Here is a 57,671-nt window from a genome sequence, read left to right as displayed (position 1 = left end):
AATGCTGCGCAGCAGCGCCTCGGCGTTGTGCACGCCGCCTTCACGCAGGTAGCGCCACCACAGCCGGCACAGATCGGGCGCGACGGTGCTCTTCGCGACGAGGTTCGGGTCTTCCTGCAGGTCGCCCGAGAACATCGCGAGCTGCTGCCCGCGCTTCGACGCGAGCGACACGGCCTGCTCGATTCCGTATGGCCAGTACGCCTCGCCGCCGAGATGATCGATCACGACCGACTTCGCATGCTGCAGCACGTCGTCGACGTAGAAGTCGACCGACGCCGGCTGCCGCAGGAACGTGACGTTCGCGAGCCGCACGCTCGGGAAGCCGGCCGGCAGATGCGGCACGACGCTCGCGAGGAGCGACAGCGTCGTGTCGGCCGAGCTCAGGATCACGATGTCGGCCGGTTGCTGGTCGATCCGGACGACGCCCTGCGTATCGTCGACGAAGCCGCCCGGCGTGGTGCGCAGCAGATGCATCGTGCGTTACGCCTGTTGCGGCTCGGCCGCGCACGCGGCGTCGAACGCACGTTGCAGCGCGGCCGCGTCGAGATCTTCGCCGATCAGCACGAAGCGGCTCGCGCGCGTTTCGCCGTCCTGCCAGCGACGGTCGAAATAGCTGTCGAAGCGGCGGCCGACGCCCTGGATCACGAGCCGCATCGGCGCGCCGGGCAGCGCGGCGAAGCCTTTCGCGCGATAGATCGTGTGCGCTTCGACGACGCGCTGCAGCGCGGCGATCGTCGCTTCGCGCGTGCCGGCGTCGCCCGACACGACCACCGAGTCGAAATCGTCGTGATGGTGATCGTGATCGCCGTCGTCGGCCGAACCGTGATGGTCGTGACGCAGGTGGATCGTTTCTTCCGATGCCGATTCGAGGCCGAGCAGCATCGCGAGGTCGAGCTCGCCGCGCGTCGCGCGCACGATCTTCACCTGCGGCGGGATTTCTTCGCGAATCGCGGTTTCGATCTGCGCGAACTCGGCGTCGCCGACGAGATCGGCCTTGTTCACGATCACGAGATCGGCGGACGACAGTTGATCGGCGAACAGCTCGTGCAGCGGCGATTCGTGGTCGAGGTTCGGATCGGCGCGGCGCTGCGCGTCGACGGCCTGCGGGTTTTCCGCGAACTGGCCGCTTGCGGCGGCCGGCCCGTCGACGACGGTCACGACCGCGTCGACCGTGAAGCTGTTGCGGATCGTCGGCCAGTTGAACGCCTGCACGAGCGGCTTCGGCAGCGCGAGGCCCGACGTCTCGATCAGCACGTGGTCGATGTCCGCGCGGCGCTCGACGAGTGCTTCCATCACCGGATAGAACTCTTCCTGCACGGTGCAGCACAGGCAGCCGTTCGCGAGTTCGTACAGCTGGCCCGCCGCTTCGCCCTGCGCGCCTTCGGCATCCTCGCAGCCGATGCCGCAGCCCTTGAGGATTTCGCCGTCGATGCCGAGCTCGCCGAATTCGTTGACGATCACCGCGATGCGGCGGCCTTCGGCGTGCTGCAGGATGTGGCGCATCAGCGTCGTCTTGCCGCTGCCGAGAAAGCCCGTGACGATCGTGACGGGAAGCTTGCGTAGGGTCATGGTAGGTCCTGTGTCGAAAATGGAATCAGCCCGGGATCGTCGCGTCGATGGCGGCGTGGCAGTTCGTCTGGCGGATCGCGGGCATGCCGCCGCGCGATCCGGACGGACAGTCGCGGGACGGGCGGGACGACGAATCGGACATGGTGCTTCCTTGCGAACGGTCGACATCGTGAATGCCAACACGGCTGCTGCCGGCCCGGCTCGCGCTGCCTGCCATTCGCCACGCCGGCCGGCGCGGGTTCGCGCGGAGACGGATCGGTGGAGGAAGCGGGCAATGCGCGGGCGTCGGACCTGCTGCGGCCGTGGACGATGCGCCGCCTCCCCGCGGCGCTGAACCCCAACGTTTCGGCCGGTATCCGGGCTGACGAACACGCCGCTTCGCCTTCCCGGATGCGCGCGGCATCCAGTGGCGGTCGTCCGCACGCGCGTGGCATGCGGCGAAGCGGCGTTGCGTGGCGCATGCGCGCGACGCGTTCGCTTACCGTTGCGGGGGCAGCACAGGTTGGCTCGACTGCGGCGCAGGCAGGCTCCCTGTTTCCCGTTTAACTGCGCGCACCGGAGCGGCGCGCGCGAGCACCAAAACGCGTGCGAGTGTAGGCGGCGGTGCGGGGAGCGTCAAGGCGAAGCGGGCCGCCGGGCCCGGTTCCGGATGGCCGCCGCGCGTGGCCGGAAGCCGTGCGCGGCGGTTCGCGCGGGGGAGTCGCTGTGCTATCGTAGCGCCGCGTTCGGTGCTCGCATGCGCATTCCGCGCCTGCAGTTAAACGGGAAACAGGAGGCGGACCACCGCCCGGCCTGTGCTGTCCCCGCAACGGTACGCCGCCCGCGCGACGCGCTTCCCCGCGCACGCGCCCAGGCCGCCCACGATGCCACTGCCCGTCAGCCGGGCGGGAAGGCTGCGGCCTGGCAAGCGGCCAGCCCGGATACCGGCCGACGCAAGGGGCGAGCCCGACGCTCGCCGAACGCCCGATCCGCGGGGGACGGATGAGGTGCGCATTCCGCCCGCGTCCGCGCGGGCTTCGTTCGATCCGCCATGGTTTACCTGTCCGCTGGCCGCCGCCGTGCCGCCCGCCTGCCCTTTTCCGCTGTGACGACACGGTGCGCGCCGTGCCGCGCCCGATGAGCCGCGCCTGGCTCGTCGGCGCCGGCCCCGGCGACGCCGACCTGCTGACGCTCAAGGCCGTCCACGCGATCGGCGCGGCGGACGTGCTGCTCGTCGACGATCTCGTGAATCCCGACGTGCTGCGCCATGCGCGCGCCGATGCGCACATCGAGCACGTCGGCAAGCGCGGCGGTCATGCGTCGACGCCGCAGGAGACGATCGTCGTCGCGATGCTCGCGCATCTGCGCGCGGGCCGCAGCGTCGCGCGGCTCAAGGGCGGCGATCCGTTCGTGTTCGGCCGCGGCGGCGAGGAGCTGGCCGCGCTCGGCGCGGCGGGATTCCCGGTCGAGGTCGTGAACGGCGTCACCGCGGGCATCGCCGCGCCGGCCGCAATCGGCATCCCGGTCACGCAGCGCGGCGACGCGCAGGGCGTGATCTTCGTCACGGGCCACGGCGCGGGCGCCGACGAACCCGACTGGCGCGCGCTCGCGGCCACGCGCATGACGATCGTCATCTACATGGGCATCCGCCGGCTCGACGCGATCGCAACGGCGCTGCGCGAAGGCGGCTTGCCCGGCGAGACGCCGTGCGCGGCGATCGAGAACGCGACGCGCCCCGAACAACGCCACGTGCTCGCGACGCTCGACACGCTCGTCGAACGCATCGGCACGACCGGCATCGGTTCGCCGGCGATCGTCGTGATCGGTCGCGTCGCGGCGTTCGCCGACGATCCGGCGGTACGTGCCGCGCTCGGCGGCGGCGCATGATGCGTGTCGCGCTCGGCATTGGTTTTCGCGCAGGCGTGACGGCCGCGCAACTCGATGCTGCGATCCGCGCGGCGCTGATGCCGTACCCGGCCGCCGAACCGACGCTCGTGGCCACGCTCGCCGACAAGGCGCGCGCCCGCGCGCTGCGCACGCTGTGCGCGCGACGCGGCTGGCCGCTCGTCGCGTTCGATGCGGCGCAACTCGCGAGACACCCGGACCTGGCCGCGAGCGGCCCGTCGGCCGCCGCGCTCGCCCGCTTCGGCGTCGCGGGCGTGGCCGAGCCGTGCGCGCAGCTCGCGGCGCCGCACGGCCGGCTGCTGGGCCCCAAATCCATCCGGGACGGCGTGACGGTCGCACTCGCCGGCCCGCTTTGAACCCTTTGTTTCGCTTTCTTTCGACAGGACGAATCCGATGAAAACCGACGCCGAATCCCATCAACGGATGACCGAACGCCGCCGTGCGGGCCACGAGAAGAAGCAGGCTGCCGCCGTCAACGAGAAGGGCCTGCTGATCGTCAACACCGGCAACGGCAAGGGCAAGAGCACGGCCGCATTCGGCATGGCCGTGCGCGTGCTCGGCCACGGCATGCGGCTCGGTGTCGTGCAGTTCATCAAGGGCGCGCTGCACACGTCCGAGCGCGACTTCCTCGGCGCGGTGGCCGAATGCGATTTCGTGACGATGGGCGACGGCTATACGTGGAACACGCAGAACCGCGACGCCGACATCGCGACCGCGCGCAAAGGCTGGGACGAGGCGCGCCGGATGATCGAGAGCGGCGATTACCGGATGGTGATCCTCGACGAGCTGAACACGGTGCTGAAGTACGAGTACCTGCCGCTCGACGAAGTGCTCGCGACGCTCGCCGCGCGTCCCGATTCGGTGCACGTCGTCGTGACCGGGCGGCATGCGCCCGACGCGCTGATCGACGCGGCCGACCTCGTCACCGAAATGCGGCTCGTCAAGCATCCGTACAAGGAGCAAGGCGTGAAGGCGCAGCGCGGCGTGGAGTTCTGAGCATGCCCGCCTGCCCCGCGCTGTTCGTCAGTGCGCCCGCGTCGGGCCAGGGCAAGACGTCGGTGACGGCTGGCCTCGCGCGGCTGCACCGCCGGCTCGGCCGCCGCGTGCGCGTGTTCAAGACCGGGCCCGATTTTCTCGATCCGATGCTGCTCGAACGCGCGAGCGGCGCACCCGTGCATGCGCTCGACCTCGGGATGGTCGGCGAGGCCGGCTGCCGCGCGCTGCTGGCCGACGCCGCACGCGAGGCCGACCTGATCCTGATCGAGGGCGTGATGGGGCTGTTCGACGGTACGCCTAGCAGCGCCGACCTCGCGGCCGCGTTCGGCGTGCCGGTCGTCGCGGTGATTTCGGCGAAGGCGATGGCGCAGACGTTCGCGGCAATCGCGTTCGGGCTCGCGCGGTTCCGGCCGGGGCTGCCGTTTCACGGCGTGCTGGCGAATCGCGTCGGCTCGGCCCGGCACGCGGAACTGCTGCAACAGGCGCTGCCCGACGACCTGCACTGGCTCGGGCACGTGCCGGCCGATGCGGGCATCGCGCTGCCGGAGCGGCATCTCGGCCTGCACCAGCCGAACGACATCGGCGATCTCGACGCGCGGCTCGATCGCGCGGCCGATGTGCTCGCACTGACGGCGCTTGCCGAGTTGCCGCCGGCCGTTGCGTTCGCGGAACCGGATGCAACAGCGCCGCTACCGTGTGCGCTCGCCGGCAAGCGGATCGCGGTGGCGCGCGATGTGGCTTTTTCGTTCATTTATCCGGCGAATCTCGCGTTGCTCGACACGCTCGGCGCGCAGGTGCGATTCTTTTCGCCGCTCGCCGACGAACCCGTGCCGGACGACTGCGACGCACTGTTCCTGCCGGGCGGCTATCCGGAATTGCATGCGGCGGCGCTCGCGGCGAACGCCGCGACCGCGCGGTCGATTCGCGCGCACGCGGCGGCCGGCCGGCCGATCGTCGCGGAATGCGGGGGGATGGTGTATCTGTGTGAATCGCTGACCGACGTGGACGGCCTGACGACGCCGATGCTTGGGCTGTTGCCGGGTCAGGCGACGATGCAGCGCCGGTTCGCGGCGCTCGGCATGCAGCAGCTCGACACGCGCAGCGGGACGATGCGGGGGCATACGTTCCATTATTCGCGGCTCGCGACGCCAATGGAACCGGTCGCGCATGCCGTACACCCCGACGGCATATCGGGCAGCGGCGAAGCCGTCTATTGCCACAACGCGATCGTCGCAACCTATATGCACATGTACTGGCCGTCGAATCCGGATGCGGTCGTGGCGTTGTTCAGCGGCGAAGCGTTCTAGACTCGGGATCGCTCAAGTCATACCGGAATTGCATGCCCCGTCGCAACGATCACGTGCCTGTTTTGTGCGACTACAAATGTTGTTCGATGTCCATGCGTTGATGCAGGACCCGAATCACATCGATCGTGTATTCCGTTTCGCGATAGAACATGACGTGGGACCCCACTGCGTACCGGAAATATCCATCGCGAACAATGCAAGTCCGACCGGCCTTTTCACCGCGCGCCAGCGCTTCCATGGTTCCGATCAGATCGCGGTGGTAAAGGTCGGCTTGCTTGAGCGACCCACGCCCGACGGTATAGCGCCAAATGTCTTCGAGGTCGAGTTCGGCCAACGGCGTGAGCTGAAGCGGTCTGCCTTTAACCGCCATGCGTCGGCCGCATCCGGGCCAGGAAGGCCTCGTTGTCGAATGGTTGGGGTGTTCCCGATGCCTCACCAGCCTTCAACGCTTCCTGCAATGCGCGCACCTGCGTTTCATGTGATTCGAGAAGTCGCAAACCAGCTCGTACGACATCGCTCGCGGAACTGTATCGTCCCGACTGAACTTGAGCGTCGACGAATTCGGCAAAGTGGTCGCCCAGGGAAACGGATGTGTTTCGCGACATGAGTCACCTCCTGTTTCAACGCGGCCTTCATATACCAAAGTTTGATACTTCAGGCGCTCAGCCGCTGCGGCAACCTTGCCGATGTCCAGCCTCGCGCCACATGTGCCGTTTCCCTGGTCACACCAGGAACGTCTCCGCCAGCTTCACCCAGTAAGACGCGCCGGTGGGCAGCGCCGCGTCGTTGAAGTCGTAGCCGGGGTTGTGCACCATGCAGCCGCCCTCCCCGTCGCCGTTACCGATGATCAGGTAGCAGCCCGGCCGCTTCTCGAGCAGGAACGCGAAATCCTCGCTGCCGGTGAGCGGCACCATCCCGTCGATCAGGTTCGCATCGCCCACCCATTCGCGGGCGACGTTGCGCGCGAACGCGGTCATTTCCGCATCGTTGACGAGCACCGGGTAGCGGCGCTGGTAGTCGATCGTCGCGGTCGCGCCGAACACGGCCGCCTGCGCATGCACGACTTCCTTGATGCGCGTCTCGAGCAGGTCGCGCACCTCCGGCTTCAGCGCGCGCACCGACAGGCGCATCTGCGCGCGATCAGGAATCACGTTCGGCGCCTCGCCCGCGTGGATCGCGCCGACCGTGACGATCGCCATGTCGAGCGGCGACACGTTGCGCGACACGATCGTCTGCAGCGCGATGACGATCTGCGCGCAGACGACCACCGAGTCGACCGCCTTGTGCGGCACCGCGCCGTGGCCGCCCCGGCCCTGCACGTCGACGATCACCGTATCCGACGACGCCATGAACGACCCCGGCAGGAAGCCGAACTTGCCCGTCGGGAAGCCGGGCATGTTGTGCATCGCGAAGATCGCGTCGCACGGGAACAGCTCGAACAGCCCTTCGTCGAGCATCTTCTTCGCGCCGCCGAGCCCTTCCTCGGCCGGCTGGAAAATCAGGTTCAGCGTGCCGGAGAAACGGCGCTCGCGCGCAAGATGCTTCGCGGCCGCGAGCAGCATCGCCGTGTGGCCGTCGTGGCCGCACGCATGCATCTTGCCGGCGATCCTGCTCTCGTACGGCAGGCCCGTGGCCTCGTGGATCGGCAGTGCGTCCATGTCGGCGCGCAGGCCGAGACGCTGCGCGCCGTCGCCGACCTTCAACTGCGCGACGACGCCCGTGCCGCCCAGCCCGCGATGCACCGTGTAGCCCCACGACTGCAGTTGCTCCGCGACGAGGTCGCTCGTCGCGAATTCCTCGAAGCCGAGCTCGGGGTGGGCGTGGATGCGGTGCCGGATCTCGATCATTTCGTCGGCGAGGCCTGCGGGAATCACGCTGTGCGTCACGGTGTCGTCTCCTGTCCTGTGGGGAATATGCAGGCAAGGATAGTGGGTTCGACGACAACCGGGCAGACGGAAAGTCGTCGTGGTAGCAACTGATAGTTGCCGCTGGTTCAACGCGCGGCGGGACGAGCCTGAATCGATTTCCGGAACGATCGACACAGGTTCGCGGGGTTGGCCGAACCGTGTGTCCGTCTTCGATTTCCGGCCCCCGGAGAGTGCGGCAAGCCGATGGAAGAAGGCGGGAATTTTATTTAAATCAATGACTTGAGTTCGTCTTGTTCACTTTTCGCCCGTGTGCGTTTTCTGTGTACGCCGGCTGAAAAGTGAACAAGTCCCGACACGGGCACAGCTTGACCCGACTGCGTTCAGGCCGCCCAGTCTTCGAGCGACAACCCGGCGACCCGGCCGAACTCGCGGCTGTTGTGCGTGACGAGCACGGCACCGGCCGCGATCGCATGACCGGCGATCGACGCGTCGTTCGCGCCGATCGGCGTGCCGCGCGCGGCAAGATCGGCACGAATCGCGGCGGTTGCGTCGACGGCCGCCGTATCCCACGACAGCACGCCATCCAGCCGCGCAACAAAGGCCGTCACGAGTTCCGCATGCTTCGGCGACGCCTTCCGGCCAACCGCGCCGAACCGCATTTCGGCATAGGTAATCGCCGAGACGACGATCCGGTGCTGCGCATTGACGCACGATTGCAAGCGAGACAGCACCACGGGCGGCCGCTCGCGCATGATGAACGAACAGATGTTCGTATCGAGCATGTAGAGCGTGGTCACTGGCCGGACTCCATCGGCGCGGCGCCACCACCGGACAGGTCGAAGCGGCCGGATTCGATGACGGCCGGGCGTTCGGCGAGGAAGTCGGCGTCGGCCAGCGGTTCGCTCACGAACGAGAGCCACGTGGGCCGCACGGGCCGCAGCAGCAGCGTGTCGCCCTCGCGGCGGATCTCGAGTTCGGTCACGCCCTCGAACTCCATGTCCTTCGGGATGCGGATTGCCTGGTTACGGGCGTTCTTGAAAATGGAAACGGTGCGCATGAGCCACTCCATGGGAGTACGATGCGCCCATTTTAGGCATATGCCAGCATATGTCAATGTGGGCGCGTGCAAACCGGATGTCGCGCCCCATGTTGTCGCGGATGCTTTTGCCATGTCGCGGGCCTGTCGTCGATGAGGAGAGCGATCCATTCTTCACGACGCAGGCCGCGCGGTCCATATCCCGGACGGCCGATGCCCGCGAGCCACGGCGCCGCGCGCCACCTCGCGCCACCTCGCGCCGCACCGCGCCGCACCGCGCCCCCGCGCCGTCACGGCAACCGGAAAGTGTCGAAGAATGTATCGCGCTCGATCACGGTGAGCGCCGCGCGCTTGTGCGGGAAGTCGAACTCCTTCAGCGTGTAGAACCCGAGCCGGTGCATGTACGCGATGTGCCGCACGTGATCGACGCGCGGCTCGCCCACGAGCCGCTGCGTGCGCGCTTCGTCGACGAACATGTAGTGCAGCACCCCGCTCCACCAGGCATGCAGCTTGCCGGCGCTCTGGAAGCGCGAATCGCCGATCAGCAGGTGCAGCCCGCGGTCGTAGTCGTGCGCGTCGTAGAACGGCGCGAGACGGTCCTCCTTCGCCCAGTAGAACTCGAAATAGCCGAACGGCGTGTCGTCGAAATAGCCGATCATCGGGTGCATGTGCGGATCGGCGAGCCGCTCGGCGAGATACGCCGCGTGCTCGTCGCGCGTGCCGCGCTGGTCCCAGAAATGCGCGACGCGATCGAGGTTCATCCAGCCGCTGAACAGGTCTGCGTGCGCGTCGACATCGACGGTGCGCAGGCTGAACGTCATCCCGACCTGCGGCATATAGCGTGCATAGATCTCGCCGGCCGGCGACGGCGGCCGCACCGGGTGCCGGTGGCCGTTCGTGATCACATGGCGCAGCGGCATCCCGCCCGATGCGGGCGCCTTCAGCCACGGCCGCGGGTTCTGCCAGAACGTCGCACGCGATACGGTGAAGCGCAGCGTGTCGCCGGCGACCTGCGCGCCGTCGATCACGCCCTCGCGCACCGCGCGCGCGACGTACGCCGCCACGGCTGCCGCGTCGGCGCCACCGAGCGGCACCGTGATCGTCGCCGCGTCGTGGCGCGTGTCGGTGTTGAACAGCGCGACGAACGCCGCGAGCAGTTCGTCCGGCGAGTCGTCGGGCCGCCACGCGTCGAGCGTGTGCTCGGCGAGGGCCATCGCCTGCCCGTGTGCGGCGCCGTCGAGCGCGGCGGCCACTTCACCTTCGACGGTGTCCGCGGCGCCGGCCGGTTTCGTCAACGTGTCTTGCATCACAGTGCTCCCGCGTCATGGCGGTCGGCGAGGACGTGCAGCCCCCGCTCGAGTGCCGGAAACAGGCTGCGCTGGAAGTTGTTCCAGCGCAGTTCGAGAATCGTGTCGTCCGGCGCGATCGGCGTGTCGAGCACGTCGCAGATCACCTCGCCGGAATCGATGCCGTTGTCGACGTAGTGAAACGACGCGCCCGTCATCATCACGGGCGCAACGGCCGACGTCGTGCCGTTCGACCAGTCGACCCGTTCGCCGCGCGCGCCGTGCAGCGCGTCGAGCGTCGCCCACGCGCCGCGCCGCTGGAACGGCGAGCCGTCGGCCGTGATGCCCGGGTGGATGTTGGCGATGCGCCGGTGAAAGCGCGCGCCGGGCCGCACGAGCTCGTCGAGGATCACAAGCAGCCCGTCGAGCACGACGACGTCGGCGTCGAGTTCGAGCAGGCGCTCGAGCAGGCGGCGCTCGAATGCCTGTTTGCCGGCCACGCGCTCGCGCGCGTCGCGCGGCAGCCGCCGGTACGTCGACGCAATCGTGCAGAACAGTTCGTCGACCGGCCGGCCCTGCACCGCCAACCCTTCCGGCAGGATCCACGGGCGCCCCGGCGTGCGGGCGAAGCCGTAGTCGGCGACTTTCGCGCGGTCGGCCGGCGAACCGTCGTCGTCGTCGACGATCACGCCCTTGAGCGTGTAACGCTCGCCGAGCGACGAGTCGTTCAGGCGTTCGACGAGATATTCGAGCGGCGCCTTCATGTAGCGCGTACCGCCCTGATAAGCGACCGGCTGCCCGGCACGATCGGCCGCGCCGTTGCGCAGCGACTGGATGTAGACGAGATTTTTCTTCGGCATGGATGCGTCGTGGAAAAGCGGACGAAGGCGCCGAGGCCCACCCGCGCCGGCCACGAAGGCCAGCCGGCGGGCCGCGGCGCGCGACGTCACCAGTTGTATTTCGCGGTCGCGATCACGGTACGGTCGGTGCCGAACACACAGACGTTCATCGACTGGCAGCCACTGATGTAGTGACGGTTGGCCAGGTTCGTTCCGTTCACGGCGAAGCGCCAGTTACGCGTGTCGTAGTGCACGCCCGCGTCGAACAGCGTGACGCTCGATACCGTCAGCGAGTTGTCGGCCGCACCGGCCGATGCGCTCTGGTAACGAATGCCGCCGCCGAGGCCGAAGCCCGCGAGCGGCCCCGTGTGCCACGTCCAGTCGGTCCACAGCGACGCCATCTGGCGCGGACGCGGAATGTCGACCGGCCAGTTGTTCAGCGAGCTGTCGTTGGCCTTCACGTTCTTCACGTCCTGATACACGTACGAGGCAATCACCGACAGGTTGCGCGTAACCTTGCCGGTCGCGCTCAGCTCGATTCCTCGCGAACGCACCTCGCCCGTCTGCACCGACTTCGTGCCGGTCGGGTCCTGGCTCGGCAGCGCGGTCGTGAGCACGTTGGTCTGGTTGATCTGGTAGATCGCCGCGTTCAGCATCAGGTTCTTGCCGGGCGGCTGCCAGCGCAAGCCGGCTTCGATCTGCTTGCCGCGGGTCGGCTGCGGCAGCCCGCCGCCGACCAGGTTCACGCCGATCAGCGGATTGAACGACGTCGCGTAGCTGACGTACGGCGACAGCCCGTAGTCGCCCTGGTACGTGAGGCCGACGCGGCCGGTGAACGCCGTGACGTCCGCCTTCGTCGACGTGCCGGCCGCCCGGTCGTCCATCCGCATGTTGACCCAGTCCTCGCGGCCGCCGAGCGTCAACGTCCAGCGGTTCCACTTGATCTGGTCCTGCGCGTACAGGCCGAACGTGTTCATCGTCGTGTACGTGTTGGTGCGGAACGTCGAGTCGGGCGTGAGCACCGCCTTCGTGACAGGCAGGTAGACCGGGTTGTAGAGGTTCAGCGGCGGCGCGGCGGCAAGCCATTCGCTGTCGGTCGCGGTCTGGCGGTTGTACTGGAAGCCGAGCAGCAGCGTGTGCTGGAGCGGGCCCGTCGCGAAGCGGCCTTCGAGGTTGTTGTCGATGTCGAAGCGGCTGTAGTTCATCTGGAACACGCCGGCCCAGCGCGACACGTCGGTCGTGCTGCCATCGACGAAGCCGTTGCCGAATACCGAACCGTTGTCGAGCGACAGGTGCATCAGGCGCGTGTTCTGGCGGAACGTCCACGCCGGCGTCAGGTTCCGCTCGAACTGATAGCCGACCGACCACTGCTTCTTGCGGTAGTAGTTGAAGTTCGGATCGCCTTCGTACACGTCCTTGTTGATCTGACCGTTCGGGTTCGGCAGCACGGTGCCTACCGCGGGCAGGAAGTTCGACGAGATGTCGCCCCAATCCTGCAGATAGGTGGCCGACAGCGTCAGCGACGTATCCGCGTTCGGACGCCAGCGGAACGACGGCGCGAGCGCGACGCGCTGGTCGTTGTTCGGGCCGGTCAGCGCGTTGCCGTCGCGTGCGACGCCGACGAAGCGGTACGCGTATTTGCCGTCCGGGTCGAGCTTGTCGCCGACGTCGATCATGAACTGCTTGCGCGCGTAGTTGCCGATCTGCACGCCGGCCTCGCGCACGCGCTCGCCGTCGGCGAGCTTGGTCTGCACGTCGACGATCGCACCCGGGTCGCCCGCGCCGTACAGCACCGACGTCGGCCCGCGCAGCACGCTGATGCTGTCGATCATGTACGGATCGACGCGCCAGCTCGCGAGGTTGATCGTGTTCGGCACCTGCAGCCCGTTCACGTACGCGGTCGGCGTGAAGCCGCGCAGCGCCGCGTACCAGTCGGAACGGTTGTCCGAGCCGTACGACGAGAAGCCCGGCACGTAGCGCAGTGCCGCGTTCACGTCGGTCGCGCCGGTCATCTCGATCTGCTGCGCGGTGACGACGTTGATCGTCTGCGGGATCTCGTTGATCGACGTACTGGTCTTCGTGCCGGTGCGGCTGCGCTTCGCGACGAGCCCGACCGTGCCGTCTCCTTCCGAGCCCGCGTTGACGTTGATCGTCGGCAGCGTGCCGGCCGACGCACTCGCCGCCGCACCGTTCTGCGCACTGCTGGCCGACGCCGCTGCGCCTGCGTTCACGGCCGGCGCCGTCTGGGCATGTGCGTGCCCTGCCGCCACACCGAACGCCACGCTCGCCGCGGCTGCGATCGCACGCAAACGCGTGCCTGTTGCCCACTCCATCTTTCTCTGCTCCACTTTTTTCATGCGGTCTCCGACCGCGCCTTTGTCAAAGAGCGAAAGCCATCCGGCTCGCGCTCGCCCCGTTTTCCTGTCGTTTTTCCTGTGTTGCCCGGGCCGCGCCTTCTTCATGGGCGGGCGTGATCCCGTCTTCGAGCGACGCGCAGATTTCGTCCGCGCGGCGCGCCAGTACCGACAGCAGCGTGTCGGACAGGCCGTGGCTGTCTTCGCAGCAGCCTTGCAGGTAGATGCGCGGCGCGAAATGCTCGGGCGTCGCGAGCAGGTAGTCGCGCGTGACGTCACCCCGTGAGAGCGCATCGCCCAGGTGCGGCGCGAGCCCTTCGAGCAGCGCCGAATGCGTGTCGCGGCGGTAGCCGGTGGCCAGCACGAGTGCGTCGAAGCGCTCGACGCGCGTGTCGCCGCTCATCCGGTCGCGCAGCGTCAGCTCGATGCGGCCGTCGGCGGTGCGCACCGCGGCCTCGATCGCGCTGTTCGCGAGCAGCGCATGACGCGGCGTGCCGTCGATGCGCTGCAGGTACAGCATTTCGTAGATCTGTTCGATCAGCGGCCGGTCGACCACCGCGTAGTTCGTGTCGCGATAGCGCTCGAGCAGCGCGCGGCGCGCGTCGTGCGGCTGCGCATAGACGACATCGGTGAACTCGGGGCTGAAGATCTCGTTGACGAACGGGCTGTCGTCCGCCGGCTTCAGGGCGCCCGCGCGCATCACGAGGTTCGCGTCGACGTGCGGGAAGCGGCGCGCGAGGTCGATGAACACCTCGGCCGCGCTCTGCCCCGCGCCGATCACGGCGACGCGGCGGCGCTCGCCGTCCGGCGACGCGACGAGCCGGTCGATGTCGGTCAGGTACGACGACGAGTGGATCACCCGGTCGCGGCCGAGCGCGGCGAACGCGTCCGGCACCGCCGGCGTGCCGCCGACGCCGACCGACAGCGCGCGCGTGACGCGCTGGCGCTCGTGGCCGGCCGCGTCGCACGACAGCACGCGCAGCGCGTCGATCCTCGCGCCGTCGCCGTGCACCGGCTCGATCGCGAGGACAGTCTCGCTGTAATGGACGCGATCGTCGAACGCCTCGGCCACCCAGCTCAGGTAGTCGTGGAACTCGACGCGGGTCGGATAGAAGTTCTTCAGGTTGACGAATTCGTTCAGCCGGCCGCGTTCGAACAGGTAGTTGATGAACGTGTAGCGGCTTTTCGGATCGCGCATCGTGACGAGATCCTTCAGAAACGAGATCTGCATCCGGCAGTCGTCGAGCAACATGCCGCGATGCCAGCCGAATTCAGGCTGGCGCTCGACGAAACAATGGGTGAGCGGGCGCGCCGCGCGCCGTTCCTCGAGGCGGATGGCCAGCGCCAGATTCGACGGCCCGAAGCCGACGCCGATCAGGTCGAATACGGTTTCTCTCTGCATGTCTCAGCTCCCTTGTCGGTGAATCCGGCGCGTCAGACGTGACGGCCGGAGAAGAACGTCTCGCGCAGCGTGCGCATCCACAGCGGCTGCGCGTCGGCCAGCGCGAGACGGCGCTGCCGCGCGAAGCCGTGCCGCGCGAGATGGTCGGCAACCCGCGCGTGGCCGGCCGGAACGGCACAGCCGACCGCTTCGGTGCGCGGGTCGTCGAGAAACAGGTAATGAACGACGGACGGCAGCCAGCCCGCCACGCAATGCGGGCCGCGCCAGCGCGACTCGCCGACCAGCATCCGCAGCCCGCGGTCGTAGTCGCGCGCCGCGACGTGCGGCGCGAGCGCGTCTTCCTTCAGCCAGTACGCCTCGACATACGCGAACGGTTCGCCGTCGAAGCAGCCGACGAGCGGAATCACGTGCGGATCGGTGTCGGGCGCGGCGCCTTGCGTGCCGTCCGCACCGGGCGGCGTGCCCGGCCAGCCGTTGCGCACGCGCGGCTCGTCGAACCAGCACGCGAGTCGCGCGGTGTCCTCGGCCGGCTGCCAGCCGCGCAGCGTGAAGCGCACGCCGAGCGCCGGCAGGTCGCGCGCGTAGACCTCGCCGCGCGGCGCGGGCGGCCGGCGCGGATGACGGCGGCCATCAGTGAACATCGGCAACGTCGCGCACGGCAGATGCGGGCCGACGCGCCACAGATCGGCCTGCTGCGCCCAGCCTTCACGCATGCAGCGGCCGCCGTCGGCGAGCACGCCGCTCGCGCGCAGCGCATCGAGCGCGACCGCCGGCCACGCGGCCGGGTCGAGCCGGATCGCGGCGTGACGCGCACTGTCCGAAAACGCCGCGGCCAGTGCCGCCAGCAGCGCACGCCGCTGGTCGGCCGGCGCCGCGCGATGGTTGTACGCGACGAGGCGCAGCGCGCCGTCGTCGCCGAGTTGTGCGCGCAGCAACTGCGCGCCGATGCCGTCGCCCTGCGCGACGCGGATTTCCGCGCCGTCACGCACGGCGAACAGGCCGTCCGCGAACGCGAGTCGGTAGGTATCGAGCATCGTGAATCCGTCCGGACGCACTTCAGCCAGCATGGCGCGCCTCCTGTCCCGTTTCCGTGTGCGCATCGAGCCGCGCGCCGAGTGCCGCGAGCGTCGGCGACGCGAATACGTCGGCGACCGTCAGCACGTGACCGGCGCGGCTGGCCGCGTCGACGAAGCGCACGACGTCGAACGACGTCGCGCCGGCTTCGAACAGGTCGGCATCGGGTTCGGGCGCGGCCGTCGCGAACGTGTCGGACCACAACGCCGCGAGCACGGCAGCCGCATGCGGTGCGCGGGGCGGCGTTGCGGCGCGTGCATGGCTTTCGGTCTGCGCGCGATGCGGCGCCTGCGCAACGGCACGCTTGTCGGGCGCACCGAGCACCGCTTCCGACGCGCCGGCAAAACGCGCGACTTCATCGTGATAGAGATCGACGAGCGCATCGACGAAGCCGCTATCGAGCAGTTCGTCCGCATACGAGAACGCGGCGCTCACGCGGCCGTCCGGATGCTCGACGACGTCCAGCTCCAGCGTAAATACGACGCGATGGCGCACGTCGTCGAAGCCGGCCAGCGACAGGCCGGCCCAGTCGCGCGCCGCGGCACCCGTCGGGCGCAGGTAGTTGAACATCACCTGGAACAGCGGATTGGCGTGCGCCGCACGCGGCGCGCGCAGCGCCGCGACGACGTCCGCGAACGGCACGTCGGCGTGCGCGTAGGCCGCAAGCGCCGTGTCGCGCACTTGTGCAAGCACGTCCGCACGACGCGCGGCCGGGTCGATCCGCGTGCGCACGACGACCGAGTTGATGAAAAGGCCGAGCGCGTCGCGGGCCGCATCGCCCGTCAGCTCGCGCGTCGACGCGAGCACGCCGACCGGCTGGTCGACCGCACCCGTCGCGCGGAACAGCGCGGTGTTGAGCGCCGCGTGCAGCAGCATCGGCAGCGTCGCGTGCGCGGCCGATGCCGTGTCGCGTGCGGCGCGGATCAGCGCGCCGTCGAATTCGAACGCGATGCGGGCCGCGCGCCATTGCGGCACCGCCGGTGCGTCATCGCGCTGCGGCAGCACGCGCGCCGGCAGATCGGCCAGCGCATCGCGCCAGTAGGCGACGCGGGCCGGATGGCACGGTGCGGGCAGCACGAGCGGTTGGGCGGCCAGCTGGACGGCCTCGTCGGCCGACACGGCGCCGGCGCCGCCCTGCACGCGGGCGACATAGCACGCACGAACCGCGTCGAGCCACAGCTCGATCGATTCGCCATCCGACACGATGTGATGAATCGTCACCGACAGCACGTGATCGTCCGCACCCAGACGCAGCACGCGCGCACGCCACAGCGGCGCATCGGCAGCGAGGTCGAACGGCGCGACTGCATCCTCGTCGGTCAGCGCTGCGGCGCGGGCGAGCACATCGGCTTGCGTCGACAGGTCGAGCACCGGCAGTTCGACAGAAACGGCGGCATCGATCCGCTGGCCCGGCAGTGCGCCGTCACGCGCCACGAGCCGCACGCGCAACGCCGGATGCTCGGCGGTGACATCCGCGAACGCCGCACGCAGCGCATCGACGTCGAGCGGGCCACGCACCCGCAGCGCGACCGGAATGTTGTACGCGGCGCTGTCCGGCTGCGCGCGCCACAGGAACCACAGGCCGAGCTGCGCCGGCGACAGTGGCCACACGCCGTGTGCATCCGGCTTGGCGACGGCCACGCCCGGCGCCGCCGCACCGGCATGCGCCGCGCGCGGCGCATCGGCTACCTGCACCGCATACTGCGCGAGCACCGGCGCCTCGAACAGTGCGCGCACCGGCACGTCGCGGCCGAGCCGTTCGGCCACGCGCGTCGCGACGCGCACGGCGGCGAGCGAATGGCCGCCGAGATCGAAAAAGTGATCGCCACGGCCCACGCGCTCGAGATTCAGCACGTCGCGCCAGATCGCCGCGAGCGCGGCTTCGTCGCCGTCGTGCGGCGCTTCGTACGCACGCTCGACGCGTACCGGCGCCGGCAGCCGTGCGCGGTCGACCTTGCTGTTCGCGTTACGCGGCAGCGCATCGAGCACGATCAGTTGCGCGGGCACCATGTAATCGGGCAGCGTGCGGCGCAGGTGCGCGTCGAGCGTCGCGGCTTCCACAGGCTGCGCGGCCGCCTGCGCGTCGGCGGTCAGTTCGACATACGCGACGAGCTGCGCCAGTGCGCCCTGCCCGTGCACGACCGCGCAGGCTTCGCGCACCGCGTCGTGCGCGGCAAGCTGGGCCTCGATCTCGCCGAGTTCGATGCGCAGCCCGCGCAGCTTCACCTGGTGGTCCACGCGGCCGATGAAGTCGAACACGCCATCCGCGCGACGCCGCACGAGGTCGCCCGTGCGATACAGCCGCGCGCCCGGCGCGCCGTACGGATCGGGCACGAAGCGCTCGGCCGTCAGCGCCGGGCGGTCGAGATAGCCGCGCGCGACGCCGATCCCCTCGCCGCCCAGGTACAGTTCGCCGATCACGCCGACCGGCAGCGGATGCAGCCGTTCGTCGAGCACGTGCGCGGTGCGCGCGCCGACCAGCGTGCCGATCGGCAGGTACGCGGCGTCGCCGAGCTTCGCGAGATCGTCGCCGGGCCGGAACATCCACAGCGTCGGCGTGATGACCGTCTCGGTCGGGCCGTAGCCGTTGACCACGCGCACGTTCGGCAGCGCGCGGCGCAGCATCGCAAACGCCTCGCGCGACGTCGCCTCGCCACCAACCGTCAGCGAACGCAGCGTCGGCGGTGCGCCGTGCGCGAGCGCCCATTCGGCGAGCTGCGCGGCGCAGCCGGGCGGCACGTAGGTCATCGTCACGCCGTCGCGGACCATCATCGCGCAGGTCTGCGCGGGCGGCCATAGCACGTCGGCCGTCACCGACACGGCGGCGCCCGACATGTATTGCGAAAACCAGCCTTCGTGCGCGCCGTCGAAGTTGACCGACTGGAACAGCAGGAACACGTCGTTCTCGCCCGCGCCGTAGCGCTCGGCGATCGCCGCGCAATGCAGCGCGAACGACGCGTGGTCGACGATCACGCCCTTCGGCTTGCCGGTCGAACCCGACGTGTAGATCGCATAGGCCGCGTGGCCCGGCAGCACGTCCGGCAGCACGACGTGCGCGGCTTCGTCGAGGGCATCGATTTCATCGGCGCGCCACACGCGCAGGTCCGGCAGTTCGGGCAGCGACGCGGCGCTCGCGCGGTCGGTCAGCACGTGCGCGATGTTCGCGTCGCCGACGATCTGTGCGAGCCGTTCGCGCGGATGCGCCGGATCGAGCGGCACGAACGCGGCGCCCGACTTCAGCACCGCGATCAGCGCGACGAGCAGGTCGACCGAGCGCTGCAGCGCGACGCCGACGCGCATTTCCGGCCGGACGCCGGCCGTCACCAGGTGGCGGGCCAGCCGCGCCGCGCGCGCATCGACTTCGCCGCGCGTCAGCGCGCGATCGACATCGGCGACGCCGCGTGCGTCGGGCCGTGCCTGCGCATGCGCGGCGATGCGGGCATGCACCGGCACGAACGGTTCGGATTCGGTTGCGCCTGCCGGTGCGTTCCATGCGAAGAGTTGCGCGCGCTCATCGGCGGGCAGCCAGTCGAGATCGCCGATCGGCATGTCCGGGCGCGCGAGCGCATCGGCGAGCAGCGTGACGAAGCGTGCGGCCAGCCGAGCAATCGCGTCCGCCTCGAACAGGTCGAGCGCATAGATGAAGGCGGCGTCGAACGTGCCGTCCGGCGTCGCTTCGACCGACAGCGTCAGGTCGAATTTCGCGGATGGCGTGCCCGACGGCAGCAACGCGGCCGATGCCGCGCCGAGCGCCGGCAGCGCGCGGCGCTCGCCATAGGCGGCCATCACCTGGAACAGCGGATGGTGGCTCGCGCTGCGCGGCACGCCGAGCGCATCGACCACCTGCTCGAACGGCACGTCCTGGTGCATCTGCGCGTCGACGAGCGCGCGCTGCGTGCGTGCGACCAGCGACGCGAAATCGCCATGCGCTGGCACGTCGACGTCGATCGCCAGCGTGTTGACGAAGAAACCGATCAGGCCGGCGACCTCCGCGCGTTCACGGTTCGCGGCCGGCACGCCGACGCAGATCCGCGCGTCGCCGGTCGCGCGCGCCAGCAGCGCATCGAGCGCGGCGAGCAGCACCGCGAACGGCGTGGCGCCCGATGCAGCCGCGAATGCGCGCAGTTGCGCGCCGATGCGCGCGTCGAGCGAAAACACGTGGCGTGCGCCGCGCGCACTGCGGCGCGCCGGTCGTGCCGTCGCGCCCGGCAGCGTCAGTACGCCGCGCTGCGGATCGAGCCGTTCGCGCCAGAACGCGAGCTGGCGGTCGCGCTCGCCGGCGTCGAGCCAGCGGCGCTGCCACAGCGCGAAGTCGGCGTACTGGATCGGCAACGGCGCGAGCGGCACCGGCTCGCCCGACGCATAGGCGCGATAGAACGACGCAAGCTCGAACAGCATCACGCCCGACGACCAGCCGTCCGACACGATGTGATGCACGGTCAGCGCGAGCCAGTGATGCGTCGCGTCGAAGCGCACCAAGTGCGCACGTATCAGCGGCGCCGCGCCGAGATCGAACGGCTCGGCTTCGTCGGCCGTCGCGACGGCTTCCGCGCGCGGTACGCGCTGCGCGTCCGGCAACGCTTCGAGATCGGTTTCGCGCCACGGGCAGCGCAGCGGTGCGTTGATCGTCTGTGCGACACCGTCCTCTGTTTCGTCGAAGGTCGTGCGCAGCGCCTCATGGCGCGCGATCAGCGCGTCGCACGCAAGACGCAGCGCATGCGCGTCGAGCGGGCCCGTCAGCGCCAGGCGCTCGGTGATGTGATATGCGTCCGGCGCATCGATCAGCCGCGCATGCAGCCACAGCCGCGTCTGCGCGAAGGACGCCGGCACGCGGTCGCTACGCGGGGTGCGCGGCGGGATCGGCAGCACGCGGAAGTCGATGCCGGCCGCGCCGAGCTTGTCGATGAAGACCGCGCGCTGCGCGTCGGGCAGTTGCGCGAAACGCGTCGCGAGCGCGAGCCAGTCGGGTTGAACCTTCGTCATCCGTCGTCCTTATTGGGTTTCCAGTTCGCCGAGCAGCGCGTCGATCGCGCTCGCCGCATCGGTCGCGCCACGGGCCGCGCAGGCTGCGTCGATCGCTTCCGCGCAACGCGCCAGCGTGCGTGTGTCGAACAGCGTGCGCAGCGGCAGCGCGAGCCCCCAGTGCAGGTTCGCCTGCGCATGAGCCTGCGTCGCGAGCAGCGAATGGCCCCCGAGCAGGAAGAAGTCGCCGTCGCGGCCGATCGCATCCACGTGCAGCACGCGTTGCCAGATCCCGGCGAGCGCGCGTTCCGTGTCGGTCGCCAGCTCGACTTCGGCCGCCGCTTCGCGCACCGGTGCGGGCAGCGCATGGCGGTCGCACTTGCCGTTCGGCGTCACGGGCAACGCGTCGAGTTCGATCAGTTGCGACGGCACCATGTAGGCCGGCAACTGCGCGCGCAGCGCGTCGAGCAGCGCCGCCCGGTCGAGCGGGCCCGCGTCGCCGCGTGCGACGTAGCCGATCAGTTGCTCGTCGCGCACGATCACGACCGCGTCGTTCACGCCAGGCGCCGCGCGCAGCAGCGCCTCGATCTCGCCCGGCTCGATCCGCTGGCCGCGCAGCTTCACCTGCGTGTCGACGCGGCCGAGATAGTCGAGCGCGCCGTCGGCGCGCCGGCGTGCGAGGTCACCCGTGCGGTACATGCGCGCGCCCGGCACGAACGGATCGGGCACGAAGCGCTCGGCGGTCAGCGCCGGACGGCCGAGATAGCCGCGTGCGAGGCCCGCGCCCGCGAGATACAGTTCCCCGGTCGCGCCGGCCGGCACCGGCTGCCATGCCGCATCGAGCACGTGCAGTTGCAGGTTCGCGATCGGATGGCCGATCGGCACCGCGACCGCATGCTCATCGTCGGGGCCGCAGGTCCAGTGCGACACGTCGATTGCCGCTTCGGTCGGCCCGTACAGGTTCACGAGCGTCGCGTTCGGCAGCAGCCGCGCCATCTTCGCGACGAGTTCCGGCGCGAGCGCCTCGCCGCTCGCGACGATCAGGCGCACGCTGTCGCACTGCGCGGCGGCCGAGAAATCGTCGAGATACGCGGCGAACGCAGCGAGCATCGACGGCACGAAGTGCAGCACCGTCACGCCGTGCGCATGGATCGCGGCCGCCAGGCGCGCCGGATCGCGATGGTCACCGGGCGCGGCGATCGCGAGCTTCGCGCCGATCGCCAGCGGCCACACGAATTCCCACACCGACACGTCGAAGCCGAACGGCGTCTTGTGCAGCACGACGTCGTCGCGCGTCAGCCGGTAGGCGTGCTGCATCCACGCGATCCGGTTCGCGAGCGCGCCGTGCGTGTTGCCGGCGCCCTTCGGCTTGCCGGTCGAGCCGGACGTGTAGATCAGGTACGCGAGCTGGGCGTCGTCGATCGGGGCGGTCACGTCGGCGGTGTCGCTGGCGGTTTCATCGGCGAGCAGGTCTGCCACCGTCAGCAACTGCGTCGCGACGCCGTCGCCGAGCGCGGCCTCGACCTGCTCGTGCAGGTGGGCCTGCGTGATCGCCACGGCCGGCCGCGCGTCGCGCAGCATGTAGGCAATGCGCTCGGCCGGATAGTCGGGATCGATCGGCAAGTAGGCCGCACCGGCCTTCAGCACGCCGACCAGCGCCATCACCATGTCGAACGAACGCTCGACGCACAGCGCGACCGGCGTGTCGGGCTGCACGCCGCGTCGGCGCAGCGCAGCCGCGATGCGAGACGTGCTGACATCGAGTTCGCGATAGGTCGCGCGATGGACGCCACCGTGAACGTCCGCGTATTCGAGCGCGATCGCGTCGGGCGTCGCCCGTGCCGCATCGGCGAATTGCAGATGCAGCGGCTGTTGCTGCGAAGCCGGCCATGCGTGGGCGGTGTCTTGCGTCCGCGCCAGTGCGTCACGGGTGGCTTCGTCGGCGATCGACAGCGTGCCGAGCCGCGCATCCGGCGTGCGGGCCAGTGCATCGAGTGCGCACGCGAACGCGCGGTGCCAGGTTTCAACCTGCCGCGCGTCGACGCGCGCGGTGTCATAGCCATAGTCGATCGTCAGCTCGGCACCGCTCTCGATCACCAGCGTCAGCGCGAAATCGGTCGCTTCGATGCTGCGCACGCCGCTCAACGCGAGTGCGCGCGGATCGGCGTCGCGCGCCGTATCGTCGACCGGGTAGTTCTCGAACACGACCAATGTGTCGAACAGTGCGCCGCCCGCGCCGCGCGCCCAGCGCTGGATGTCAGCGAGCGGCGTGTGGGCGTGCTCGGCGGCGGCCGCGTTCTCGCGTTGCAGCGTTTGCAGCCAGTCGGCCGCACGTTGCTGCGGCGCGGGCGCGGTGATCACCGGCAGCGTGTTGATGAAGAGACCGAGCACGCTATCGACATCCGCGAGCGCATCGGGGCGGCCCGCGACGGTCGCGCCGAACGCGACGGCCGGCTTGTGCGTCATCCGCTGCAGCGCGAGCGCCCAAGCGCCCTGCACCAGCGTGTTGACCGTCAGCTTCAGTGCGCGCGCCGTCTGCGCGACACGCGTCAGCGTGTCGGCATCGAGCGTCGCGCGCCACGTGACCATTTCGGCATCCGCGCGGTCGGCCGCCCGTTCCGCGATCAGCGTCGGTGCGTCGAGTCGAGCGAGTCGTTCGGTCCAGAAGCGCTCGTCGGCAACGCGGTCGCGCGTGCCGAGCCAGGCGATGAAGTCGCGATAACGCAGTGCCGGGCGGCTCGCGAACGGCGACACGGCATCCGGGTCGCGATAGTCGCGCAGCACATCGGCGAGCAGGCGCGCGGTGCTCCAGCCGTCGAGCAGCACGTGGTGACGCGTCCACACGACGCGCCATGCGTCGTCGGTCACGCGGATCAGCGTGAGCCGCATCAGCGGCGGCTCGCGCCAGTCGAAGCCGCGGGTGCGATCGGCCGCGAGCCATGCGTCGAAGTCGGCATCGAACGTGTCGACGCGCGTGCGCCAGTCGAGTTGCTCGACCGGCATCCGCGCATGACGATGCACGCACTGCAGCGGCGCGGCTTCGTCCGGCATCACGCTCGTGCGCAGGATGTCGTGGCGCGCGATCGACGCTTCGAACGCGGCCGCGAGCCGGTCGGCGTCCAGCGCGGTCGCGGTCGCGACGAGCTGGTTCACGTAGCTGGCGTGACCGGGGGCGAACAGCGCATGGAACAGGATGCCCTGCTGCATCGGCGACAACGGATACACGTCGTCGATCGTGCGCCAGTCGAGCGGCGTGCGCTCGATCGCGGCCTGCGTGAGGCCGGCGGCCTGCGCGAGCGGGAAATCGCCCGGCGTCGCGCCACCGCCGCGATGCGCGACGCGCGACGCGCAGGCGTCGACGAGCTCGCGCAGCGCCGCCGCGAAACGTTCGGCGAAAGCGTCGATCGTCGCGCGCTCGAATTGCGGTGCACCGTAGACCCAGTGCACTTTCAGCGTGCGTGCGCCATCGCGATCCGTGTCGAGATACGCGTGGATCGCGAGCGTATTGCCGAGCGGACCCTGTGGATCACGCTCGACGCCGGTGCCGCCGAAGCGCGGCACGAGCGTTGCATCGCGCGGCGCGTCGAACTGGCCGAGATAGTTGAACGTGACGCGCGGACGCGGCACGGCGGCCAGCGCCGCACGCGTCGCCGCATCGCCGTAGTGCGCGAGCACGCCGAAGCCGAGCCCCTTGTGCGGCACCGCGCGCAGCACGTCCTTGACCGCGCACAGCGTGTCGCTTGCCGTGGCTGCCACCGGCAGCATCACCGGGTAATGGCTCGTCAGCCAGCCGATCGTGCGGCTGGCATCCACGTCGTCGAACAGCGCCTCGCGGCCGTGCCCTTCCAGTTCGACGCGGCACGATGCGGCACCGCTCACGCCGGCCAGCGCCAGGGCGAGCGCCGCACCCAGCAGTTCGATCGTCTGCGTGCGATAGGCCGCGTGCGCATCGGTCAGCGTCGCGCGGGTCAAGGCCGCGTCGATCGTCTGCACGACAGTGGCCGCATCGGCGTTCGTCGCCGCTGCATCGGGGTGATCGGGCACGATGTCGTCGCCCTGCGCCATGCCGGCCCAGTAAGCGGCTTCGGCCGCGAACGGCGATGCCGGTTCCGTTGCCGCACGGGCGAGCCGTGCAGCCCATGCGTCCGCACGCAGGCCCGGTTGCGACAGTCGAACCGGCGCGCGTTCGCATGCGGCACGATAGGCCGCGTCGAGGTCGTCGAGCAGGATGCGCCACGACACGCCATCGACGATCGCATGGTGAATCGCGAGATAGAGCTGCGTCGAGCCGTCCGGCAAGCGTGCCGCGCAGGCGCAGGCAAGCGGCCCGCGGCCGAGGTCGAGACGGCGATGCAACGCGTCGAAGCGCGCGAGCGCGTCGGCCGCGTCGCGGGCGGAGACTTCGACGAACGGCAGCGCATCGTATGGCTTCGCCGCATCGCTGGCGTGCCACGTACCGTCCGCGCCGCGCGCGAAGCGCTGGCGGAACGCGTCGTGATGCGTCAGCAATGCATCGAACGCGCGCGCGAATGCATCGGCGTCGAACGACCCGCGCACATCGAACGCAACTGACTGGTTCCAGTGGCCGCGCTGCGGGATGTCCAGTGCGAAGAAGCGCTGCTGCGCGGGCGTCAGGACCTGCGCCGTCACCGGCGCGCTGGCAGCGACTGCAACCGCAGGCTGCGCGGCAGCCGCAGTCACGTCCTCCGTCTTCGCGATACGCGCGAGTTCGGCAACCGTCGGCCCGTCGAACAGCTGCTTCGGCGTGAAGCGCACGCCGCGCTTGCGCGCGCGGGCGATCACCTGCAGCACAAGGATCGAATCGCCGCCGAGCTCGAAGAAGTTGTCGTCACGGCCGACCTTCGGCGCCTTCAGCACGGCCTGCCAGACTTCGGCGAGCACCGTTTCGACCGCGCCCTGCGGTGCATCGCCGGAGACCGTCACGACCGGCGCGGCCGCCAGTTCGCGCAACGCGGCGCGATCGATCTTGCCGTTCGCGGTCACCGGCAGGCGTGCGAGCGCGACGAACTGCGCCGGCACCATGTAGTCAGGCAGCTTCGCGGCGAGCGCCGCGCGCACGGCAGCCTCGTCGAAGTTCGCGCCATCGCGCATCACGACGAACGTCGCGAGCCGCACGCGGCCGTCGTGTTCGATCGCGAGCGTTTCGGCCTGTGCAACCGGGCCGGCCGCACGCACCGCCGCACTCACCTCGCCCGGTTCGACGCGGTAGCCGCGAATCTTCACCTGGTCGTCGATACGGCCGAGGAACGCGAGACGGCCGTCCGCACGCAAGCGCACGCGGTCGCCGGTGCGATACAGCCGCGCACCGGGCGTGAACGGATCGGGCACGAAGCGCTCGGCGGTCTGCGCCGGGCGCCCCAGGTAGCCGCGCGCGACGCCCGGCCCGCCCAGGTACAACTCGCCCGCCGCGCCGGCCGGCACGCACGCACCGAACGCGTCAAGCACCAGCGCGCGCGCATTCGGCAGCGGCAGGCCGAGCGGCACGCCGCTCGCCGGATCGCGCGCATCGACGGCGATCGACGCCGTGTCGCAGGCGATCGCGCCGACAGTTGCCTCGGTCGGCCCGTAGTGGTTGATCACGCGGCAGGCCGGCGCAAGCGCGGCCACGCGCGCGACGAGCGCCCACGTGAGCGTTTCGCCGCCGGTCACGAGCGCGTGGCGCGGCAGCACGTCGGTCGGCACACGTGCGTCGAGCAGCGCCTGCAGGTGGCTCGGCACGATCTTCAGCACGCCGACGTCGCGGCGGCGCATCTCGTCCGCGAACAGGTCGGGATCGAACGCGCAGGCGGCCGGCAGCAGGTGCAGCGTGCGGCCCGCGCACAGCGCGCCGAACAGCGTCGTGTGACCGAGGTCGGCCGCGACGGTCGACACCATCGCGAACGACGCGTCCGGTGCGAACGCGAGTTCGTCGAGCATCCCCTGCACGTAGTCGGCCAGCGCGCCGTGCGACACGACGACGCCCTTCGGCGTGCCGGTCGAGCCCGACGTATAGATCAGGTACGCGCCCTGTTCCGGATGCGGTGCGATGCGCACGCCGGCCGCATGCGCGAGGGTTGCGTCCTGCGCAAGCGCGTCGACGTCGAGCGGCTGGGCGTCGATGCCGGCAGGCCATGCGGCCGGGCCCGTGACGAGCGCCCAGCGCGCGCCGCAGTCGGCTGCCGCCGCGGCCAGTCGCGCGGCGGGCTGCGCGGGATCGAGCAACACGGCGAGCGCACCGGCCTTCAGCGCGCCGAGCAGGCCGACGACGAAGCGCGCCGAGCGTTCGATGCAGACGATGACGGACGCTTCGGCGGCCACGCCGCGCTGGGTCAGCGCACGTGCGATGCGGTTCGATGCGTCGTCGAGTTCGGCGAACGTCAGCGACGCCGACTCATCGGCGAGCGCGACGCGATGCGGATACGCGGCGGCCTGCCGCGCGAACGCGGCGACGATGTCCGCATGCTCGACGCGCAGTGCACGGCCGTCGCGCGGCTGGCGTGAAGCGGCCGACGCGTCGCACGGCAATACGGCCGTCGTTTGGTGCGGATCGCGCGCGGCCGCGCCGACGAGCGCCGCGTAACTGTCGAGCCACGCCCGTGCGGTGTCGGCGTCAATGCAGTCGGTCGCATAGGCCGCGACCAGTTCGATGCCATTCGCATCGTCGGTGAAATCCACGGCGAAATCGAAGCGTGCGGCGAGGTCGGGCCCCGGCGTTGCAACGGCCGTCGCGCCCGGCAGCACGCTGTCGTGCCGCGCGTCGAACTGCTGCGCGAATTTCACGCGCAGCCATTCGTCGCCGCGCTTGACCGGCGGCTTCACCGCATCGACGACGCGCTCGAACGGCACGTCCTGATGCGCAACCGCGTCGAGCGCCGCCGTGCGGGTCGCATCGACGAGCGCGCGGAACGGCAGCGTCGGCGCCACTTGCACACGCAGCGCGACCGTATTCAGGAACAGCCCGAGCAGCGCGCGCGTTTCCGGGCGCTGGCGATGCGCGACCGGCACTGCGACGACGACATCCGTTGCGCCGGTCAGGCGCGACAGCCACGCGTCGAGCCCGGCCAGCAGCACCGTGAAAACCGTTGCCTGCGCGTCGCGCGCGAGTTGCCGCACGTCGGCCGCGACCGCGTCGGGCAGCCGCACCGACACGCGCGCGCCTTGCAGCGTGCGTGTGGCGCCCGGTTGACGATCGACCGGCAGCGCGAGCGGGCCCGGCACGTCGCGCAACGCGCTGCGCCAGTAGTCGAGCTGACGCTCACCCTCGCCGCCGGCCAGCATGTCGCGTTGCCAGTCCGCATAGTCGGCGTACTGGATCGGCAGATCGGGCAGCGAAGGCTCGCGGCCTTCGGCATACGCGCAATAGGCGGCCGACAGTTCGTCGAACGCGCAGCGCGAGCTCCAGCCGTCGGTGATCGCGTGATGCGCGGTCAACAACAGGCGATGACGATCGTCGGCGAGTGCGACCAGCGTCGCGCGCAGCAGCGGGCCGCGTGCGAGGTCGAACGGTTCGGCCGCATCGCGCTCGGCGAGACGCGCGGCTTGCGCGTCGCGGGCGGCAGGCGGCTGGTCGCGCAGGTCGATGTCGGCGATCGACACCGGCAGATGGGCATGAATCCGCTGCATCACGACGCCGTCGTCGTTGTCGACGAGCGTCGTGCGCCAGGCTTCGTGGCGCTCGATCACGTGATCGAGCGCGCGCTGCAGCGCCGCGCGATCGAGCGTGCCGTCGATGGTCCAGTGTGCGGCGATGTGATACGCGGCGCTCGCATCGCGCGTTTGCGCGAGTACCCAGAAACGTTGCTGTGCAAGCGACGCGGCGCGGTCGACGTGCGGTACACCCGCCGCACCCGCATCGCGCGCTGCACGGCGTGCGGAAATCGTGGCCAGCGGCTCGCCGGTTTCGCGCTCCGCACGATCGACCGCTTCGGCCAGTTCGAAGAGCGCCGGATCGGCGAACAGCGTGTCGAGCCGCAGGTTCACGCGTACCGCGGCACGGATCGCGGCCTGCAACTGCATCGCGGCGAGCGAATCGGCGCCCAGCGCGAAGAAACGGTCGTCACGCGACGGCGTGACCTCGAGGCCGAGCAGCGTCTGCCAGAGGCCGGCGAGCTGCTGTTCGGTCGGCGTGCGCGGCGCGTCGCCGCTGCCTTGCGCGGTGTCGCGCGCGGCGGCGATCTTTTCGCGCAGCGCGGCACGGTCGATCTTGCCGTTCAGCGTGTACGGCAGCGCATCGCACCGCACGAACCGGTGCGGCTGCCAGGCGGCCGGCAGTTGCGCGGCCACATGCGCTTTCAGCGCCGCATCGTCGGCCGCCGCGCGCAACGCGACGCACGCGATCAGCCGCGTCGGCCCGCTGCCGGTTTCAGCGACCACGGCCGCGTCGGCCACGGCCGGATGCGAGCGCAGGCACGCGGCGATTTCACCGGGCTCCACACGCACGCCGCGCACCTGGACCTGATCGTCGAGGCGCCCGAGATAGTCGAATGCGCCGTCGTCGCGCAGCCGCGCCAGATCGCCCGTGCGGTACACGCGCGCACCGGGTTCGCCATCCGCATCGGGAATGAAACGTTCGGCCGTCAGCGCCGGGCGGCCGTGATAGCCGCGCGCGACGCAGACGCCGCCAAGCAGCAGTTCACCGACGCCGCCGGCCTCGCCGCCGTCGACACGCGCGACGCGCGGCCCGATCACGCGGCCGATCGGCAACGACGCGTATGCATCGTCGGCGGCCAGCACGGGCGTCTCGCCCGGCTCGACCGGCCACAGCATCGGCGAGATCACGGTCTCGGTCGGCCCGTAGCCGTTGATCAGGCGTACCGACGGGAACGTGCCGCGCACGAATTCGAATGCCTGCTGCGGCAGCGCTTCGCCGCCGAACGCCAGCACGCGCAATGTCGGCGGCACGCCGTCGCTCGCGGCCACCGCCGCGAACTCGCGCAGGTACGCGGGCGGGAACGCGGCCACGTTGACCGATTCATTCACCATCAGCGCATGCGCGGCATCCGGCGCGAACGGCTGCGGCGGCGCCACGACGATGCTCGCGCCGGTCGCGAGCGGCGCGAGCCAGCATTCGTGCGCGGCGTCGAAATTGACCGACGCGAAATGCAGCAGGCGGTCGCCGGCCTCGATCGGCAGCGCGGCCGCAAGCGCGTCGCAGTGCGCGGCGAGCGGCCCGTGTTCGACGACGACCGCCTTCGGCGTGCCGGTCGAACCCGACGTATAGATCATGTAAGCGGCCGAACGCGGGTGGACGGACACGCCCTCTTCATCGGCGGCAATCTCCTGCCCGTCCGCCGCTCCGGCTTCCGCTGCCGCGTCAAACGCGTGTTCGAACGGCTTGCCGAGCGCCGCACGGCCGGCCGCGTCGACGATCCCGTGCCGCAACTGCGCATCCTGGACGATCCAGTCGAGGCGCGCGGCCGGATGACGCGGATCGAGCGGCACGAACACGCCGCCCGCCTTCAGCACGGCCAGCAGCGCGACGAACAGTTCGCCTGAGCGCTCGACGCACACGCCCACCCGCACTTCCGCGCCGACGCCGGCCGCGCGCAGTTGCCGGGCCAGCCGCGACGCCCGCGCGTCGAGCGCGCCGCGCGACAGGCGCAAGTCATTCTGGAAAGGGACCGCGATGGCGGGTGCATCGGGCGCGATGCGCGCCAGTTCGCGGATTCGGTGATGCAGCGCAGTCGGGAAACTCGTCATGTGCGTGAAGTCCTTCGGTCCGGCCGCTTCGGCCAAGTCTCGGGGCCGCTTGGGGCGGCTTCACTGGTGTGACGAACGGCGCGGCCGATTTTTTACCGTTTTGTGCGCAAAGCGCGTGCGGACGCTTTTTTTGAACGGGCCGCTAAATATTTGCGCGGCCCGTTCGTCTATCAGGGAGGAAAGCCGGAACGGGGCCCCGCCTCGCCCACCGCTTTCACATCAGTTTTGCCGTTTCCGCGTTTTCGCTTGCCTTCCCTTTACCGACGTTGCCGATGACAGCCGCCCACGAGCCTTCTTCCCCGCCGTCCCTCGACGCTTCCCCCGGCCGCCCCGCGGCACGCCTGATCCTTGCGCTGTTGCGCGAAAGCCGCGTGTCGCTCGCGCTGGCGCTCACCGCATGTGTGCTGAACGGCGTCGCGAGCGTGCTGCTCGTCGCGACGCTGAACCGCGCGCTCTCGCAGCCGGGCGCGGCCGATGCGTCGCTCGCGTGGCGCTTCGCGCTGTGCGCGGTGATCGCACTCGTCACGCGGATCGTGTCGGGCACGCTGTTCGCGCGCCTGTCGCAAGACACGATGGCGCGGCTGCGCTTGCATCTCGCGCGGCGCGTCGGCGCGGCCGAGCTGCGCGACATCGAGCGGATCGGCGCGGCGCCCGTGCAGTCGGTGCTGACCGACGACGCGACCAACGTGTCGATGCTGTTCTTCGCGCTGCCGAACCTGGTCATGCACGGCTCGATCGTGTTCGGCTGCCTCGGCTATCTCGCGTGGCTGTCGTGGCCGGTGTGCCTGCTCGCGTTGGCCGCGATCATCGCCGGCTCGCTCGGCTACCACACCGGCGACCGCCGCGCGATCGCATCGCTCGAAGCGGCCGGCCAGGCGCAGGATCGCCTGTTCGGCTATCTCGGCTCGCTGTTTTCCGGCGCGAAGGAGCTGAAGCTGCACGATGAACGCGCCCGCCAGTTCGTCGACGGCCAGCTCGGCGCCGCGATCGGCGAAGTGCGCGACCACCGCCGCCGCGCGTTCAGCGCGTATGCGGTCGGGGTCGGCTGGATCATCTTCCTGTTCTATGTGTTCCTCGGCATCGCGTCGTTCTGGCCGCAGCTCGGCGTGCATGCCGATCCGGCCGCGGCCGCCGGCTACGTCGTCGTGTTCCTGTTCATGCTCGTGCCGCTCGACGGGCTGCTGAACAACCTGCCGACCGTCAACGCGGCCCGCGTGTCGCTCACGCGGATCGAAGGCGTGATGGCCGAATTCGGCGCGCTGCGCACGGTGCCGCCCGCGGCCGACGCGCCCGACGTGCCACCGGCCGGCGCCGTCACGCTGCGCGGCGTCACGCATGCGTACTTCCACGAGCGCGACGAACGGATGTTCAGCATCGGGCCGATCGACCTGACGATCCAGCCGGGCGAGCTGGTGTTCATCGTCGGCGGCAACGGCAGCGGCAAGACGACGCTCGCGAAGGTGCTGACGGGCCTCTACGAGCCCGAGGAAGGCACGATCGAGGTCGATGGCCGCACGATCGGCTGGCGCGAGCGCGCCGCGTACCGGCAGCGCTTCAGCGCGGTGTTCAACGATTTCCACCTGTTCGATGCGCTGCTCGGCATCGTCGATCCCGACGATCCGTCCCGCGCGCAGGCCGATGCGCGCGCGAACGCGCTCGTCGCGAAGCTCGCGCTCGATCACAAGGTGAAGGTGGTCGACGGCGCGTTCTCGACCCGCGCGCTGTCGACCGGGCAGCGCAAGCGGCTCGCGCTCGTCGTCGCGTACCTGGAGGACCGGCCGTTCTACCTGTTCGACGAATGGGCGGCCGACCAGGACCCGTCGTTCAAGGCCGTGTTCTACGAGCAACTGTTGCCCGAGCTGCGCGCGCGCGGCAAGGCCGTGATCGTGATCACGCACGACGACCGCTACTTCGATCTCGCCGACCGCCTGTTGAAGCTCGACAACGGGCGCATCGTCAGCGATACGACGCCGGCGCGGTCTCGCGCGCAGGACGGCGTCGATGCGCTGAGCGCGTAACAGGCAGTCGATGGAAAAAATCGCCGACGCGCTGCAATGGCAGTGCGTCGGCGATTTTCGTTTCGGAAGGAAGTATGACGGGCGCGTGGCGCGTTCGTGTAGCGGCCCGCTTCGATCACGAAGCGTCAGGCCAACCGCAACGCCCTCCCCGTCGAAGTCGAAGCGGCGTCATCCGCCGATCGACCGCCGCGCACGCCACTCAACGCGCGGCCGGCAGCTTCAGCATCGTATCGGTCATCACGTCGGCCAGCTTCAGTGCAGACATCGGCCCGCCGAACCCCCAGATATTGCGTTCGATCAGCGCGATCCGGTGTTCCTTCATCGCGGGCACGAAGCGCCACACCGGCGAATCGAGTTTTGCGGATAGCGGCACGTCCATCCCCGATGCGGTCACGAACAGCACGGCCAGCTCGCGCTGCCTGAGCAAGTCGGCCGACGTCACGTACAGCGTGCCTTCCCGAGTCGGTTTCTTCGGCCACGGATCGAGGCCGAGCGCCCGCGCGAGGCCCGCCGACGTGCTGTTGCCCGTATAGGCCCAGTAACGATCGGGCAAGCCGAGATCCTGCAGCAGCGCGACGCGTTCGCCCTTGCGGCCCGCGGCCGCGAGCCGCGCCGCATTGCGCGCGATGCCCGCATCGAGCTTCGCTTCGACCGCCTGCGCGCGCGCGTCACGCCCCGTCACCGCACCGATCGTCCGGAAGATCTGCCGCATCCAGTCGAGCTGCGTGACCGGCACGCCGCCGTCCGACACGTTCGGGCTGAATTGAAACAGGATCGTCGGTGCGATCCGGTCGAGCGCGTCGAAGATCGGTGCATGGCGGAAACCGACACCGATGATCAGGTCGGGCTTGACCGCCGCAATTGCTTCGAGGCCCGGCTCCTGGCGCGAACCGATATCGGTCACGTTCGCGAGCCGCTCGCTTTGATAACCGAGCCAGCCCGGATAGAACGCGGTATCGGCCATCCCGACCGGCACGATGTCGAGCGCGATCACGCTTTCCGCGAACATGAAGTCGAGCGCGACCACGCGTTGCGGGCGCACCGGCATCGTCGCGCTCGCCTGCGACACGACGGGATTGCCGGCCAGCGACACCGCCCCCTGCGCGCGGTGGGCATCGAGCGTCGCGGCAACGGCGCCGGACGATGCGGATAGCGCGCCACAGCACGCGGCGCCGAGCGCCGCGAGTGCGCCAAGCGCGTGCCGGCGGCCGGCATCGATCACCGGATCGCGTCCTGCTCGGCCAGCGCCGCGTCGTCCATCGTCAGTAGCAGGGGGCAGCTTCCACACAGTTGCGTTTCTCCAGGAATTTCATAGCGCAGGCAGCACACGCGACGCGCACGAAACGGCGTCGGCAGCAGCGGCGAGCGCGGCACGGCATCGCGCACGGGGACGCGCAGCGGATTCGGCTCGCCATGCACGCAGCGCGAACCGAACAGCCAGTCCGCATCGCGGACGGGATCAGCCGCGCATGGCAGCGAACGATACGTATCGAGCAGATAGTCGAGCAGGTTGCCCGCGTTGCTCCACAGCACGCGCGGCGTGACGCGGCCCATCGCCGCGAGCAGGTCGATCACCGTGCCGAGATGCGCGACGAGCCCCGCATAGCGGGGCGCCGGGTCGTCGCACGGTACGCCGAGCGCATCGTGCGGGAAATACAGCGCGGTGGGCATCCCGTCGTCGAGCGCGACGAACGTGCGCTCGGGCGACATGTCGAGCGGCCGGCCGAGCGTCAGCGCGGCGACGACGCCGGCCGGCGCCGCGCGACCGAAATAGTATTTGCTCCATTGCGACATCAGCGCGCGCGCATGCTGCGCCGGATCGCCGCCGTAATGGCCGACCATCGCGTCGAGCACGATGTCGCGATGCGCGGGCAACGCGCTGACGGGTACGACGATGCGGCCCGGCGCATCGTGAGCGTCGTCCGGCATCCCGAGCCAGACGACGTCGAGGTGTTCGGCGAACGGTTCGGGCGCGAACGTCGAAAAACGCGTGGCGCGCGCGCCGTCGAGCGCGGGCGTCATCGCCCTGCGCGCCGGGCGCGGCGCCCCTCGAGGATCAGCAGCCCGAGCAGGTACGGCGCGCCGATCAGCGCGGTCAGCACGCCGGCCGGCACTTCGCGCGGCGCGACGACCGTACGCGCCGCGAGATCCGCCACGCCAAGGATCAGCGCACCGCACGCGGCCGCGAGCCACAGCCGCGTCCGGTGCCGGCGCGCGCCGAGCATCGTCGCGACGTGCGGCGCCATCAACCCGATGAAGCCGACCGGCCCGACCGCCGCGACGGCCGCGCACGCGGCGAGCGTCGCGATCGTCAGCGCGAGCGGCCGCAGCGCGGCCACCGGCAGCCCGAGTGCGGCGGCCTGGTCGTCGCCGAGCGCGAGCATGTCGAGCGGTTTCGCGAGCCATGCGAACACGGGCACCGCGAGCACGCACCACGGCAGCAGCATCGACACCTCGCCCCAGCTCCGGCCATAGGTACCGCCGACGAGCCACACGACGAAGCGCGCGGGCTGCACGCTTTCCTGCGTGATCAGCCATTGCGCGAGCGTGGTCCACAGCGCGCCGATCACGATACCGGTCAGCGCCACCGCGAGCGGCGCATAGCGATGCCGGTGATTCAGCGCGAGCGTGACTGCGAGCGACAGCCCGCCACCGATCAGCGCGGCCGCTGCGAGCGTCACATGGCCCATCAGCGGCCACGTCGACAACGCGAACAGCGTGACGAGCCCCGCGCCCTGCGTGACGCCGAGCACTTCGGGGCCCGCGAGCGGATTGCGCACGATGCTTTGCATCGCGACGCCGCTCACCGCCAGCAACGCGCCGGCAAGCAGCGCACACAACAGGCGCGGCATGCGCAGGTCGATCAGCATCCGCGCGAGCGCATCGTGGCCGGACAGCGCATCGGACCAGCGCGCGATCGACAGCCACTCGGGGCCGGCCGACACGCCGACGAACACGATCAGCACGCCTGCCACGACGAACAGCGCCGTGCGCAGCGGCCAGCCGAGCCGTTCGAGCCAGCCGACGAGCCGCGTCGAGCCGCCGCCCGACGCGCGTTCGGCATCCGCGTGCAGCACGCCCGACCACGCGGCGCCCCGCCGGATCATCGCGAGCATCAGCGGCGTACCGACCAGTGCGATCGCGACGCCGGTCGACAGCGTGGCGTCGAGACCCGACGCGAGCACCGCACTGTCGGTGACGAGCACGAGCGCACCGCCCGCGAGCGCCGACAGCGGCACCAGCACGCCGAGCCGCGCCGCGCGCGCGCCGCGCACCTGGCGCAGCAGGTTCGGCGCGACGAGGCCGACATACGACAGCGGGCCCGCGATACTGACCGCCACGCTCGTAAACGCGACCGCGACGATCGTCGCGGCGAGCCGCGTCGCGTCGACGCGCACGCCGGCCGCGGCCGCCGCATCGTCGCCGAGCGTGAGCGGATTCAGCGGCCGGATCACGAACGGCAACGCGACGAGCGGCACGACGAGCCAGCGCGCGGCGAGCGCGAGGCCCGTCGCGCCCGGCTGGTAGAGGCTGCCGTTGGTCCACAGCGCGGCACCCGCGATGTTCTGCTCGAAGAACGCGAGCACGAGCGTCGACAGCGCGGCGAACAGCAGCATGCACACGCTGCCGGCGAGCACGAGGCGCAACGGCGTCGCGCGCCAGCCGCCGGCCGCGACGATCGCGCAGGCGGCCGCGGCCAGCCCGCACACGAACAGCAGCGGCACCGATGCAACACCGGCCAGTGCGGGCACGAGCATCGCCGCGAGCAAGCCGAGCTGGGCGCCGCCCGTCACGCCGAGCAGGTCGGGCGACGCGAGCGGATTGCGCGTGAGCGACTGGAACAGCGCGCCGGCGATGCCGAGGCACCCGCCCGCGACGAGCGCCGCCGCGACGCGCGGCAGGTTGAGGTCGAACAGGAACACGTGCGCGAGCGCGGCGGCATCGCTGCCGGACACGGCGTCCCACCACACGCGCAGATCGGGCGCGACGCGCAGCGCCGCGAGTGCCGCGATCAGCGCGACGAGGCCGAGCGCGATCGCGCCCGCTCGGCCCGACGTCGTGCCCTTCCCCGCCGCCGCGAGGCGCTTGCGCATCGCGAACGTCGTCATACAGCGAGATCCCGGTCGAAGACGGCCGCCTGCGGCGCGCCGTCGGTCGTCGGCCCATAGGCCGGCACGCACATCGGCGCGCCCGTCTGCGGATGCGAAAGCTTCAGCATCTCGACGCCGAACGCCGCGCGCAGCCGCGCCGGATCGAGCATCGCGTCGGGCGTGCCCTGCGCGACGAGGCGGCCCGCGCGCATCAGCACGATCTCGTCGCTGTACGCGGCCGCCTGGTTCAGGTCGTGCAGCACCCATACGATCGTCAGCCCGCGCGTGCGGTTCAGCGTGCGCAGCGCATCGAGGATGTCGAGCTGGTGATGGATGTCGAGGTAGGTCGTCGGTTCGTCGAGCAGCACGATCGGCGCCTGCTGCGCGAGCGCCATCGCGATCCATGCGCGCTGGCGCTCGCCGCCCGACAGTGCACCGACGTCGCGGTCCGCATCGCACGCGAGGCCGCTCGTCTCGAGCGCCTCGTCGATCGCCGCATGGTCGGCTCGCGACAGGCCGCGCAGGAAGCCGCCGTATGCATAGCGCCCGTACGCGACGAGCTCGCGCACCGTGAGGCCCGATGGAATCTGGTTGAACTGCGCGAGCATCGTCAGCTCGCGCGCGAGCGCGCGGCGGCGAAACGCCGCAAGCGGCTGGCCGTTGACTTCGACATGGCCGGCACGCGCGGGCTGCAGGCCCGCGAGCGTGCGCAGCAGCGTGCTCTTGCCGCAGCCGTTCGGTCCGCACAGCGCGGTTACGCGGCCGGCCGCGATCGACAGGTCCAGCCCGTCGATCACGACATGGTCGCGATACCCTACCGACAGCCCGCGCGCGGCAAGCGCGGCGGTACTACGCGTCATCAATCCTCCGTTCGGTCGCGCGGGACCGTATAACTCTGCGCCATCGCGACGACGACCTTGCGCGGCCCCTCGAACGGGTCGCGCGCATGCGCGGTCAGCATGTTGTCGAGCATCAGCACGTCGCCCGTGCGCCACGGGAACACGATGCGCTGCTGGTCGAGCACGCCGCGGATCTCCGCGAGCGCGTCGGCTTCGAGCGGTTCGCCGTCGCCGTAATACACGTTGCGCGGCACGTTCTCGAGCCCGACCGCGTCGGCGAGCGCTTCCTGCATGTCGTCGTCGAGCGCCGACAGGTGAAACAGGTTCGCCTGGTTGAACCACACGCGCTCGCCGGTGCGCGGATGGCGCGCGACGGCCTGGCAGCGTTCGCGCGTGCGCAGCAGCAATTCGCCGTCATCGTCGGTGCGCCACGCGCATTCGATGCCGCGCGCCGCGCACATCCGCTCGACCTCGGCCGGCTCGTCGGTGCCGAACGACTGCTGCCACGGCAGGTCGAGCCCCTGCCCGAAATTGCGCACGTACAGCAGCTCGCGCTTCTCGAAACGCGCAATCAACGCCGGATCGAGCGCGCGATAGACGGCGCGGCTGTCCGCGATCGGCGTCGCCCCGCCCTTCGGCGCGGCGAGCGCGCAGTGGAACCAGATCCGCAGCGGCCATTCGCGCGTATACGACTGCTCGTTGTGCAGCGGAATCGCGCGGTGCGGCGGATATTCGGTCGACGTGTAGACCGCGCCTTCGACCTGGCTGCGCGGCGTCGATGCGTATTCATAGCCGATCAGCGGATCGCCGAACGACGCCGCGAACTGCTGGAACGAGTCGATCGACGGCACGTGAAAACCCGTGAACAGCACGCCGCCCGCCCGTTCGAGCGTGTCGGCCGCGATCTCGCGCGCCAGCGGCGCGACATCGTCGATCGACATGCCGTCGCTGCCGCGCGGCGACACGACGGTGGGCAGCCCCGGCTCGATACGCAGGTCGTCGAGCGTCGGCAACGAAAGCAGGGTCATGCAACGTCCTCTTCAGGTGGCGCGCCGGATCTCGGCGCAGCGGGTCACGACGCGCGCGATGCGCGCTCGCCGTCCATCGCGCGGCGCAGGCTCGCGGGGCGCATGTCGGTCCAGACGGTCTCGATGTGCGCGAGACAGTCGGCTTTCGGGCCGCTCACGCCGATCTCGCGCCAGCCGGCCGGCACGGGCCGGAACGTCGGCCAGATCGAATACTGTTCTTCGTCGTTGATGACGACCGTATAGACGAGGTCATCGGTGTCGGCGGAAGGCGTCGTGGCTTGCGTCATGATCGGGAATTGCTGAGGCGGTTGAAGGTGGCGAAGCGGCGGTTTCGGCCGCTCCTGTCTGATAGACGTTTGGCCGGCGCGGTTTTTTACCGGCGCCGTGCGCGGCCGCCCAGGAACACCGGGCACGCGACGCCGCGATGGCACGCGTCGAGGCATTCCGCGCAGTGGCGTTCCGCGTCGCGCACCATGAAATGCACGAGCGTCTGCGACACGTTCAGCGCGCGCGCCGCGGTCTGCAGCGTCTCCTCGCGCAGCCGCACCATCTCGAACGCCGCACGGCTGCGCGCCGGCAGGTCGTCGAGCGCGGCCCACACACGCCGCAGCGTGTCGCGCGTCAGCAGCGCGGCTTCCGGCGTCGGCTCGGGCGACGGCACGTCGAAGCCGTCGTCCTCTTCCGTGTGATAGACGTTCTCGAGGCTTTGCCGGCGGCACGCGTCGATCGACGCATTGCGCACCATCCGCGTCACGTATGCGACCGGCTGGCGCACCGCGTCCTGGTTCGGGAATTCGACGAGCTTCACGAACACGTCGTGCACGACGTCCTCGGCGCGGCTCGCGCAGCCGACGAAGCCGCGCGCGACATTGACGAGCATCGTCCGATGCGAGATCAGCACATCCAGCAACGCGCCCTGCGCACGGGGCTCCGCGGTGCGGCGCGCACGCGGCGGCCGGTCGGGAAAACTGCCGAGGAACGGGTTCGCCGCTGCCGTCGCCGGTCGTTCGAGCACTTCCGCCATCGCCATCGATCTGCTCCGTCAAATTCCGAGATAGCGCAATTTAACGTAAACGCAAATCATTCTCAATTCGATTACGAGATAACCCTTTCGGTTGTCAGGATTTGTCTGAACAATCGGCGAAATCGTTACTGGGGTAGATGGGACGCATGCTGCCGGCCGTGGCAGGCGGCCATCGACGCGTCTGTCCGGCGGATACGGCTGCCGCTGCTTTCACGGGGTTCTGACGAAACGCCTGCGGGTGTCGTGTCATGTGCGGTAGCAACTTCTTACCACGTGAAATTTTGAGGGCCCGTACGATCGACGTGCCGTTTCCCCAGGGAGAACAAACATGAAATCCATCGTGGTATCCGCTGTCATGCTGGGTGCGCTGTCGAGCGTGATGCTCACCGGATGTGTCGCCTATCCTGGCCCGGCCGAAGTCACGATCGGCTGGCATGGCGATCGTTACTGGGACGGAAATCGCTACTGGGAGCGCCGCGACTGGGAGGCACAGCATCGCGGCGGTCGTGACGAACGCCGCGAGGGTCGCCGGGACGACCGTCGCGACGATCAGCGGCCGCAGTGGTAATGCGCTGCCGCTCCCGTGATCCGCTATTCAACGACAGGACCTCAAATATGAAGACGCTACTCAAGACCCTGACCGTCGCGGCGCTCGCCGCCGCTGTACTCGTTCCGGCGATCGCCGAAGCCCATCCGCACCGCGTGTGTCACTTCGAGCATCACCATCACAAGGTTTGCCGCTGGGTGCGGTAAACGACACAAGGCGCCGGGGAACCGGCGCCTTGCTTCATCGCTTTACCTGCATGCGACCGTGATCGCTAGCGTGCGGCCGGTAGCAGCCGGCATTGCACCAGCCGCGCCGGGGTGACCGGCATGCGGCAGACGTCTCGCCGTATCGCGGCGTTCGGCTTTGCCGCCAGCATGCGTGACATCGTCTTCGGCTGCGACGCCCGTACCCGCGATGCGTCCGCACCCGGGCTCGCCGGCCGCAATGCACGCAGCGTCGCCGCATCGATGTGCACTTGCCAGAATTGCGGCCTCCCGTCGGGGTCGTCTTCGCGATAGCCCTGCCCCGTGATGGTCTGCCCGTCGGGGCTCATGCCGATCGCGCTGCTCAGATTCAGCGTGCCGACCGACAGGCCGGCCTCTTCGAGCAACGCAACGAGGCTGCGCATGCCGCTTTGCGGCGTCCAGACGAAGACACGCGTGCCATCTATCTGTCCGTTGCTCGATGCGCCGATTACAACCCGCCCGTCCGAGCTGATCGACGACGCGTAGCTACTGTTGTCGCCGTCGAGAAAACCGAGCCGCTGGATGGTGTCACCGCCGTTCGTCCACAGCACGGCCTCCGAGTCGACCCGTTGTCCATCCGGCGTGACCACCAGGGTGCCGAGCGAGCCGGCGATCGTCCGTTCGTCTTCGGTCACGCCATGGGCCAGATCCATTCTGGCCACGCCCGTGTTGATCGTCGGCAACAGTCGTTCGCCGAATCGTTCCGTCCACAGGAGTGCACGCGAGCCATACACGCCGTCGACATTGCCGGCGTACCCGGTTGCCGCATTCCCGGACGAGGTCATCGACAGGAGTTGCACGGCATAGTCGCCGCCCGGCGGCAACTCGCGGAAACCCCTCGGCTGGTCCCACATGAACCGTGCATTCCGGCCGCCTGTCGCCGTGAAGCTGCCAGTCATCCTCGTGCCGGCGAGGTTCGCAACTTCGACCGATGCGCCCCAGCCCGCCGTATCCGGAACGAGTTTCTGTGTGCGACCGTCGCCGGGCCATCGCACCGCCCATCGATCGAGGTTGCTGCTGTCCGCCTGGCGCGCGCTGATCGAACCGCCGATCACTCGGCCATCGGCCGACACCGTCTGCGCCAGCGAGTCGTAGGCGTTTGCCGGCGCAGCCAGCCTCTGCCAGCCCGTCGCAGCCGACCACGAGAAGGCCGTCGATCCACCGGGCTGCACGTCGCTCCAGTACGAGCCGATGATCGTCTTGCCGTCCGCACTGACGGCATGGCCGTTGTATCGCATATTGCGCGGCCCGCCCAGGTCGCCGATCACGGTCAACGAATACCCGCCAGCCGATACCGTCTGTGCGTGACCTTCACTCATAGCCGACATGGCCAGCACGGCCACGACGACACTGCGTCTCAGATGCATCTCCTTCTCCTCCGTCGGTTCGTCAATGAAATTCCGGTGCTGGTGGCGCCTTTTTACGACACGCGTCGCTCATACCGCGCAACGCTCAATACAGGAAAATCCGGATCGTGGCGGACGCATCGAACGGCCCTATCTTCGGTTGTCCGAACGACTTGAGCACCGCATCGAGCAACACGGTCTGATTCGCGACGTTGGCCGCAAACTGCGTGAGCGTGAACTGCTTGTTGAATTCGATCGGCTTGCCCTGGCTGTCTTCCATGCCGATGCCAAAGTTGCTCTTGCTTTCAGGCACTAGCAGGCCGTTCTGCACAGTGCCCTTCGTCGCTTCGAAGTAACCGTCGACGCGCACCGGAATGCTGCACTTCTTGGTCAGAGACAGCGAAAACCGCTTGCGCGGCACGGCCGGCAGGAACCCGTTGCCCGAGGCCTGCACCTGCCCGAAATTCACGATGCCCGGCTCGGGCGTGACCAGCACGTCGACCGTACATGGTGTGGGCTTGAGCTTTTGCAGCCCACTCAGCTTGTAACGGAAACTCCCTTTGCTGTTCAGCCCGTACCTGCCGTCGAACTGGAACACCGCGTAGATGTCCGACGGCGGTGTCACCCACGCTCCACGCTTGCGCACGACGACCTGGTACGCGATGCTGATGGGCCACTTCTTGCACAGCCCGGCCTCCACCTCCCAATCGCTCATGTTGCAGGCTTCCACGGTGCGGTGCGTGTCGATGCCGTCTCCCGGCTGGCTGCTGCGCCCGTAGTAGTCCTGGCCCTCGAAGCGAATCCCGACTTCCAGCCCCCACGCGACCGGATTCTGCTTCTCAGGGTTGGCGTAGAAGTAGATCTGCTCGTCGAAGTACTGCAGGTTCTTGGCGATGTCCTTGTAGCAATAGCCGGTGGTCGTGCGCGGCGGCGACACCCAGATCACGTAGCCGTCGGGTGCGTCGGTCGGATACGACGCCACGTTGCCGATCGACTCGGTCAGCGACATGCCGCCGCCGTTCGCGACACATTTCAACGCCCACGCCGGCTGCGCAAGCGCGACGAACAGCGCAAGCACACACCACCGAAGCCACTTGGGCATCCGCGTCGTCACTCCGCTTCGCGTGCCCCCGCTCATTTCTTCACGCTCTTGCAAGCACCGGCCTCACACGCATACTCCACCGCCACCTGGCCGCCGTAGTCGTCCACATGCGTGACGAACAGCGTCGACGGCGTCGCGGCCTTGAACGGCACGTCGGACGTGCTCATCGGGCTCACCATCACCGGCTCCAGCGGCACGGGCGTCTTCTGCGCCCCCGAAGCCAGGTTGACGATCGTGATGTGATACGGCGTCGGGTTGTCGAACACGAGCGCGTGCGCGGCCGAATCGACCCGCAACGTCATCGGCAGCGTCCAGTCCTCGTCGCGCGCCGGCTGCACGGCCTTCGGGCGATAGAACAGCTTCATCTGCGTATGCAGCGCGATCTGCAGCGTGTTCGGCGTATCCGTCTTCGGCGGCACTTCGCGGATGTTCAGGTAGAACACTGTTTCGCGATCGGCCGGCAGCTCGGTGCCCGGCAGCTTCGCGATCCGCAGCACGTTGCGCTCGTTCGCCTCGACGCGCTGCAGCGGCGGCACGACCATCAGCGGCGACGTGATCTTGTTGCCCTTCGCGTCCTCGAGCCACGACTGCACGAGATACGGGTACGTCGTGCTCTGGTTGGTGATCGTGACGATCGCGGCCTGTTCGCCTTCGTTGAAGATCACGCGCGTGCGATCGGGCACGATCGCCGCCTGCGCGGCGCCTGCGAACAGCGTGCCGGCGGTCGCGAGCACGCACCATGCGCGCCGCGAAAAGGAAAGGGAGAAGGAATTTTTCATCGCGGGATCCGTGAATTCATCGTTCGACCCGTGCGGCCGCTGCATGCGACTCGCCGGGCGTCTGGCACGTCACCGGAATCGGCGTGCCTTCGAGTTGGAGCTGGTTCGGCAGCGTATCGATCGTGCAGAGCGTGCGTTCGCCCGCACGCACCGCCAGCGTGGATTTCGGCTGAACCTGGGTCAGGAACGCCGCACCGCCCTCGCCGACGATGCCGAGTTCCTTGCCGTTCGCCACGTCCTGCACCGATGCGCCGAACGGCAGCGGCTTGCCGGCCGGGTCGGTCAGCGTCAGGTACAGGTTGCTGCCGCGCGCGGCGGAAAACTTCACAAAGCCGATCGCGCCGTCGGTCAGCACCATGCGCTGGATCGGGTTCGTCACCTGCACTTCGAGCGGCAACTTCTCGACGTTGACGGTCGCGTCGTACACGTTGTACGGCGAGATGCCGTCGAGCACCGCATAGCCGCGCGAATCGGTATGCGAGAGCGTGCCGGACAGCGGCACGTCGGGCACGCCGTCGGTCGACACCAGCAGGCGCGTGTCGCCCGAATTGCCGTTCGCATGCGCCGCCACGCCGTATTGCGTCGCGACGAACGAACCGTCGACTTCGAGCGATGCCGCCGCATACGCATTGGCCAGCGTCGACGCCTGTGCGGTCAGCTGATACGCGGACGAGCGCTGGCGGTAGCTCGCGTTCGCCGACGCACGCCCGTCGGTCGCGCCCGCGTTGACCTGGTAGGTCCGGCCATTCGGATCGTCGTAGATGTAGCCCGCGTTCACGCTCGTGCTGCCGCTGCCCGTCGTCAGGTTCGACGTGACGGTGTGGCGGCCGCCGATCGGCAACGTCGCGGTGACCGAGACCTGGTTGCCGCTTGCACCGGCGCTCTGCGTACGGAAAGCCGACACGCTCACGTTCAGGTTGCGCAGCGTGCCGATCGAGAACGCCCGCGTCAGCGTGAGGCCGACGCGCTGCTCGTTCGCACGTTCCCAGTAGGTCGTCTGGTCGTACGAGAAATAGGTCGATGTATCGCCGAAACGCTTCGACAGCGTGGCCGAGTAGCGCTGCTTGCTGTTGGCGAGGCCGTACGCGGTCGGGTCGCCCGAGAACTGCGCGAAGTTCGTGTATTCGCGCTCGGAGAAGCGATAACCGAAGAAGCGCACGTCGGCATCGAGCCCGTCGAAGTGCTTCGAATAGTTGATGCGGTACGAGTTGCCGTTGCGGGTCGCACCGTTCCACCACAGCTTCGCTCGCGCATGCGTGACGTCGGCCGACAGCGCGCCGAACGCGCCGAAATCGCGGCCCACGCCGAGCGCGATCGACGTATAGCCCGACGCGGCGATGAAGCCGCCGTACGCCGTGACGTCGAACGGCAGGCCGTAGGCGATTTCACCGAAGCCGAAGAACGGCGTGATGCCGGCGCCGCCGAACAGTCGCGGCTTGCCGACGGCGGCCTTGTAGCGCAACTGCCCGGCGCGGGCGAGGAACGGCACGGCGGCCGTCGTCACCTGGAAGCGCTGCACGCTGCCGTCCTCTTCCTCGACCGCGACGTCGAGCGTGCCCTGCACGCTCGTATTGATGTTCTGCAGCGCGAAGGCGCCCGGCGACACGCGCGTCACGTACAACACGCGGCCTGCCTGCGACACGGTCACGGTCGCGTTGGTGCGTGCGACGCCCGAAATCAGCGGCGCATAGCCGCGCAACGATGGCGGCAGCATGCGGTCGTCGCTGCGGATCGACGCGCCCGTCAGCGCGAACGTGTCGAAGATGTCCGAAGTGAGGTAGTCGTCGCCGAACGTCACCGTCGACTGGATCGACGGCAGCGCACGAAATGCATAAAGCCGGCTGAAGCGGAACGTGCGGTCCGCGTAGGCCGTATTGCCCACGTTCGATTGCGCCTGGTAGTCGCCGCGAAAGCGCCATGCATCCCAGTTCGCGCCAACCGTCCCGTAGGCCTGGATCGAGTTCGTCTGGCGGCCGCCCGTCCCGAAGTTGCGGTTCGTGTTCGCGATCACGCGATAGTCGAGCATCGCACCCGGAATCCCTTCGGACCACCGCGACGGCGGCAGGTAGGTCGAATCGGTGAACTCGAGCGCGGCCTGCGGAATCGTGATCTTGAGCCGCCCGTCGCTTTTGAGGTAGCGCACGGTCGCGCCCTCAATCGCGCCGAGGTCGACGCAGCGTCCGCCCTGGAAGCGCGGCAGGTCCTTCAGGAGCGACGGCTTCAGCCCGAACTGCGCGACGAGTTCCGGCGGCAGGCACGGCTTGCCCGCCCCCGAAGTGTCGACTGCGATGAATTCGATCGCCTGCAGCCCATAGAACAGGTCGTTGACCTGCACGTCGAGCATGTACTCGCCGGGCAGCGTGAAGTCCGCCTGCGAGAACTGCGACAGATCGACGTTGTTCGAGCCGTCGATGTTCAGGAACGACGAATTGAATTCCGTCGCATGGCTCTGGCTGCCGACAACCAGCACGGAGACGCAAAGGAAGGAATGTCTGATTCGCACGCGGTGCTACCGGAAGTCCAGGGAGGGAGAAAAGGAGGAAAAACGAACGAGGAAGGGTGCGCGCACCCTTCCCCGGTACGGCGGCTTACTGGTAGCGGACGGTGAAGTTCGCGACGCCCTCGGCGGTACCCGGCGTCACGCCGGCTGCGGTCGCTTCGTACATAGCCGCGAAGCGTGCGACGTTCGTGCCGTTCTGCAGCACGGTCGGTGCCTTCTGCTCGGCGCCGTTGTCGAGGTACTCGCCCGATGCTGCCTGCAGGCGGATGCCGACGTTGGTCGCCGAACCGATCGTCGCGAGCAGCTTCGGCTGGCCTGCGCTCGACGTGCCCGTGAACGTGAAGTACGCGTTCTGCGCGACGCTCGTGTCGCAGTCGGTCAGCTTGATGTCGAAGTTGGTCGGCGTGGACTTGTCGCCGGCCTGCTTGAACACGTTGGTCGGCACCTTGCCGAGGTTCACGGTCTGGTTGACCGAACCCGAATCGATGCCGCATGCGCCCGCGACGATCTCGCCCGTGAAGTTGATCGTGCCGGTGCCCGCTGCGAAGGCCGAGGTCGACAGGGCCGCGAGTGCGACAGCGGTCAGGAGGGATTTTTTCATGACGTTACCCGTAAGGAGTACAAATGGAGTAGATGACGTGGCGGACACAAACGGCAGCGTGTGGTGGCTCCCGTCCGTCACGAGGCCGCATTATCGAGATAATCGTGAAAGTTTTCTGTAAATCATTGTCAAATGCTTCTGACAATGTTCGATTTAGCCCTCTAAATCCACACTATTTCGCGTCGATTTCCAATCCCGTGATTTTTATCCGCAGTCCTTTTTTATTCGACGGAAGCAATTGAAGATTAAAGATATTTTCGATAGATAGTCGCCACCACCCCGCTCTTCCTTGCTGGCATTGGCTCCGGGAAAGTCATCCGCGAAAAGGACAAAACATTGTCCAGAGCCGCCATCGTTGTCCGGCGGCAACGCCGATATCAAATCATTTTCAACAAACAGGAAATTAAAGATCGATTCAATCAATATAATTTTTTCGCGCAAACGATTGCGCAATGGGTACAAACGTTTTACTGCGACACTTTGCCGCCCTCATTATTTCCAATATATGATTAATTCGATCGTCAATTCCGGATCGTAAATCGCACGCATGAGCGGTCGCCGGAACTCGACATCCGGACCGCATCGCATGGGAGAAGGAAGGAGAAATGTCCCGCACACGTTTGCGCGGAATGGCGACACGAGCGGTCGCAAGACGAGGGCTGCTCCGGAACGCACACGTGCGGTTGCGACACGATGAAAAGCGTCCTGACCGGCCTGTCAGTGGGGAAAGATATCGCTGGAGCTGCGGTGCGGATCGAAGGAAGCGGCGGCAGCACGCCGATGCGTACCGCCGCCGTCATGCCGCCCACGCGTCGTCGCGTCAGGCGACAGGCATTACGCGGATGCCGCAGCCTCCGCCGACGCCGGCGACCAGCCGCCGCCGAGCGCACGGTACAGCGTGATCGCATTCGCGAGCCTGAGCTGCTTGAGCCGGATCAGCTCCTGCCCCGACTCGTACGTGCTGCGCTGCGCGTCGAGCAGTTCGAGATACGTCGCGACACCGCCCGCGTAGCGGCGCTCGGCGAGCTTCAACCGTGCACCGTCGGCCGCATACACGTCCTGCTGTGCGGCAAGCTGGCGATCGATCCAGTCGCGCGCGGCGAATGCGTCGGCCACTTCGCGGAACGCGGTCTGTACCGTCTTCTCGTAATCGGCAACCGCGATGTGCTTGCGCGCGTTCGCGACGTCGAGGTTCGCGCGATTGCGTCCGCCCGCGAAGATCGGCAGCGTGAGGCGCGGCGCGAACGTCCACACGTTCGTGCCGCCGCTGAACAGGCTCGAGAACGCATCGCTGACCGAGCCATAGTCGCTCGTCAGCGTGATGCGCGGGAAGAACGCCGCGCGCGCGGCGCCGATCTGCGCGTTGGCGGCCTTGAGGCGTGCCTCTGCCTGCCGGATGTCCGGCCGCCGTTCGAGCAGCGCACTCGGTGCACCGGGCGCCACCGGCGCGATCGACAGTGCGTCGAGCGCAGTCGTGTCATCCGGCACGTTGCGCGCGAAGTCGCCCGCGAGCAACTGCAGCGCCCGCACGGACTGCGCATGCTCGCGCTGCAGCGCGGCTTGCGATGCACGCGCGGATGCCACCAGCATCTCGGCCGAACGCAGCTCGATCGCGTCGCTCGTGCCGGCCGCATAACGGCGCTGCGTGAGCGCGGCCATGCGTTGGCGCGCATCCAGCGTGCGCTGCGCCAGCGCGAGCTGCTCGTGCAGCGAGCGCTCCGATACGTACGCGCCCGCCACGTCGGCGATCACGCCGATGCGTACCGTGCGTTGCGCGTTCGCCGTCGCGAAATATTCGGCGAGCGCCGCATCGGACAGGCTGCGCACGCGGCCGAACAGGTCGAGCTCGTACGCGCTGAGGCCGACGCCCGCGCGATACAGCCCGCTGATCGCGCTTTCGCGCACGACCGGGTCGTACTGGCGCGTACGGTCATAGCCCAGATTCGCATCGACCGACGGCATCTGATCCGCGCGCTGCACACCATACAGCGCGCGCGCTTCCTCGAGACGGCCGGCCGCGACCCGCAGGTCGCGGTTGTTCGCGAGCGCCGCGTCGATCCACGCCTGCAGCGCGGCATCGGTAAAGTAGGCGCGCCAGTCGTCGAGCAGCGCGGTGTCGGCGGGCGACACCTCGGCCGCCGGTGCGGCACTGCCGTCGACCGGCGCATAGGTCGCCGGCACCGGCGCCGCCGGCCGCTCGTTACGCGGCGCGAGCGTGCAGCCGGCCAGCGCGAGCGCGGCGGCCAGCGCAACCTGGGCCCGCAGCACGGCGCGTGCATTCAGCGCAAACATTATCGAGAACCCTCCATCGTCGCCGGCTGTGCCGCGCCGCGCCGGCGCGGGCCGACGTCGAACAGGCGGCCGACGATCACGAAAAACAGCGGGACGAGGAACACCGCGAGCACGGTCGCCGTGATCACGCCGCCCAGCACGCCGGTGCCGATCGCCATCTGCGCGCCGGACGCGGCGCCCGACGCGAACGCGAGCGGCAGCACGCCGACGCCGAACGCGAGCGACGTCATCACGATCGGCCGCAGCCGCAGGCGCGCGGCCTCGAGCGCCGCGTCGACGAGCGACATGCGCTGCGCGACCAAATCCTTCGCGACTTCGACGATCAGGATCGCGTTCTTCGCGGACAACCCGATCGTCGCGATCAGCCCCACCTTGAAGTAGATGTCGTTCGGCATCATCCGCAGCGTGACGCCGAGCACCGCACCGATCACGCCGAGCGGCACGACCAGCATCACCGCGAACGGAATCGACCAGCTCTCGTAGAGCGCCGCGAGCGCGAGGAACACGACGAGCACCGACAGCGCGAACAGCATCGGCGCCTGCGCACCCGACAGCCGCTCCTCGAACGACTGCCCCGACCACGCGAAGCCGGTGCCGGCCGGCAGCTTCCCGGCGAGCCGCTCGATCGCGGCCATCGCCTCGCCGCTGCTGTGGCCTGCCGCGGCCGAGCCGTTGATCGTGAACGACGGAAAGCCGTTGTAGCGCGTGAGCTGCGGCGGCCCGAGCGTCCAGTGCAGCGTCGTGAACGCCGCGAGCGGCACCATCTCGCCATGCGTGTTGCGCACGCGCAGCTTCTTCACGTCGTCCGGATCGAGCCGGTGCAGCCCGTCGGCCTGCACGACCACGCGCCGCACCTGCGTGCCGTGCATGAAGTCGCCGATATAGTCGGAGCCGAACATCACCGCGAGCGTCGTGTTGATCTCGTCCATCGACACGCCGAGCGCGGACGCCTTCGCGCGATCGATATCGAGCTTCAGCTGCGGCGCGTCCTGCGTACCGGCGAACATCAGGTCGGTCAGCGCCGGATCCTTGCGGCCCGTCTCCAGCAACTGCTCGCGCGCGGCGCTGAACGTCGCGTAGTCGAGCCCGCCGCGGTTCTGCAGCCGGAAGTCGAAGCCGCTCGACGAGCCGAGATCGGGCAGCGCCGGCGAGTTCATCGCGAATACCGTCGTGTTCGGCGTGCTCGCGAAGCGCTCGTTGATGCGCGCGACGATCGCCTGCACGTGCGCGTCTTCGTTCTTGCGTTCCTTCCAGTTCTTCAGCGTGACGAAGATCATCCCGCCGTTCGGCCCTTCGCCGTACAGGTTGAAGCCGCCGAGCGCATACGTGAACGCGGTCGGCTCGTCGCGGCGGATGGTCGACTCGACTTCCCGCACGCTCTGCATCGTTTCCGCGAGCGGCGTGCCTTGCGGCCGGATCACCATCACCATGAAGTTGCCCTGATCCTCGTCCGGCAGGAACGCGGTCGGCAGCTGCGTGAGCATCAGCACCGCGGCGCCGGTCAGCGCGCCGTACACGACGAGCCAGCGCACCGGCTTCTTCAGCATCTTGCCGACGCGCGTGGCATAGCGCTGCGTCGAGCTCGCGACCAGGCGGTTAAACCAGCCGAAGAAGCCGCGCTTCTCGTGATGGTCGCCCGACACGGGCTTGAGCAGCGTCGCGCACAGCGCGGGCGTCAGCGACAGTGCAAGGAAGGCCGAGAAGCCGATCGACACCGCGAGCGACAGCGCGAACTGCCGGTAGATGTTGCCCACCGCGCCGCCGAAGAACGCCATCGGCAGGAACACCGACGTCAGCACCACGGTGATCCCGATGATCGCGCCGCTGATCTGCTTCATCGCCTTGACGGTCGCGTCATAGGGCCCGAGCCCCTCCTCGACCATCAGCCGCTCGACGTTCTCGACCACGACGATCGCGTCGTCGACGAGGATGCCGATCGCGAGCACCATCCCGAACATCGTCAGCACGTTGATCGAGAAACCGGCCGCATACATCACGCCGAACGTGCCCGCGAGCGCGACCGGCACGACGAGCGTCGGGATCAGCGTCGCACGCAGGTTCTGCATGAACAGGAACATCACGAGAAACACGAGCACGCCGGCCTCGATCAGCGTCGTGACGACCTTGTTCATCGACACGCGCACGAACGACGACGTCTCGTACGGGATCTGGTACTTCACGCCCGGCGGGAAATACGCGGACAGCTCGTCCATCGTCGCGCGCACGCGCTTCTCGGTCGAGACCGCGTTCGAGCCCGGCGCAAGCTTGATGCCCATCCCGGTCGCGACCTTGCCGTTCACGTACGACGGATAGTTGTAGTCGTTGCCGCCGAACTCGACGCGTGCGACGTCGCGCAGATACAGCGCGGAGCCGTCGGCCTGCGTGCGCAGCGCGATCGCGCCGAAATCGGCCGGCGTCTTCAGCGGCGCATCGGCGAACACGGTCGCCGCGATCGGCGCGCTGGCCGGCACCGCGGCGCGGCCGATATCGCCGATCGTCACGCGCGCGTTGTGCGCACGTACCGCCGACGCGATATCCGACGCGGTGAGACCGTGCCCGGCCATCTTCACCGGGTCGGGCCAGATCCGCATCGCATACTCGGCGCCCCAGAACTGCACGCGGCCGACGCCCTCGACGCGACGCAGCGCCTGCACGACGTTCGCCGACGCATATTCGCCGAGCTGCACGTCGGTCATCCGCCCGTCGTCGGACGTCAGCGAGACCACGAGCTGGATGTTGTCGGCGGCCTTCTCGACCTGGATGCCGTCGCGTCGCACCGGCTCGGGCAGCCGCGCCTCGACCGTCTTCAGCCGGTTCTGCACTTCGACGGCCGCGAGATCGGCGTTCACGCCCTGCTTGAACGTCAGGTACAGCGACGCCGCCCCAGCACTGCTGGTGGCCGACGTATACATCAGCCCCGGCGCGCCGTTCATTTCGCGCTCGATCAGCGCGGTCACCGATTCCTCGACGACCTGCGCGGACGCGCCCGGGTACGTCGCATAGATGCTGACGACGGGCGGCGCGATGTCCGGGTACTGCGCAACGGGTAGCGCGCGGATCGCGAATGCGCCGCCCAGCATGATGAAAATTGCGATCACCCACGCGAAGACGGGGCGATCGATGAAGAAACGTGCCATGGTGGTGTGGTGTTGACCAGTCAGGTTTGACGGGCGGCCGCCTGCGAAGCGGCCGCTGCCGGCGCTGCCTTCGACGGCGGCTCCTTCTCGACGGGCTTGACGGCCGTGTCGGGCGCGAACTGCGCAGCGTTGTCGACGATCACGCGCTCGCCGCCCGCGAGGCCGCGCGTGATGCGCCAGTCATGGCCGCTCATCTGGTCGGCCGTGACCTCGACGTCCTTGACCTTGCCGTTCGTGCCGACGACCCGCACCGACGAGCGGTCGGCCGTGCGCAGCAGCGCATCGCGCGGCACGAGGATCGCCCGCTGGTCGACCGCCGTGTCGAGCGCGATCCGCACATACGCGCCCGGCAGCAGCTCGCGCTCCGGATTCGGGAACAGCGCGCGCATCGCGACGGTGTCGGTGGTCGGATCGACCGCGAGATCGCTGAACAGCAGCTTGCCCTTCAGCGGATACGCCGTGCCGTCGGCGCGCAGCAGCGTCACCGCGATGTCGTGCTGCGCGATGCCCGTCGCCCGCCCGCTCTTCACCGCGCGGCGCAGCGCGTCGACGTCGGCGGCCGGCTGCGAGAAGTTTACGTAGATCGGATCGAGCTGCTCGACGGTCGTGAGCGGCGTCGCCTGGTCCTGGCCGACGAGCGCGCCTTCGGTCACGAGCGCGCGCCGGGCGCGGCCCGCGATCGGCGCGGTGACGGTCGCATAGTCGAGCTGCAACTGCGCGCGCGCGAGTTCCGCCTTCGCGGAAGCGACGTCGGCCTTCGCCTGCGTGTCGGCCGCGACGGCCTCGGTGTGGTCGCGTTCGCTCACCGCGCGGTCGCGCACGAGATCGTCGTAACGGCGGCGCTTGTCGCTCGCCGCGAGCGCGGCGGCCTGCGCCTTCGCGAGCGCACCCTGCGCGGCGTCGCGCGCGGCCTTCAGCGGCGCGGGATCGATGCGGAACAGCACCGCGCCCTGCTTCACTTCCTGGCCTTCCTCGTAGGTGCGTGCGGTCACGATGCCCGCGACCCGCGCACGCACTTCCGCCTGCCGGTACGCGTCGAGCCGGCCCGGCAATTCGACGGTCATCGCCACGGCCGTCGGGCGCACCGTCACGACCGTCGCCTGTTTCGCGGCCTCCGGCGCGGCGTCCTTGTCGCCCTTTCCACATCCGGCCAGGGCCAGCACGGCCGCCAGCGCGAACGGCGCCAGTCGGTGGCGCAACAGGGAGCGATTGTTATTCATATGTGACCTCGGATCGTTCGCCACCGATAAAATGCGACGGCTCAGGGTGGCCGATTATAATCAGTCACGACTGATTAAATACACACCGTTTCAATCTGACCGCCACACTGTCTCAATAAAACGACAGCGAATTGTAAGGAATTTCAGGACATGGCCCGCAAGACCCGCGAAGAATCGCTCGCCATCAAGCACCGGATCCTCGACGCCGCCGAGCTCGTGCTGCTCGAGAAAGGCGTGGCACAAACCGCGATGGCGGACCTCGCCGAGGCCGCCGGGATGTCGCGGGGCGCCGTCTACGGCCATTACCGCAACAAGATGGAAGTGTGTCTCGCGATGTGCGACCGCGCGTTCGCGCGCACGTCGGAAGGCTTCGACGCGGGCGAAGGGCTACCCCCGCTCGCCACGCTGCGGCGCGCCGCGTCGCACTATCTGCAGGAATGCGGCGAGCCGGGCCCGATGCAGCGCGTGCTCGTGATCCTCTATACGAAGTGCGAGCAGAGCGAGGAAAACGGCGCGCTGCAGCGGCGCCGCATGCTGCTCGAACTGCAGATGCTGCGGATCACGAAGGCGCTGCTGCGCCGCGCGATCGCGGCCGGCGAAGTCGCCGCCGATCTCGACGTGCACCTGGCCGCCGTCTATCTCGTCTCGCTGCTCGAAGGCGTGTTCGCGTCGATGATCTGGACCAACCGGCTGCGCGGCAACCTGTGGAACGACGCCGAGGCCATGCTCGACGCCGGCTTCGACACCGTGCGCACGTCCGCCGCGCTGTGCATCCACGCGCACAAATTGCCGGACTGACGCAATTTGTCGTAATAAATGCTGATTTAACCCGATTTACCGCACTGCGAAACGAATGAGCTGACCCCCTTTAAAATTTTTAACGTTTTGCGGAACATCGGTAGACTGACGCTGTCATCTTTCTTTAGCGTCTTCGTGATAACCGGGTACGACCCGGTCTGCACGCCGCCGTTCGAAGCGGGCCCGCCCCGCGCGTTGGGTCGAACGGAAACGACACAGGCCCCTGGCGGGGCCTGTTTTGTTGCACGCCCGCCGCCCGCCCCGTCGCTGTCCGACGGATGTGCCGCCGGTGGACCCTGCCCACACCCCTTTGAACCGCTTTCCTGGATGTGGACACCTTGGTCAAGTCTGCCGCTACCCCTGATGCTTTCGCGCCCGGCCGCGCGCAGCGCATTGCGCGCGCCCTCGTGCCGGCCGCCGTGCTCGGCGCCCTCGCCGCACTCGGCCTCGCCGCGCTGCCGGCCGTGTCGCAACTGCCGGGCGCCGTCGATTCGGGCACGGCTGCGCTGCCGCAGCGCGTGCTGTCCGACACGCCGTTTCCCACCGCGCAGCATTTCGTGACCAGCGAGCTCGCCCGCACGATCGGCGAGCGCAACGATGCCGGCGAACGCAACGACCGCAGCCAGCAGCCGGGGCTGTTCGCGCCGCTCAGCGCGCACCGCAACGACATGCTCGGCTACGCGAGCCTGTTCCAGTTCGCGGCCCCCGAAAACCAGCACGGGATGCGCGCGGGCGACATCGAGCTCACGCTGTCCGATACGCTGAACCGTCTCGACGTGCCGCCCGAGGTGCGCATCCAGCTCGGCGATCTCGTCAGCGGCAAGGTCGCGATGCGGGCGAGCGCGCAGCGCGGCGACTACTACCGCGTCGCGTTCGATACGAACGACGGCACGCCGCGCCTCACCGCGCTCGAACTGCGCATTGCCGGCCGCACGTTCGGCGCGATCTGGTTCCGCGCGCCGGGCGCCGAGCACGGCGCGTACTACGCGCTCGACGGCTCGCCGCTCGAGGCCGCCGCCTTCACGATGCCGGTCAAGTGGACGCGCATCAGCTCGTTCTTCGGCGAGCGCATTCACCCGCTGTCGCAGGCGATGGCGTTCCACACGGGTGTCGATCTCGCCGCGCCGAGCGGCACGCCCGTCGATGCGGCGGCCGACGGCGTCGTATCGTTCGTCGGCACCGATCCGGGCGGCTACGGCCGCTACGTGATCGTCGATCATGCGGATGGCTATTCGACCTACTACGCGCATCTGTCCGCGTACGCTCGCGGGCTGAAGGTCGGCGAAACCGTGAAGCAGGGGCAACGCATCGGCTCGGTCGGGATGACGGGCGCCGCGACGGGCCCGCACCTGCACTTCGAGGTGCGCGTCGCGAACGATCCGGTCGATCCGCTCGTCACGCTCGCGAGCGCGCAGACGGCGCTGTCCGACATGCAGCTCACCGCCTTCCGCCAGGAAGCGGCGCAATGGCGCTTCCGTCTCGCCTCGATCAATACGGCGCCGTTCGCGTTCGCGCAGAACGACGGGCCGCTGTGGGGCGATTTCGCGACCGATTCATCGACGCTGCGCGCCGTCTTCAATACGCATTACTCGGCGTCGTGATGCACGTGCCGCCCGCCGTCGCTCGATGAGCAGCGGCGCGCGCGGCCGGCCCTCTACCGTCGTGGTCCGTGCTGCCCGGCGTGCTGTCCGCGCCACACTTTCATCGATACAGCCTCGTCGGCCATTCGAAACGGCCGCGGCATGCCGTCACCGCGCGGGTTCCGTATACTCGGCCGCCGCGTGCGCGGCGCGTTCCGCGCCCGGGCGGCGCGACAGCAACAAGCGCGCCGCGCCGTCGAGCGACGTGCACAGCACCAGATAGATCAGCGCGACGAACAGGAAGATCGGTGCCGGATACACCATCAGCCGGTTGTTCACCTGCGTCGCGACGAACGACAGCTCCGGCACGCCAACGATATACGCGAGCGACGTGTCCTTCACGAGCGCGACCCACTGGTTGACGAACGACGGCGTCATGATCCGGATCGCCTGCGGCAGCAACACGTAGCGCACCGTCTGCCAGCGCGTGAGCCCGAGCGACAGCCCGGCCTGCCATTGCCCGTCGCCGGCCGCAACGATGCCCGCATGCACCGCGTGCGCGAGATACGCGCCGCCGATCAGCGCGAGCGCGCACACGACCGTCGCGAGCCCCGGCACGTCCATGTGCAGCAGCATGGGCATCAGGAAGTAGGTCCAGAAAATCAGCATCAGCACGGGAATCGCGCGGAAGAAGCCGATGAACGCGAGCAACAGCACGCGCACGGGGCCACGCGCGAGCGCCATCGCAACGCCGAGCGCGATGCCGAGCACGGCCGAGGCGACGGCCGACGCGATCGCGAGCAGCAGCGACAGCGCGGCGCCGCCGAGCGGCCCGTCCGGAAAGGCGCCGACGAGCAGGTACGGCAGATTGGCGAGCAGCAGCGAAAAATCCATCGTCAGCGCCCCGCTCCCAGCCGGTCGCGCCATTGCGTGGCGGCATACGCGCCCGCTTCGATCGCGGCCACCGCCGCGACGTACAGCACGGTCGCCACGCCGAAGGCGGCGAACGTCTTGAACGTCTCGGTCTCGACCTGCCGCGATGCATACGACAGCTCGGCCACGCCGATCGCCATCGCGAGCGACGAGTTCTTCACGAGATTCATGTATTGGCCGAACAGCGGCGGCAACGCGATGCGCACCGCCTGCGGCAGCACCACGTAACGCAGCGACTGCATCGGCGTGAGGCCGAGTGCGGCCGCCGCATCGTGCTGTGCGCGCCGCACGCCGCGCAGGCCGGCTTCGCACTCCTCGGCGACGAACGCGGCCGTATAGGCACTCAGCCCGACCCAGCCCGCGACGAATTCGAACGACGGCCACGCAAGCGTGAACGGGCCGATGCTCAACGCATGACGCGCGTTCAGCCACGCGATCCATGTATCGGGCAGCAGCGACGCGACACCGAAATACCAGAACAGCAACTGCACGAGCAGCGGCGTGTTGCGGAACGTGACGACGTACGCGGCCGCCACCGCGCGCGGCGCCGTGCCGCGCGCATGCCGCATGACCGCGAGCAGCAGCCCGCCGGCGGTCGCGACGACGGCCGACGCGGCCGCAAGGCCGAGCGTCAGCAGGAAGCCCTGCCAGAGCCAGGACAAATATTTGGGAGCCAACCCGAGCATGCTGTGTTGCGGGCGCGAAGCGCGCGATCGGAAGAAAACGAAAAGCGCCGCGCGGCCGAGGGTCCGGCCGGTCGCGGCGCGCGTGCGATGCGGATCAGGTCTTGTCGCCGATCCGGAAGATGCGCGTGAGCGGCGTCTTCGTCGTCGGCCCGAACCAGGCGTCGTAGATCTGCGCGGCGCGGCCGTTCGCCTCGAGCCCCTTCAGCGTGTCGTTGACGAAGCCGAGCAGGCGCGTCTCGCCCTTCGGCACGCCGACGCCCATGTAGTCGTTCGAGATCGTGAACGCCGGGATCTCGTAGTTCTGCTTGTCGGGCACGTTCGCGAGCAGTCCGATGAGCTTCGGGCCGTCCTGCGTGATCGCCTGCACGTTGCCGGCGCGCAGCGCGGCGAACGCGAACGGCGTGTCGTCATACGCGACGATCGTCGCCTTCGGGAATTTCTCGCGCAGCGTGATCTCGTTGGTCGTGCCCTTGTCGGCGCCGACGCGCAGCGCGTTCAGCTGGTCGGCCGATTTCAGCACGCCCTTCTTCGCGAGAAACTGCTGGCCCGACGAGAAATACGGAATGCTGAAGTCGACCTGCTTCGCGCGCTCGTCGGTGATCGTGAAATTCGCGAGCACGAGATCGACC

At 69.0% G+C, this 57,671-nt stretch carries 42 protein-coding genes and 2 riboswitches (2 of these 44 running past the window's edge); of the genes, 9 read left to right on the top strand and 33 right to left on the bottom strand.

All coding sequences use genetic code 11. The features are described 5' to 3' along the window. Together cobN and cobW are read right to left on the bottom strand one after the other, a co-directional pair. A protein-coding gene (cobN, locus tag CFB50_RS09065; protein ID WP_089445616.1) for a cobaltochelatase subunit CobN crosses the window boundary here: on the bottom strand, positions 1-474 show its beginning. It extends 3,336 nt beyond the left edge of the window; 474 of the gene's 3,810 nt are visible here — the first part of the coding sequence; the start codon lies at positions 472-474; its stop codon lies off the left edge, out of view. Positions 475-480: 6 nt separating this feature from the next. After that, entirely contained in the window at positions 481-1,569 is a 1,089-nt protein-coding gene (cobW, locus tag CFB50_RS09060; RefSeq protein WP_089445615.1) for a cobalamin biosynthesis protein CobW, read from the bottom strand. 330 nt (positions 1,570-1,899) lie between these two features. Then, positions 1,900-2,165: riboswitch (cobalamin riboswitch) on the bottom strand. 113 nt (positions 2,166-2,278) lie between these two features. Beyond that, positions 2,279-2,515: riboswitch (cobalamin riboswitch) on the top strand. A gap of 170 nt (positions 2,516-2,685) precedes the next feature. Here cobW and cobA point away from each other — a divergent pair. The 4 genes from cobA to CFB50_RS09040 are packed head-to-tail and all read left to right on the top strand — an operon-like array spanning position 2,686 to position 5,756. Further along, entirely contained in the window at positions 2,686-3,435 is a 750-nt protein-coding gene (gene cobA / locus CFB50_RS09055; RefSeq protein WP_089446075.1) for a uroporphyrinogen-III C-methyltransferase, read from the top strand. Continuing rightward, entirely contained in the window at positions 3,432-3,809 is a 378-nt protein-coding gene (locus CFB50_RS09050) for a cobalamin biosynthesis protein (RefSeq protein WP_089445614.1), read from the top strand. The genes cobA and CFB50_RS09050 overlap by 4 nt, the downstream gene beginning before the upstream one ends. Before the next feature lie 37 nt (positions 3,810-3,846). Further along, on the top strand, positions 3,847-4,449 hold the full coding sequence (gene cobO, locus CFB50_RS09045; RefSeq protein ID WP_021160089.1) for a cob(I)yrinic acid a,c-diamide adenosyltransferase: 603 nt from the start codon (positions 3,847-3,849) through the stop codon (positions 4,447-4,449). 2 nt (positions 4,450-4,451) lie between these two features. After that, entirely contained in the window at positions 4,452-5,756 is a 1,305-nt protein-coding gene (locus tag CFB50_RS09040; protein ID WP_089445613.1) for a cobyrinate a,c-diamide synthase, read from the top strand. A gap of 70 nt (positions 5,757-5,826) precedes the next feature. Here the strand turns inward: CFB50_RS09040 and CFB50_RS09035 are convergent, their stop codons facing one another. From CFB50_RS09035 to CFB50_RS08980, 12 genes are all read right to left on the bottom strand, one after another. Next, positions 5,827-6,126 (bottom strand): type II toxin-antitoxin system RelE/ParE family toxin, encoded by a 300-nt coding sequence (locus tag CFB50_RS09035; RefSeq protein WP_089445612.1) that lies wholly within the window; start codon positions 6,124-6,126, stop codon positions 5,827-5,829. Then, positions 6,116-6,361, bottom strand: a complete 246-nt coding sequence (locus tag CFB50_RS09030; RefSeq protein ID WP_089445611.1) for a type II toxin-antitoxin system ParD family antitoxin — start codon at positions 6,359-6,361, stop codon at positions 6,116-6,118. Before CFB50_RS09030 ends, CFB50_RS09035 begins: the two co-directional genes overlap by 11 nt. A gap of 117 nt (positions 6,362-6,478) precedes the next feature. After that, positions 6,479-7,642 carry a M20 aminoacylase family protein gene (locus CFB50_RS09025; protein ID WP_089445610.1) on the bottom strand — a complete coding sequence of 388 codons (1,164 nt, stop codon included), beginning with the start codon at positions 7,640-7,642 and terminating at the stop codon, positions 6,479-6,481. Between the two features lie 362 nt (positions 7,643-8,004). Next, the gene (locus tag CFB50_RS09020; protein ID WP_083265877.1) at positions 8,005-8,421 is read right to left on the bottom strand and encodes a PIN domain-containing protein; all 417 of its coding nucleotides are present in this window, start codon (positions 8,419-8,421) and stop codon (positions 8,005-8,007) included. Continuing rightward, on the bottom strand, positions 8,418-8,681 hold the full coding sequence (gene vapB, locus CFB50_RS09015; RefSeq protein WP_089445609.1) for a type II toxin-antitoxin system VapB family antitoxin: 264 nt from the start codon (positions 8,679-8,681) through the stop codon (positions 8,418-8,420). The genes CFB50_RS09020 and vapB overlap by 4 nt, the downstream gene beginning before the upstream one ends. A 269-nt stretch (positions 8,682-8,950) precedes the next feature. Continuing rightward, positions 8,951-9,967 carry a GNAT family N-acetyltransferase gene (locus tag CFB50_RS09010; RefSeq protein WP_089445608.1) on the bottom strand — a complete coding sequence of 339 codons (1,017 nt, stop codon included), beginning with the start codon at positions 9,965-9,967 and terminating at the stop codon, positions 8,951-8,953. Then, positions 9,967-10,806 (bottom strand): formyltransferase family protein, encoded by an 840-nt coding sequence (locus CFB50_RS09005; RefSeq protein WP_089445607.1) that lies wholly within the window; start codon positions 10,804-10,806, stop codon positions 9,967-9,969. Before CFB50_RS09005 ends, CFB50_RS09010 begins: the two co-directional genes overlap by 1 nt. An 86-nt stretch (positions 10,807-10,892) precedes the next feature. After that, positions 10,893-13,142 carry a TonB-dependent siderophore receptor gene (locus CFB50_RS09000; protein ID WP_089445606.1) on the bottom strand — a complete coding sequence of 750 codons (2,250 nt, stop codon included), beginning with the start codon at positions 13,140-13,142 and terminating at the stop codon, positions 10,893-10,895. Positions 13,143-13,164: 22 nt separating this feature from the next. Then, entirely contained in the window at positions 13,165-14,541 is a 1,377-nt protein-coding gene (locus tag CFB50_RS08995; protein WP_089445605.1) for a lysine N(6)-hydroxylase/L-ornithine N(5)-oxygenase family protein, read from the bottom strand. A gap of 32 nt (positions 14,542-14,573) precedes the next feature. Then, positions 14,574-15,608, bottom strand: a complete 1,035-nt coding sequence (locus CFB50_RS08990) for a GNAT family N-acetyltransferase (RefSeq protein WP_089445604.1) — start codon at positions 15,606-15,608, stop codon at positions 14,574-14,576. Then, a complete protein-coding gene (locus tag CFB50_RS08985) occupies positions 15,598-20,598 on the bottom strand; it encodes a non-ribosomal peptide synthetase (protein ID WP_089445603.1) in 5,001 nt (1,666 codons plus the stop codon). Before CFB50_RS08985 ends, CFB50_RS08990 begins: the two co-directional genes overlap by 11 nt. Positions 20,599-20,607: 9 nt before the next feature. After that, positions 20,608-30,276, bottom strand: coding sequence for a non-ribosomal peptide synthetase (locus CFB50_RS08980; protein WP_089445602.1), 9,669 nt, complete (start codon positions 30,274-30,276; stop codon positions 20,608-20,610). Between the two features lie 272 nt (positions 30,277-30,548). Here CFB50_RS08980 and CFB50_RS08975 point away from each other — a divergent pair, with 272 nt between their 5' ends. Next, positions 30,549-32,294: a cyclic peptide export ABC transporter gene (locus tag CFB50_RS08975; protein ID WP_089445601.1), complete on the top strand. Its 1,746-nt coding sequence runs from the start codon at positions 30,549-30,551 to the stop codon at positions 32,292-32,294. A 199-nt stretch (positions 32,295-32,493) separates the two neighbouring features. On the opposite strand, the gene CFB50_RS08970 is transcribed toward CFB50_RS08975, so the two are convergent. The 7 genes from CFB50_RS08970 to CFB50_RS08940 form a co-directional block, all read right to left on the bottom strand. After that, on the bottom strand, positions 32,494-33,516 hold the full coding sequence (locus CFB50_RS08970; RefSeq protein WP_089445600.1) for an ABC transporter substrate-binding protein: 1,023 nt from the start codon (positions 33,514-33,516) through the stop codon (positions 32,494-32,496). Beyond that, positions 33,513-34,316, bottom strand: a complete 804-nt coding sequence (gene fhuF, locus CFB50_RS08965; RefSeq protein ID WP_089445599.1) for a siderophore-iron reductase FhuF — start codon at positions 34,314-34,316, stop codon at positions 33,513-33,515. The genes CFB50_RS08970 and fhuF overlap by 4 nt, the downstream gene beginning before the upstream one ends. Next, positions 34,313-36,403 carry a Fe(3+)-hydroxamate ABC transporter permease FhuB gene (fhuB, locus tag CFB50_RS08960; RefSeq protein ID WP_089445598.1) on the bottom strand — a complete coding sequence of 697 codons (2,091 nt, stop codon included), beginning with the start codon at positions 36,401-36,403 and terminating at the stop codon, positions 34,313-34,315. The genes fhuF and fhuB overlap by 4 nt, the downstream gene beginning before the upstream one ends. Further along, positions 36,400-37,245: an ABC transporter ATP-binding protein gene (locus tag CFB50_RS08955; protein ID WP_089445597.1), complete on the bottom strand. Its 846-nt coding sequence runs from the start codon at positions 37,243-37,245 to the stop codon at positions 36,400-36,402. The genes fhuB and CFB50_RS08955 overlap by 4 nt, the downstream gene beginning before the upstream one ends. After that, the gene (locus tag CFB50_RS08950; RefSeq protein WP_089445596.1) at positions 37,245-38,252 is read right to left on the bottom strand and encodes a TauD/TfdA family dioxygenase; all 1,008 of its coding nucleotides are present in this window, start codon (positions 38,250-38,252) and stop codon (positions 37,245-37,247) included. Before CFB50_RS08950 ends, CFB50_RS08955 begins: the two co-directional genes overlap by 1 nt. 44 nt (positions 38,253-38,296) lie before the next feature. After that, on the bottom strand, positions 38,297-38,539 hold the full coding sequence (locus CFB50_RS08945; RefSeq protein ID WP_011351933.1) for an MbtH family protein: 243 nt from the start codon (positions 38,537-38,539) through the stop codon (positions 38,297-38,299). 86 nt (positions 38,540-38,625) lie between these two features. Beyond that, positions 38,626-39,282: an RNA polymerase factor sigma-70 gene (locus CFB50_RS08940; RefSeq protein ID WP_089445595.1), complete on the bottom strand. Its 657-nt coding sequence runs from the start codon at positions 39,280-39,282 to the stop codon at positions 38,626-38,628. 322 nt (positions 39,283-39,604) lie between these two features. Here CFB50_RS08940 and CFB50_RS08935 point away from each other — a divergent pair, with 322 nt between their 5' ends. Beyond that, entirely contained in the window at positions 39,605-39,844 is a 240-nt protein-coding gene (locus CFB50_RS08935; RefSeq protein ID WP_089445594.1) for a hypothetical protein, read from the top strand. Between the two features lie 47 nt (positions 39,845-39,891). After that, positions 39,892-40,029: an HHHH-motif protein gene (locus tag CFB50_RS39470; protein ID WP_163008971.1), complete on the top strand. Its 138-nt coding sequence runs from the start codon at positions 39,892-39,894 to the stop codon at positions 40,027-40,029. Positions 40,030-40,094: 65 nt separating this feature from the next. Here CFB50_RS39470 and CFB50_RS08930 read toward each other — a convergent pair whose 3' ends face one another. From CFB50_RS08930 to CFB50_RS08895, 9 genes are all read right to left on the bottom strand, one after another. After that, positions 40,095-41,411 (bottom strand): calcium-binding protein, encoded by a 1,317-nt coding sequence (locus CFB50_RS08930; RefSeq protein WP_256978834.1) that lies wholly within the window; start codon positions 41,409-41,411, stop codon positions 40,095-40,097. 109 nt (positions 41,412-41,520) lie between these two features. Beyond that, complete coding sequence (locus CFB50_RS08925; protein WP_089445592.1) at positions 41,521-42,552, bottom strand: fimbrial protein; 1,032 nt, start codon at positions 42,550-42,552, stop codon at positions 41,521-41,523. Beyond that, positions 42,549-43,295 carry a fimbrial biogenesis chaperone gene (locus CFB50_RS08920; RefSeq protein WP_089446074.1) on the bottom strand — a complete coding sequence of 249 codons (747 nt, stop codon included), beginning with the start codon at positions 43,293-43,295 and terminating at the stop codon, positions 42,549-42,551. The genes CFB50_RS08925 and CFB50_RS08920 overlap by 4 nt, the downstream gene beginning before the upstream one ends. A gap of 16 nt (positions 43,296-43,311) precedes the next feature. Continuing rightward, positions 43,312-45,765, bottom strand: a complete 2,454-nt coding sequence (locus CFB50_RS08915) for a fimbria/pilus outer membrane usher protein (protein WP_089445591.1) — start codon at positions 45,763-45,765, stop codon at positions 43,312-43,314. A 118-nt stretch (positions 45,766-45,883) separates the two neighbouring features. Beyond that, positions 45,884-46,396: a fimbrial protein gene (locus tag CFB50_RS08910; RefSeq protein WP_089445590.1), complete on the bottom strand. Its 513-nt coding sequence runs from the start codon at positions 46,394-46,396 to the stop codon at positions 45,884-45,886. A 204-nt stretch (positions 46,397-46,600) separates the two neighbouring features. Continuing rightward, positions 46,601-46,819 (bottom strand): hypothetical protein, encoded by a 219-nt coding sequence (locus tag CFB50_RS38635; RefSeq protein WP_144020642.1) that lies wholly within the window; start codon positions 46,817-46,819, stop codon positions 46,601-46,603. Between the two features lie 411 nt (positions 46,820-47,230). Next, positions 47,231-48,688 (bottom strand): efflux transporter outer membrane subunit, encoded by a 1,458-nt coding sequence (locus CFB50_RS08905; RefSeq protein ID WP_089445589.1) that lies wholly within the window; start codon positions 48,686-48,688, stop codon positions 47,231-47,233. Then, a complete protein-coding gene (locus tag CFB50_RS08900; RefSeq protein ID WP_089445588.1) occupies positions 48,688-51,825 on the bottom strand; it encodes a multidrug efflux RND transporter permease subunit in 3,138 nt (1,045 codons plus the stop codon). Before CFB50_RS08900 ends, CFB50_RS08905 begins: the two co-directional genes overlap by 1 nt. 20 nt (positions 51,826-51,845) lie before the next feature. After that, positions 51,846-53,045 carry a MexX/AxyX family multidrug efflux RND transporter periplasmic adaptor subunit gene (locus CFB50_RS08895; protein WP_089445587.1) on the bottom strand — a complete coding sequence of 400 codons (1,200 nt, stop codon included), beginning with the start codon at positions 53,043-53,045 and terminating at the stop codon, positions 51,846-51,848. A gap of 150 nt (positions 53,046-53,195) precedes the next feature. On the opposite strand from CFB50_RS08895, the gene CFB50_RS08890 reads away from it, so the two are divergent. Both CFB50_RS08890 and CFB50_RS08885 read left to right on the top strand, forming a co-directional pair. Beyond that, positions 53,196-53,843, top strand: coding sequence for a TetR family transcriptional regulator (locus CFB50_RS08890; protein WP_089445586.1), 648 nt, complete (start codon positions 53,196-53,198; stop codon positions 53,841-53,843). A gap of 338 nt (positions 53,844-54,181) precedes the next feature. After that, complete coding sequence (locus CFB50_RS08885) at positions 54,182-55,444, top strand: M23 family metallopeptidase (RefSeq protein WP_089445585.1); 1,263 nt, start codon at positions 54,182-54,184, stop codon at positions 55,442-55,444. Between the two features lie 147 nt (positions 55,445-55,591). On the opposite strand, the gene CFB50_RS08880 is transcribed toward CFB50_RS08885, so the two are convergent. The 3 genes from CFB50_RS08880 to CFB50_RS08870 form a co-directional block, all read right to left on the bottom strand. After that, entirely contained in the window at positions 55,592-56,317 is a 726-nt protein-coding gene (locus tag CFB50_RS08880; RefSeq protein ID WP_089445584.1) for an amino acid ABC transporter permease, read from the bottom strand. A gap of 2 nt (positions 56,318-56,319) precedes the next feature. Further along, entirely contained in the window at positions 56,320-57,042 is a 723-nt protein-coding gene (locus tag CFB50_RS08875; RefSeq protein WP_089445583.1) for an amino acid ABC transporter permease, read from the bottom strand. Between the two features lie 94 nt (positions 57,043-57,136). Beyond that, positions 57,137-57,671: the 3' portion of an ABC transporter substrate-binding protein gene (locus CFB50_RS08870; protein ID WP_089445582.1), read on the bottom strand. It continues 281 nt past the right edge of the window; 535 of the gene's 816 nt are visible here — the last part of the coding sequence; its start codon lies off the right edge, out of view; it ends in the stop codon at positions 57,137-57,139.

Source organism: Burkholderia sp. AU33423, assembly GCF_002223135.1.
GTDB classification, from domain to species: domain Bacteria; phylum Pseudomonadota; class Gammaproteobacteria; order Burkholderiales; family Burkholderiaceae; genus Burkholderia; species Burkholderia lata_D.
The sequence above is the reverse complement of the archived record's forward strand: the minus strand, read 5'-3'. Positions and strand labels throughout refer to the sequence as shown.

What these genes read in the sequence shown, in the direction of transcription:
- cobW (WP_089445615.1), bottom strand. Translation starts at nt 1,569, where the DNA reads ATGACCCTACGCAAGCTTCCCGTCACGATCGTCACGGGCTTTCTCGGC.
- cobA (WP_089446075.1), top strand. Translation starts at nt 2,686, where the DNA reads ATGAGCCGCGCCTGGCTCGTCGGCGCCGGCCCCGGCGACGCCGACCTG.
- CFB50_RS09050 (WP_089445614.1), top strand. Translation starts at nt 3,432, where the DNA reads ATGATGCGTGTCGCGCTCGGCATTGGTTTTCGCGCAGGCGTGACGGCC.
- cobO (WP_021160089.1), top strand. Translation starts at nt 3,847, where the DNA reads ATGAAAACCGACGCCGAATCCCATCAACGGATGACCGAACGCCGCCGT.
- CFB50_RS09040 (WP_089445613.1), top strand. Translation starts at nt 4,452, where the DNA reads ATGCCCGCCTGCCCCGCGCTGTTCGTCAGTGCGCCCGCGTCGGGCCAG.
- CFB50_RS09035 (WP_089445612.1), bottom strand. Translation starts at nt 6,126, where the DNA reads ATGGCGGTTAAAGGCAGACCGCTTCAGCTCACGCCGTTGGCCGAACTC.
- CFB50_RS09030 (WP_089445611.1), bottom strand. Translation starts at nt 6,361, where the DNA reads ATGTCGCGAAACACATCCGTTTCCCTGGGCGACCACTTTGCCGAATTC.
- vapB (WP_089445609.1), bottom strand. Translation starts at nt 8,681, where the DNA reads ATGCGCACCGTTTCCATTTTCAAGAACGCCCGTAACCAGGCAATCCGC.
- CFB50_RS09010 (WP_089445608.1), bottom strand. Translation starts at nt 9,967, where the DNA reads ATGCAAGACACGTTGACGAAACCGGCCGGCGCCGCGGACACCGTCGAA.
- CFB50_RS09005 (WP_089445607.1), bottom strand. Translation starts at nt 10,806, where the DNA reads ATGCCGAAGAAAAATCTCGTCTACATCCAGTCGCTGCGCAACGGCGCG.
- CFB50_RS09000 (WP_089445606.1), bottom strand. Translation starts at nt 13,142, where the DNA reads ATGAAAAAAGTGGAGCAGAGAAAGATGGAGTGGGCAACAGGCACGCGT.
- CFB50_RS08995 (WP_089445605.1), bottom strand. Translation starts at nt 14,541, where the DNA reads ATGCAGAGAGAAACCGTATTCGACCTGATCGGCGTCGGCTTCGGGCCG.
- CFB50_RS08990 (WP_089445604.1), bottom strand. Translation starts at nt 15,608, where the DNA reads ATGCTGGCTGAAGTGCGTCCGGACGGATTCACGATGCTCGATACCTAC.
- CFB50_RS08985 (WP_089445603.1), bottom strand. Translation starts at nt 20,598, where the DNA reads ATGACGAAGGTTCAACCCGACTGGCTCGCGCTCGCGACGCGTTTCGCG.
- CFB50_RS08980 (WP_089445602.1), bottom strand. Translation starts at nt 30,276, where the DNA reads ATGACGAGTTTCCCGACTGCGCTGCATCACCGAATCCGCGAACTGGCG.
- CFB50_RS08975 (WP_089445601.1), top strand. Translation starts at nt 30,549, where the DNA reads ATGACAGCCGCCCACGAGCCTTCTTCCCCGCCGTCCCTCGACGCTTCC.
- fhuF (WP_089445599.1), bottom strand. Translation starts at nt 34,316, where the DNA reads ATGACGCCCGCGCTCGACGGCGCGCGCGCCACGCGTTTTTCGACGTTC.
- fhuB (WP_089445598.1), bottom strand. Translation starts at nt 36,403, where the DNA reads ATGACGACGTTCGCGATGCGCAAGCGCCTCGCGGCGGCGGGGAAGGGC.
- CFB50_RS08955 (WP_089445597.1), bottom strand. Translation starts at nt 37,245, where the DNA reads ATGACGCGTAGTACCGCCGCGCTTGCCGCGCGCGGGCTGTCGGTAGGG.
- CFB50_RS08950 (WP_089445596.1), bottom strand. Translation starts at nt 38,252, where the DNA reads ATGACCCTGCTTTCGTTGCCGACGCTCGACGACCTGCGTATCGAGCCG.
- CFB50_RS08945 (WP_011351933.1), bottom strand. Translation starts at nt 38,539, where the DNA reads ATGACGCAAGCCACGACGCCTTCCGCCGACACCGATGACCTCGTCTAT.
- CFB50_RS08940 (WP_089445595.1), bottom strand. Translation starts at nt 39,282, where the DNA reads ATGGCGATGGCGGAAGTGCTCGAACGACCGGCGACGGCAGCGGCGAAC.
- CFB50_RS08935 (WP_089445594.1), top strand. Translation starts at nt 39,605, where the DNA reads ATGAAATCCATCGTGGTATCCGCTGTCATGCTGGGTGCGCTGTCGAGC.
- CFB50_RS39470 (WP_163008971.1), top strand. Translation starts at nt 39,892, where the DNA reads ATGAAGACGCTACTCAAGACCCTGACCGTCGCGGCGCTCGCCGCCGCT.
- CFB50_RS08925 (WP_089445592.1), bottom strand. Translation starts at nt 42,552, where the DNA reads ATGAGCGGGGGCACGCGAAGCGGAGTGACGACGCGGATGCCCAAGTGG.
- CFB50_RS08920 (WP_089446074.1), bottom strand. Translation starts at nt 43,295, where the DNA reads ATGAAAAATTCCTTCTCCCTTTCCTTTTCGCGGCGCGCATGGTGCGTG.
- CFB50_RS08910 (WP_089445590.1), bottom strand. Translation starts at nt 46,396, where the DNA reads ATGAAAAAATCCCTCCTGACCGCTGTCGCACTCGCGGCCCTGTCGACC.
- CFB50_RS08905 (WP_089445589.1), bottom strand. Translation starts at nt 48,688, where the DNA reads ATGTTTGCGCTGAATGCACGCGCCGTGCTGCGGGCCCAGGTTGCGCTG.
- CFB50_RS08900 (WP_089445588.1), bottom strand. Translation starts at nt 51,825, where the DNA reads ATGGCACGTTTCTTCATCGATCGCCCCGTCTTCGCGTGGGTGATCGCA.
- CFB50_RS08895 (WP_089445587.1), bottom strand. Translation starts at nt 53,045, where the DNA reads ATGAATAACAATCGCTCCCTGTTGCGCCACCGACTGGCGCCGTTCGCG.
- CFB50_RS08890 (WP_089445586.1), top strand. Translation starts at nt 53,196, where the DNA reads ATGGCCCGCAAGACCCGCGAAGAATCGCTCGCCATCAAGCACCGGATC.
- CFB50_RS08880 (WP_089445584.1), bottom strand. Translation starts at nt 56,317, where the DNA reads ATGGATTTTTCGCTGCTGCTCGCCAATCTGCCGTACCTGCTCGTCGGC.
- CFB50_RS08875 (WP_089445583.1), bottom strand. Translation starts at nt 57,042, where the DNA reads ATGCTCGGGTTGGCTCCCAAATATTTGTCCTGGCTCTGGCAGGGCTTC.